Origin of the sequence: Flavobacterium sp. LM5 (assembly GCF_002017945.1) — a bacterium.
GTDB classification, from domain to species: domain Bacteria; phylum Bacteroidota; class Bacteroidia; order Flavobacteriales; family Flavobacteriaceae; genus Flavobacterium; species Flavobacterium succinicans.
Window position 1 is genome coordinate 1038086 of record NZ_MUFX01000001.1, and the last position, 57671, is coordinate 1095756.

The 57671-nt window shown below is 34.2% G+C and carries 44 protein-coding genes (2 of these 44 running past the window's edge); 33 read left to right on the forward strand and 11 right to left on the reverse strand.

What is annotated here, in order from left to right; all coding sequences use genetic code 11:
- A protein-coding gene (gcvP, locus tag BXU11_RS04370) for an aminomethyl-transferring glycine dehydrogenase (RefSeq protein WP_078211144.1) crosses the window boundary here: on the reverse strand, nt 1-1782 show its 5' portion. Its footprint begins 1068 nt before the window's first position; only the first 1782 of its 2850 coding nucleotides appear in the window; its start codon is at nt 1780-1782; the stop codon falls past the left edge of the window.
- 230 nt (nt 1783-2012) lie between these two features.
- Here gcvP and BXU11_RS04375 point away from each other — a divergent pair, with 230 nt between their 5' ends.
- The 16 genes from BXU11_RS04375 to BXU11_RS04450 all read left to right on the forward strand — a co-directional run bounded on the left by BXU11_RS04375 (nt 2013) and on the right by BXU11_RS04450 (nt 20508).
- Nucleotides 2013-2819 (forward strand): hypothetical protein, encoded by an 807-nt coding sequence (locus tag BXU11_RS04375; RefSeq protein ID WP_024981463.1) that lies wholly within the window; start codon nt 2013-2015, stop codon nt 2817-2819.
- A gap of 346 nt (nt 2820-3165) precedes the next feature.
- Nucleotides 3166-3915: a glycosyltransferase family 2 protein gene (locus BXU11_RS04380; protein ID WP_223253666.1), complete on the forward strand. Its 750-nt coding sequence runs from the start codon at nt 3166-3168 to the stop codon at nt 3913-3915.
- Between the two features lie 31 nt (nt 3916-3946).
- A complete protein-coding gene (locus BXU11_RS04385) occupies nt 3947-4930 on the forward strand; it encodes a hypothetical protein (protein ID WP_078211145.1) in 984 nt (327 codons plus the stop codon).
- 439 nt (nt 4931-5369) lie between these two features.
- A complete protein-coding gene (locus tag BXU11_RS04390) occupies nt 5370-7232 on the forward strand; it encodes a tyrosinase family protein (protein WP_078211146.1) in 1863 nt (620 codons plus the stop codon).
- A gap of 9 nt (nt 7233-7241) precedes the next feature.
- Nucleotides 7242-7994, forward strand: a complete 753-nt coding sequence (locus BXU11_RS04395) for a DUF2182 domain-containing protein (protein WP_078211147.1) — start codon at nt 7242-7244, stop codon at nt 7992-7994.
- A 711-nt stretch (nt 7995-8705) separates the two neighbouring features.
- Entirely contained in the window at nt 8706-9365 is a 660-nt protein-coding gene (locus BXU11_RS04400; RefSeq protein ID WP_024981468.1) for a hypothetical protein, read from the forward strand.
- A gap of 84 nt (nt 9366-9449) precedes the next feature.
- A complete protein-coding gene (locus tag BXU11_RS04405; RefSeq protein ID WP_024981469.1) occupies nt 9450-9629 on the forward strand; it encodes a DUF1843 domain-containing protein in 180 nt (59 codons plus the stop codon).
- Between the two features lie 76 nt (nt 9630-9705).
- A complete protein-coding gene (locus BXU11_RS04410) occupies nt 9706-9876 on the forward strand; it encodes a DUF1843 domain-containing protein (protein WP_078211148.1) in 171 nt (56 codons plus the stop codon).
- A gap of 83 nt (nt 9877-9959) precedes the next feature.
- Entirely contained in the window at nt 9960-11384 is a 1425-nt protein-coding gene (locus BXU11_RS04415; RefSeq protein WP_139363437.1) for a radical SAM protein, read from the forward strand.
- Nucleotides 11385-11975 (forward strand): methyltransferase domain-containing protein, encoded by a 591-nt coding sequence (locus BXU11_RS04420; protein WP_024981471.1) that lies wholly within the window; start codon nt 11385-11387, stop codon nt 11973-11975.
- Between the two features lie 116 nt (nt 11976-12091).
- Complete coding sequence (locus BXU11_RS04425; protein WP_078211150.1) at nt 12092-13048, forward strand: glycosyltransferase family 2 protein; 957 nt, start codon at nt 12092-12094, stop codon at nt 13046-13048.
- Between the two features lie 262 nt (nt 13049-13310).
- Entirely contained in the window at nt 13311-14123 is an 813-nt protein-coding gene (locus BXU11_RS04430; protein ID WP_139363438.1) for a hypothetical protein, read from the forward strand.
- Nucleotides 14124-14136: 13 nt separating this feature from the next.
- Nucleotides 14137-15402 (forward strand): hypothetical protein, encoded by a 1266-nt coding sequence (locus tag BXU11_RS04435; protein ID WP_078211152.1) that lies wholly within the window; start codon nt 14137-14139, stop codon nt 15400-15402.
- 10 nt (nt 15403-15412) lie between these two features.
- Nucleotides 15413-16336, forward strand: coding sequence for a glycosyltransferase family 2 protein (locus BXU11_RS04440; protein ID WP_078211153.1), 924 nt, complete (start codon nt 15413-15415; stop codon nt 16334-16336).
- Between the two features lie 3 nt (nt 16337-16339).
- On the forward strand, nt 16340-17539 hold the full coding sequence (locus BXU11_RS04445) for an AMP-binding protein (RefSeq protein WP_078211154.1): 1200 nt from the start codon (nt 16340-16342) through the stop codon (nt 17537-17539).
- 746 nt (nt 17540-18285) lie between these two features.
- Complete coding sequence (locus tag BXU11_RS04450; RefSeq protein ID WP_078211155.1) at nt 18286-20508, forward strand: amidohydrolase; 2223 nt, start codon at nt 18286-18288, stop codon at nt 20506-20508.
- A gap of 992 nt (nt 20509-21500) precedes the next feature.
- Here the strand turns inward: BXU11_RS04450 and BXU11_RS04455 are convergent.
- The gene (locus BXU11_RS04455; protein WP_078211156.1) at nt 21501-23408 is read right to left on the reverse strand and encodes an SPFH domain-containing protein; all 1908 of its coding nucleotides are present in this window, start codon (nt 23406-23408) and stop codon (nt 21501-21503) included.
- Between the two features lie 478 nt (nt 23409-23886).
- On the opposite strand from BXU11_RS04455, the gene BXU11_RS04460 reads away from it, so the two are divergent.
- On the forward strand, nt 23887-24999 hold the full coding sequence (locus BXU11_RS04460) for an ATP-binding protein (RefSeq protein ID WP_078211157.1): 1113 nt from the start codon (nt 23887-23889) through the stop codon (nt 24997-24999).
- 6 nt (nt 25000-25005) lie between these two features.
- A complete protein-coding gene (locus tag BXU11_RS04465; protein WP_024981479.1) occupies nt 25006-25881 on the forward strand; it encodes an RES domain-containing protein in 876 nt (291 codons plus the stop codon).
- A 79-nt stretch (nt 25882-25960) separates the two neighbouring features.
- Here BXU11_RS04465 and BXU11_RS04470 read toward each other — a convergent pair whose 3' ends face one another.
- The 3 genes from BXU11_RS04470 to BXU11_RS04480 all read right to left on the reverse strand — a co-directional run bounded on the left by BXU11_RS04470 (nt 25961) and on the right by BXU11_RS04480 (nt 29849).
- Entirely contained in the window at nt 25961-27988 is a 2028-nt protein-coding gene (locus tag BXU11_RS04470) for a M3 family metallopeptidase (RefSeq protein ID WP_078211158.1), read from the reverse strand.
- A 125-nt stretch (nt 27989-28113) separates the two neighbouring features.
- A complete protein-coding gene (purE, locus tag BXU11_RS04475; protein WP_078211159.1) occupies nt 28114-28599 on the reverse strand; it encodes a 5-(carboxyamino)imidazole ribonucleotide mutase in 486 nt (161 codons plus the stop codon).
- Nucleotides 28600-28694: 95 nt separating this feature from the next.
- Nucleotides 28695-29849, reverse strand: a complete 1155-nt coding sequence (locus tag BXU11_RS04480; protein WP_078211160.1) for a 5-(carboxyamino)imidazole ribonucleotide synthase — start codon at nt 29847-29849, stop codon at nt 28695-28697.
- A gap of 372 nt (nt 29850-30221) precedes the next feature.
- Here BXU11_RS04480 and BXU11_RS04485 point away from each other — a divergent pair, with 372 nt between their 5' ends.
- From BXU11_RS04485 to BXU11_RS04495, 3 genes are all read left to right on the forward strand, one after another.
- On the forward strand, nt 30222-30653 hold the full coding sequence (locus tag BXU11_RS04485; RefSeq protein ID WP_078211161.1) for a hypothetical protein: 432 nt from the start codon (nt 30222-30224) through the stop codon (nt 30651-30653).
- Between the two features lie 9 nt (nt 30654-30662).
- A complete protein-coding gene (locus BXU11_RS04490) occupies nt 30663-34187 on the forward strand; it encodes an MBG domain-containing protein (protein WP_189318501.1) in 3525 nt (1174 codons plus the stop codon).
- An 83-nt stretch (nt 34188-34270) separates the two neighbouring features.
- Nucleotides 34271-35104, forward strand: a complete 834-nt coding sequence (locus BXU11_RS04495) for a hypothetical protein (protein WP_139363439.1) — start codon at nt 34271-34273, stop codon at nt 35102-35104.
- A 354-nt stretch (nt 35105-35458) separates the two neighbouring features.
- Here the strand turns inward: BXU11_RS04495 and BXU11_RS04500 are convergent, their stop codons facing one another.
- Nucleotides 35459-36004, reverse strand: coding sequence for a hypothetical protein (locus BXU11_RS04500; protein WP_078211164.1), 546 nt, complete (start codon nt 36002-36004; stop codon nt 35459-35461).
- Between the two features lie 98 nt (nt 36005-36102).
- Between BXU11_RS04500 and hpt the strand changes: the two genes are divergently transcribed.
- From hpt to BXU11_RS04525, 5 genes are all read left to right on the forward strand, one after another.
- Nucleotides 36103-36633 carry a hypoxanthine phosphoribosyltransferase gene (gene hpt / locus BXU11_RS04505; RefSeq protein ID WP_035717575.1) on the forward strand — a complete coding sequence of 177 codons (531 nt, stop codon included), beginning with the start codon at nt 36103-36105 and terminating at the stop codon, nt 36631-36633.
- A gap of 71 nt (nt 36634-36704) precedes the next feature.
- Nucleotides 36705-37277: an adenylate kinase gene (locus BXU11_RS04510; RefSeq protein WP_024981485.1), complete on the forward strand. Its 573-nt coding sequence runs from the start codon at nt 36705-36707 to the stop codon at nt 37275-37277.
- Nucleotides 37278-37497: 220 nt separating this feature from the next.
- Complete coding sequence (locus tag BXU11_RS04515) at nt 37498-38721, forward strand: hemolysin family protein (RefSeq protein ID WP_024981486.1); 1224 nt, start codon at nt 37498-37500, stop codon at nt 38719-38721.
- A gap of 147 nt (nt 38722-38868) precedes the next feature.
- Entirely contained in the window at nt 38869-39870 is a 1002-nt protein-coding gene (gene obgE, locus BXU11_RS04520; RefSeq protein WP_078211165.1) for a GTPase ObgE, read from the forward strand.
- 174 nt (nt 39871-40044) lie between these two features.
- On the forward strand, nt 40045-42189 hold the full coding sequence (locus BXU11_RS04525; protein ID WP_024981488.1) for a S46 family peptidase: 2145 nt from the start codon (nt 40045-40047) through the stop codon (nt 42187-42189).
- A 182-nt stretch (nt 42190-42371) separates the two neighbouring features.
- On the opposite strand, the gene BXU11_RS04530 is transcribed toward BXU11_RS04525, so the two are convergent.
- The 3 genes from BXU11_RS04530 to BXU11_RS04540 all read right to left on the reverse strand — a co-directional run bounded on the left by BXU11_RS04530 (nt 42372) and on the right by BXU11_RS04540 (nt 50912).
- Entirely contained in the window at nt 42372-43403 is a 1032-nt protein-coding gene (locus BXU11_RS04530; RefSeq protein WP_078211166.1) for a glycosyltransferase family protein, read from the reverse strand.
- Nucleotides 43404-43411: 8 nt separating this feature from the next.
- The gene (locus tag BXU11_RS04535; protein ID WP_024981490.1) at nt 43412-44227 is read right to left on the reverse strand and encodes a UDP-2,3-diacylglucosamine diphosphatase; all 816 of its coding nucleotides are present in this window, start codon (nt 44225-44227) and stop codon (nt 43412-43414) included.
- A gap of 205 nt (nt 44228-44432) precedes the next feature.
- Nucleotides 44433-50912: an alpha-2-macroglobulin gene (locus tag BXU11_RS04540; RefSeq protein WP_078211167.1), complete on the reverse strand. Its 6480-nt coding sequence runs from the start codon at nt 50910-50912 to the stop codon at nt 44433-44435.
- 129 nt (nt 50913-51041) lie between these two features.
- On the opposite strand from BXU11_RS04540, the gene BXU11_RS04545 reads away from it, so the two are divergent.
- Nucleotides 51042-51731 (forward strand): lipopolysaccharide assembly protein LapB, encoded by a 690-nt coding sequence (locus BXU11_RS04545; protein ID WP_078211168.1) that lies wholly within the window; start codon nt 51042-51044, stop codon nt 51729-51731.
- A gap of 45 nt (nt 51732-51776) precedes the next feature.
- Entirely contained in the window at nt 51777-53132 is a 1356-nt protein-coding gene (murC, locus tag BXU11_RS04550) for a UDP-N-acetylmuramate--L-alanine ligase (RefSeq protein WP_078211169.1), read from the forward strand.
- Nucleotides 53133-53181: 49 nt separating this feature from the next.
- Here murC and BXU11_RS04555 read toward each other — a convergent pair whose 3' ends face one another.
- Complete coding sequence (locus tag BXU11_RS04555) at nt 53182-53787, reverse strand: DUF1287 domain-containing protein (RefSeq protein ID WP_078211170.1); 606 nt, start codon at nt 53785-53787, stop codon at nt 53182-53184.
- Nucleotides 53788-53857: 70 nt separating this feature from the next.
- Here BXU11_RS04555 and radC point away from each other — a divergent pair, with 70 nt between their 5' ends.
- The 5 genes from radC to BXU11_RS04580 are packed head-to-tail and all read left to right on the forward strand — an operon-like array spanning nt 53858 to nt 57084.
- On the forward strand, nt 53858-54550 hold the full coding sequence (gene radC / locus BXU11_RS04560; protein ID WP_078211171.1) for a DNA repair protein RadC: 693 nt from the start codon (nt 53858-53860) through the stop codon (nt 54548-54550).
- A 54-nt stretch (nt 54551-54604) separates the two neighbouring features.
- The gene (locus tag BXU11_RS04565; RefSeq protein ID WP_078211172.1) at nt 54605-55108 is read left to right on the forward strand and encodes an antitoxin Xre-like helix-turn-helix domain-containing protein; all 504 of its coding nucleotides are present in this window, start codon (nt 54605-54607) and stop codon (nt 55106-55108) included.
- Nucleotides 55108-55566, forward strand: coding sequence for an RES family NAD+ phosphorylase (locus BXU11_RS04570; protein WP_078211173.1), 459 nt, complete (start codon nt 55108-55110; stop codon nt 55564-55566). The genes BXU11_RS04565 and BXU11_RS04570 overlap by 1 nt, the downstream gene beginning before the upstream one ends.
- A gap of 4 nt (nt 55567-55570) precedes the next feature.
- The gene (locus BXU11_RS04575) at nt 55571-56260 is read left to right on the forward strand and encodes a YjjG family noncanonical pyrimidine nucleotidase (protein WP_078211174.1); all 690 of its coding nucleotides are present in this window, start codon (nt 55571-55573) and stop codon (nt 56258-56260) included.
- Between the two features lie 59 nt (nt 56261-56319).
- Nucleotides 56320-57084 (forward strand): hypothetical protein, encoded by a 765-nt coding sequence (locus BXU11_RS04580; RefSeq protein WP_078211175.1) that lies wholly within the window; start codon nt 56320-56322, stop codon nt 57082-57084.
- Nucleotides 57085-57233: 149 nt separating this feature from the next.
- Here the strand turns inward: BXU11_RS04580 and BXU11_RS04585 are convergent, their stop codons facing one another.
- On the reverse strand, nt 57234-57671 hold the 3' end of the coding sequence (locus BXU11_RS04585; protein ID WP_078211176.1) for a replication-associated recombination protein A. The gene runs 840 nt beyond the window's last position; 438 of the gene's 1278 nt are visible here — the last part of the coding sequence; its start codon lies beyond the right edge, outside the window; its stop codon occupies nt 57234-57236.

A 57671-nucleotide genomic window follows, 5' to 3' on the forward strand; every position in this document is an offset into this window, starting at 1 on the left:
AGATGGAATCAAAGCGATGTTTCTGTGGTGATCTCCACGAGATTGGTGGTAGGCGCGAATCACCATTAATCCTGCATATTCTCCTTGTGCTCCAGAGTTAGGTTGCAAAGTAGTACCAGCAAATCCAGTGATTACATTTAATTGTTGTTCTAATTTGCGCAACATTTCTTGGTATCCTTGTGCTTGATCTAGTGGAGCAAAAGGATGTATGTTGTTCCATTGTGGGTTGCTAAGTGGCAACATTTCAGAAGCTGCGTTTAATTTCATTGTACAAGAACCTAAGGAAATCATCGAATGGTTCAATGATAAATCTTTACGCTCAAGCATTTTGATGTAACGCATCATAGCTGATTCAGAATGGTATTTATTGAAAACATCGTGTTGTAAAAACGAAGACGTTCTATTTAATTCTTCTGGGAAGTGGTTGGTTATTGTTAATTCAGCAATCTCAGGAGTTTGAGTTCCTTTTGCGGCAGCGAAAATGCTAACAATTTTGGCTACGTCTTCGATGCTAGTGGTTTCGTTGAATGCAATAGAAACTGTTGCTTCGTCGATGTAGAAAAAGTTGATTTGGTTTTGCTCTGCTACTACTTTAATTTTTTGAGAATCTGCCTTCACTACAATAGTGTCGAAGAAAGCGCTATTGGTTTGCTCGTAGCCTAATTTAGTCAATTCGTTAGCAGTTGTTGCTGCAACAGCGTGTACTTTATTAGCGATATAGCGTAAGCCTTTAGGTCCGTGGTAAACGGCATACATCCCTGCCATTACAGACAATAATACTTGTGCTGTACAGATATTTGAGGTAGCTTTTTCACGTTTGATGTGTTGCTCACGAGTTCCTAAAGCCATTCTCAATGCTCTATTTCCGTTCGCATCAATAGTTACTCCGATAATACGGCCTGGCATAGAGCGTTTGTATTCGTTTTTGGTAGCAAAGTACGCAGCGTGAGGTCCACCATATCCTAATGGAATTCCGAAACGTTGTGTAGTACCAATTACTACAGCTGCTCCCATTTCACCTGGAGGGGTTAATTTTGTTAAACTCAAAATGTCTGCTGCAACGGCTACTTTGATTTCGTTTGCTGCAGCTTTTGAGATAAATTGTGAATAGTCATATACTTGACCAAATTTACCTGGATATTGCAACATCGCACCGAAGAACTCTTCTGAAAATTCAAAAGTTTCGTGGTTACCCACTACCAATTCGATTCCGATTGGTGTAGAACGTGTTTGTAAAACCGATAAAGTCTGTGGTAAAATTTCTTCAGAAACGAAGAATTTGTTGGTATTGTTCTTCTTTTGATCGCGAGTTCTTACATCAAAAAGTAAAGCCATAGCTTCAGCCGCTGCTGTACCTTCGTCAAGAAGTGAGGCATTGGCGATTTCCATTCCAGTTAATTCAATAACCATCGTTTGGAAATTCAAAATCGCTTCTAAACGCCCTTGTGCGATTTCGGCTTGGTAAGGCGTGTAGGCGGTGTACCATCCTGGGTTTTCAAAAATATTTCTTTGAATAACAGCAGGAACAATCGCTTGATGGTAGCCTAAACCAATATAAGATTGGAAAACTTTATTTTTGTTCCCTAATTCTTGAATGTGTTTTGCAAATTCATATTCTGTCATGGCAGGGTCCAATTGCAATGGTGCTTTTAGACGAATGTCATCTGGAAGGGTTTCATAAACGAGTCGTTCTATAGAATCAACTCCAATGGTTTTCAACATGTGTTGAAGGTCATTCTCTCTTGGACCAATGTGTCTTAAAGCAAAAGCATCTGTTCTCATTTGTACTAAATAGTGTTTTTATTTCTTTATCAAAAAGGGCTTATTTGTAACGTTTTGGATTACTTTTGAAAAAATCAATCCAACCCCATGGGATAAAGAACTGTAAGTGTTGTTTTTTTGATGCGCAAAAATAAGTATTATTAGTAATTTCTAACCAATTTTAACGGGTAATTTTTATAGATTTTTCAGCCAAATTCAGCATTTAATTATAATTGATTAATTTTTGTTTAATGAAGATTTTCAGACAGTTGTTTAACTTTTATATCAAAGGCAGTCTTCACGTGGGCTTATCGTGTTTGGCTTTATTTTGTATTACTCAACAACAGTTATTTTTTCCTTCTTCCTTTGCTTTGGCTTTATTTGTTTTCTTAGGGACCATTTTGGCTTACAACTTTGTGAAATACGAATTTTTAGTTCGAGTAAGAAAAACTCAGATTCGAAAGGAGTTAAAGATAATTGTTGGTTTTAGTGGTCTGATTTTTTTGGGAATGCTTTACTGCCTTTTTCAATTGCAATGGAGAACACAACTAGTAGCTTTTTTTGTTGTAATACTCACTTTTTTATATGCTTTGCCTTTTTTTCCTAATCGAAGCAATGCTAGGAATTGGAAAGGTATTAAAATTTATATCGTGTCTTTGTGTTGGACTTTGGCGACTGTTTTTTTGCCTGTTTTAGAAGGGGATTTTTCATTAGATGTTTTTGTTCTTCTGTATGGTTTGCAGCGGTTTCTTTTGGTATTTGTTCTCATCCTAATTTTTGAAATCGTCGATTTGAAAAACGATGATCCCTTATTGCAAACCGTTCCACAACACATAGGACTGGAACGAACTAAGAAGCTAGGTTTTGGTTTGTTGATTTTTTTTCTAGCGTTGGATTTTTGGACTGGGAACTTTAGTTTGCTTTCTCTATTTTTTATCCTAGTTACTGCCTTTTTTTTGGCTTTTGCCCATGAAAAACGTTCACATTATTATACTATATTTTGGGTGGAGGCTATTCCAGTTTTTTGGTGGATAACACTTCTTTTTTATCAACATTAAGTAATCTTCATTTTTGATGAGTTGATTTTCTGCAAATAGTATTTGCTTTTACTTGTCTTTTTTATTTTGTAACAAAGAATCTCTTTCTCATGTCATTTTTAGGTTTAATTCTTTAGTTCTAATATAGTTTTATAAGGTAAAGTACATCCAATTCACTATTCCAAATAAGAAAAGACATAGAAATAATCAGAGTTCTTTGTAACACAAGCATAAAAATCAACGCATATATTTTACTCTTCTTAATGGCATTATAATAATGAAACTAAAGCAGATGATTTTTGCTTAATAGTTCAACTGTTAAGATTGAACCTTAATATTTGGATAGAAAAATAAAACCTAAAAAACGATGATTACAAATAGTGCTATTGCTATTGAGCTTTATCTGCTTTGTTTTAATGAGGAGAAAATGATTTTACATACTCTAAATTATTATTCTAAAATATGTAGTAAAATAATCATTATTGATAATCAAAGTTCAGATAATTCGATTTGTTTAGCAAGTGACTATAAAAACATAGAATTCTGGTATTTAGATACTGGAAATGAGTTTGTAGAGGATAAATTGACAGAGTCAAAGAATAATTGTTGGAAATGTAGTACAGCAGATTATGTAATTGTTTGTGATATGGATGAATTTTTATACGACGAGCAATTGTTAGAAAAGTTGTTGATAGCTAAAGAACAAAAAATAATTATGCCCACTGTGATTGGTTATAATATGATGAGTGATGATTTCCCAACGAATTACGAAAGCTTGATAACGGAACAAGTTAAATACGGTGTTCGATCTGAAAGATTTGATAAACAAGTCATTTTTGATCCTAAAAAAGTAAAAGAGATAAACTATAGGCCTGGTGCGCATCTGTGTCAGCCTGTTTTCTATGGAAATAGAATTGAATCTTCAAAAATAGAATTGAAACTTTTACACTATAAATACCTTGGAAAAGATTATTTGTATAAAAAACATAAAGGATATGCAAATAGAATGAGCGAAATCAGTAAGGACAAAAAACATGGGGCTGAGTACCTTGATGGGGAGAGTTATATTGATAGTATTTTTGAATCATCAAAATTTCTCGAGAAAATTATTCCATAAGTTAAAAAAAAATAACTAAAATCAAGACAAAATGGACTTTACAATTGACTTTACCTCTGGAGGGAATCATGGTCATCAACTCAAAGACGCATTAGGAGGGCTTACTATTGGTCGTTTATTTGATTTCAATTATGTGCATACACCCTATGAATATTTGGATTATTTTGGTTTTGGATATAAATATCCTGTTGTTGAGCGAGCGGATCGTGAATTAAAATATAAAAATATAGTAAGAGTTGAAGGCCCTCTTTGGTGCGGAATTGACGACTATGAGGAGTTACTAGAACATTTCACGAAAGTGTTACCCGAAAATAGTAATGATACTTTGGTCATTTTTGAAAATGCTTTACGAATTCATCCATTTCAAACAATACCATGGTATTTAGAAGGAAGAACCCAACAGAATGTTTTTAGTGAAATTCAACATGAGTTCTCTAGTAATTTTAATGAAATACATTCATTAGAAGTAACCGAATTTAGATCGCCTATTGAAGTTGCTGTTCATATTAATAGGGGGACGGATTATGATAGAGAGAAGTTTCCACAACACTTTACAAGTCCCTATGCAGTAAGATATATGTTTGATATGGATTATTATGAGAATATCATTTTGCATATAGAAAAGGCCTGTGGTGTAGGTAAGGTTCATTTTAGTATTTATACTGAAAAACAAAATTCTGAGGATATTTTACAAAGATTTTCGAATAGAAAGCACACTAGAGTTTTACTTGGTTCTGATCGTGAGCAAAAAAACTATGATCAAATTCATGCTATTTTTAAATCCTTTGTTCAAGCTGATATTTTGGTTTGCTCCAATAGTAGTTTCTCGGTAATGTGCGCATATTTCCGTAAAGGCAGAAAAACCGTATATCATCCTCATCTTCAATTGCGCTATTTACCAGAACCCAATTACATAAAAACCGAAGATGATGGTAGTCTAGATATAGAGTTGTTACGACAAGAAATAAGTTTTGACACCTTTTCGATAAACCCCTCCTATACCACTACAGCGTAAATTGTTCTCTAGTTGATTTATACCTTTCAAAAACAATTTTTTTTTCACATCCTAACGAGTAACTATTCATTATTTTTAAAAAATAAATTATTTGTCATTGATAATGAATGATTTATGTTTTAAAAATGGGCTCATCGTGTTAATTATACCTTTCGTGCGTGAATAATACTATTTCATGTCATTTTTTTATTCTTGACTTTGCTACTCTTGTAATTTTAGTAAAGAAATTAAAGGGGGGATAATATTTATTTTGAATCTTCTTCTAATTCATTTCTCATAATAACCCACATCTGTTTTATAAGATTTATAAAATTTGGTTAGTGCGAGATAGGTAAGAATAGTAAAAATGCTGGAGCAGAAAACCACTTAAAAAAAGAACGGTTTCGTTTGGTAAATAATGACTTTAATAAATTAAGACAACCAACTAAATAACTAAAATATGAATTCATTTATTGGAAAATGGGTAGATCAACAAAATGTGTTAATCACAATTACTGGATCTAAAACGAGTATTAGTGTAAGCTACAGCAACGGGCGAGGTCCTTTTCAAGGCACTTTAAGTAGTTCTAATCCATTAGTAGTTACCGTAAATTTTACGGATGATGGAGGAAATAAAACAGGGACATTATCAAGTAATAATGATGAGATAGATTGGGATAATGGAACAACTTGGAAACAATTAGTTTATTTAAGAAGAAATGCTTGGGATGCCAATAACGGTGGGCAGTTTGTGGATCAATCGGGAAATTACACAGACCTATATTGGTATGCAAAAGCTGTACAGGTAATGCAATCTCGCCCAATAAGCGATCCTACTAGCTGGTGGTTTTACGCTGCAATTCATGGAGAATTACTACTGCCTGAATCGGTATATCCAAAGCCGTACCAATATCTAAATTGGGTAAATATTAGTTATATAGGATCTGCAGCAAATTTGAGTACACTTCCATCCAAGTCATTAACCAATCTTTTTTGGGATCAGTGTCAGCACGGAACTTGGTTTTTTCCTCCGTGGCATAGAGGGTATTTGGTAGCACTCGAAAATATTCTTCGTACAATTATTGCTGAATTAAAAGGACCTTCGGACTGGGCATTACCATATTGGAATTATTTAAGTCAAACAACGGTTTATGTTGAGTCTAATATCCCTCCAGCATTTACAGTTACTGTTTTACCTGATAACACACCAAATCCTTTGTATGTGCCTGAGCGATATGGTTCTAGTGTTCAGGTAGGTAACGACGAGAATGAAGCAAATGATGAATGCCAATGGGATACCATATACAGTGAAGAGAAAGCACCATCACAATCCGGTCCAGGAGATTTAAATGGTTATTTTTACGGAGGAGGCGAAACTGGATTTTCACATAGTGGTTCAGAGACAGGAGATCTTGAGCAGAATCCTCATAATTTCGTTCACGGTATGGTGGGTGGCCAAAATGCTGCAAAACAGATTGGTCTTATGGGCGTTCCCGCAACAGCAGGACTCGACCCTATATTTTTCTTGCATCATTCTAATATTGATCGTATGTGGGATGCTTGGAATATAACAGGAAATAATAGTAATCCATCGGATGCAGATTGGCTAGTGGGGCCTACAGCGAATGGTAATTCACAATTTGCTATGCCGTTGGATTCATCAGGAACTCCTTGGTATTACACGCCTGGAGATGTTCAATCAACCAATAATTTGAAGTATAATGGATCTTATTATTCTTATACATATAGTGATCTCTCTTTAACTTCTTATGACACTGTTAAACCGAGTTCTCAACAAGACAGTTTATCAGATAGATTAACTAAATTGGGAGCAACAAATTTAGAAACAGCAGTTAAGATGACAAATCAAACGAACAATGAATTAGTAGGTGCAAGTAATGGTTCAATTATTTTAAAAAACACAGAAGCTAAAGCTACTGTACAATTGGACAAAACAGCATGGAAATCAGTAAAGAATAGTCTTTTAAAAGCGTCTGTTTCTGCTGTTCCTGACGAGGTGTATCTCCAGTTAGAAGGTGTAAAAGGTGGCGGAGACTCTAATTTTATTTCAGTTTATGTAAATCAAACATTTGTGAAATCTGTTTCTCTTTTTGGACTCATTGGGGCATCGATGAAAAACTCGTCTCACGGAGGAGCTGGACTTACTTATAAATTCAATATCACAAGTATTATTGATCAATTACACCTTGAAAATGCAATTGATATTGATGCGATAGATATTCAAATAAAGAGTAAAGATACTCTTCTAGATGGTAATGAAATTACAGTTGAGCGAATAGGAATTTACCGTTCAGGGCAATAAGTGAATAAAATGAAGCTTTCTCAAAATAAACGAATTGCGATTAGTTTGTTGGCAATAAGTGCTTTGTTTTGGATGTTGCTTTTGGTAAACCCAGGACATATTATGGCTATGAGATACTGTCATGTTTTTGCTTCATGTCCTTCTCCTACATCATATCAGATGTTGCTTGGCATGAAGTTTTTTTCATCCCAGTTTATTGGTTGGGGACTTATGGTGGTAGCAATGATGCTTCCTAAATTAATTCTACCGATTCAGTTTATTTACCAACAAAGTTTTAAGCGCTATCGTTTTGTATGTGCTTTAGTATTCGTGTTGGGTTATATACAGATTTGGATGATTGCTGGTTTTTTTATGATAGCAGTAATAATGGGATTTAATCTTTTACTACCAATGTCTTACATTCCGGCAATGGGATTGTTTGCTATGGCTATAGTGTGGGAAATTTCACCAATGAAACAGTGGTTTTTAAACCTTGGTCATGATCATCGAATTTTATCAGCTTTTGGGTTAAAGGCTTTTAGAGACTCATTGTTTTTTGGACTTACCCACGGTGTTTGGTGTTTTGGCTCTGGATGGGCATTGATGCTATTTCCTATGCTATTACCCAAAGGGCATAATCTAGCAATGTTACTGGTGACTTTTATTATGATTAGTGAGCATCTAGAAAATCCTAGATTTCCGATGTGGTTTCTTACACCTCGATTGAAATTGTTGAAAATCATTATTGCTCAAACTAGAATTAAATTGATAACTTCTTTTTGAATTTAGTTACTAAACCGAGATTATCTATAAAATTAATATCACTTATAATTTACTTCTTAAACTGATACTCTTGTATTTTAATAAAAAAATAGGAGTATCAGTTTTTTGCGGATTATTATTTTAGCTATGTGCCTAGCTTTTATTTTAAAAAAAGAATACTATCGTAGAGCTTATCTATTGAAAAAAAACACAATGTCATAAATTTTTCCTATTAAATTAAGGTAGAGATTTAGTGTAAAAAGATGGTTACTCATAAAAAGTATACTCAAAAGGAAATCCCTATATAATAAAACATATAGTGTTTTTTAATTTTTATTAAGAAGCTACTTTCTATAGTAAATCAAAAAAATGTTAATACTTGATAATCAGTATTTTGCAAATATGGTAACTTGTTGTGCTTTTTATACCTTTCATGCTTGAATAATTCTGTTTCATGTCATTTTTTTAGTCTTGACTTTGCTTCTCTTGTAATTTTAATAATGAAATTAAAGAGGCGTACTACTTATTTTTGGACTTTTTATGATTCATTTTTTATAAAATAACGAACATGTTTTTAGTGAGTTATAAAATTTATTTAGAGAAACCTATAAAGGATAATTAATTCAAAATTGTGGAGCAGAAAACCACGTTAAATAAACGAACTGTTTCGTACAGTTATATACGAAGGCGGAATCTGAAAAGCCTTATGAGTAAGAATAAAAACTAATTGTTATGCAAGCTATACCTGTAAAAGTTAAAAACGTGAGTGTATATCCTTATGTTGATTGGAATGGTGGAGGTGTTGGGCCGGTGATTCTTCCTGTTATTGAGGGAGCAAGTGGGACTTATGCTGTTGGGACACTTATAATGTCTGCTTTTTACAATCTTGATTTAGATTCAGGAAATCAAAGCCCTCAACTTGTTATGCATCAACGCTATGTGGCAATGGGAGAGACGGAAGATGGCGCACCATTTACTACTCCGTGGATGTATTGTACTAATACTAGTAATCAGCCTCAGTTTGGTAGAACTATTAGAATGAATCAACAAGATTCTGAAACAATTAACATGGATGCTGCTATGTTACCAGCTTACATTACTTTGGGATCTCTAACTGATATTACGGTGAGTCAGTTATTTTCACCGCCAGCAATTGGAGAGTTAATGCTGATTGAAAATGGCTCAGGTAATGTAATTGCTACTAAGACAGGAACACCTCATGAAATGGGAGTAGAAGTTGTTGGAGGAAAACGTGTCGGCACATTAAGAGTAGGAATGAAAAATATTATGATTACTGGTAAGAACAAAGAAGGCAAAACCTTTACCATGGGTAATTTAACTTGTTTGAGCTCAAATGAAACAGCACTTTTTTTACAGGAATTTAAATTCTAAAGACTAGATTGTTTTTTATAAAATGTATTAGATAGGAATAAGAAAATGTGAATAAAGAATCATTAACAATTAAAAATGTAAATCATGGGAATAATGATGCCTTATGGAGCCGCAATTCGAGAAGCTATTGCTTCAAACGATTTGGAAAAAATGCAAGCCATAGCTGAACAAACAAAACAAATTGTAAAAGGACAAGGAGATATGCATGTTGCATTGTTAGAATTATTAGAAGCAATTGATTCTTTAAAAAAAAACTTTAAATAATTACTGACTTGTACAGCAAAACAAGGGTGTAGCCGAAAAACCTTAAGAGTAGGAATAACTATAAAATATACGTATCATGGGAGTAGTAATGCTTTACGCAGCAGGAATCAGAGAGGCAATAGCTTCAAATGATTTAGAAAAAATGATTGCAGTAGCCGAACAAGCTAAACAAACTGTCAGAGAACAAAAAGATTTAAGTGCAGCATTGTTAGAATTGCTTGATGCAATTGACGCACTAAAAAAGTAATCAAAATTGGAGAGCGGTTTTTTAAGTTTTACTTTTTAAACCGCTTTTTTTTAGTGATTTACGGAACTGAAATAGCAAAAAAAATGGAAAAAACTTCTACACGATACAGAGTAAGAGATGATTATAAAACAGCTACCCCCGTTCATGTAGTTTGGGAAATAACGTTAGCTTGTAATTTAAAATGCTCACATTGTGGTTCAAGAGCCGGTAAAGTTAGACCTGGTGAATTGACTACAGAACAATGTTTTGATGTTATTGATAGTCTAAAACGTCTAGGTACAAGAGAAATTACTATTATAGGTGGAGAAGCTTTTTTGAGAAAAGATTGGTTAGATATTATTCAAAGAATTCATCAAAGCGGTATGGAATGTTCTATGCAATCTGGAGCCTATAATCTTACAGAGCAACGAATTATTGATGCCAAAAAAGCAGGAATTAGAAATATAGGTGTTTCCTTAGATGGATTGCCAGCTACACATAATAAAATAAGAGGAAGAAGCGATTCTTTTGATCATGTTATCAATTGTTTGCAATTATTGAAGCAGCACAATATACCCTCTAGTGTAAATACAGTTGTTACGAAAAGCAGTAAAAATGAATTGAATGAACTTTTGGATGTATTAATCGAAAATGGGGTGAAAAATTGGCAAATACAATTGGCTGTTGCCATGGGCAATGCCGTAGATAATTCGGAAGAATTAATTGTACAGCCCTACGAGTTAATAGATTTTTATGACAAACTTATTGTAATCTACAGAAAAGCCTTAGCTAATAATGTTTTAATTCAAGCAGGAAATAATATAGGTTATTTTGGACCGTATGAACACATTTGGCGACAAGGAAATGAAAAATATTATACCGGATGTTCAGCAGGACATACCGGAATTGGAATTGAAGCAGATGGTAAGATCAAAGGTTGTCCATCACTGCCTACAACCGAATACACTGGTGGAAATGTAAAAGATATGAAGTTGGAAGATATCTGGAAATATAGTGAAGAAATGGTTTTTTCTCGATATCGAAATAAAGAAGAATTATGGGGAGGTTGCAAAGGTTGCTATTATGAATCCTCCTGTTTGGCAGGCTGTACCTGGACTAGTCACGTTTTATTTGGTAAAAGAGGTAATAATCCTTTTTGCCATTATAGAGCGTTAGAATTAAAAAAGAAGGGGCTACACGAACGTATAAGAAAAATACAAGAAGCACCTGGATTATCATTTGACATAGGCCTTTTTGAAATTGTAGTAGAAAATGAAAAAGGTGAAATAGTAGAAGTGCAATCACCTAACGATGTCGCTCCGATCTCAGTTTTGTCTAATTCTGATAGAATACCCAGAATCCCAAAGGCGCTTAAAATGTGTAATGGTTGTGATAATTATGTTTATGAAGAAGAGGTTATATGTACTTTTTGTAAATCCGATATTCAAAAGGTAAACGAAGAATATGCCCAAAAGTTACAGAGAGCAATTGTTTCGTTAGAAAAATTAGAACTTTTAATGATGAAATAAATGAGAGCTTTCAATCAACTACAAACTGAAATTGATACTTATTCTGAAAGTATTGAAAATACATTGAGCCTGTCAGCAATTACAATTCAACATGGGCTTAATTCTTTTCGATATGGATCTTCTAGCTTTTTGGATGTGATTTTTGATGCTATCCAGGTAACAAGTGAAACGGTTTTTTATGATTTGGGTTCGGGTTATGGGAATATCATTTTGTTTGGAGCTTTAAAATATCCTGAAGCACAATTTAAAGGGATTGAAATCCTACCTGAACGAAATCAAGTTTGCGCATCCATAATTCAAAAAGAGCAAATAGCAAATGCTAGTGTTATTTGTGGCGATATTTTGAAAGCCGATGTTTCTGATGGAAATATCTTCTATCTCTACAATCCTCTTTTTGATTTTCAATATGGTGAATTGTTAAACAAATTATATCAAATTTCATTGATCAAATCGATTGTGGTGATTGCAGAGTCACGTTGTGTATACTTCGATCAAACCGATTGGTTAGAAGAGTATCATGTAATAGATATTGATATTGTTCGGAAAATAAAATATTATCGTTCAAAATCGCTTAATCATAATTTACGGTAATAAAATGGATTAGAGTAAACAAGTAATTTGCTATTTCATGCAATGTTATTGTTGATTTAAAAAAGGAACCTTGTTTGAATTTATTGAGCATTTAATTATAAAAAAGGTTTAGGTTTATGTTGAGGTATACTGTGGTCATTCCTTTGTTTAATAAAGAAAAATATATTGCAAAAACAATTTCTTCTTTGGCTTTTCAAACTAAAAAGCCTCATGAAATAATTCTAGTAGATGACGCTAGTACTGACGCAAGCTTAGAGGTCGCTAAAAATAGTTTTTTAATGCATAACGAAGCTTTTTCTACTACTAAAATTGAAACTATTGCATTAACAAAAAACTCAGGGCCAGGTAATGCTAGAAATATTGGATTAGAAATAGCAACTGGAGATTTCATTAGTTTTTTGGATGGAGACGATTACTATGAAAAAGAGTTTATTGAAACGGCTGTGAAGTATATGTTCAAAGAACAAATAAACTTTTTAGTAGTCGGAATAAAATTGAATCCATCTGGTGTAGAGTATCCTGAAATAAAAAAAATAAAGCAACATCTTACTCCAATAAATAATGAGTTGTTTGGTTTACATCATCCTTTATTCGCGGTTAGCTCCCCTTATTTTTTTATGGGACGCGGGAGTAATGTTGTTGTCGCTCGTAAATGTATAGGTTCACATCGTTATGAAGTCGGGTCTTTATTGAATGAAGGTGTTGATTTTTGGTATAGAGTTTTAAAATCAGTAGTTGAAAATAAAGCGACGAGTATTGGACTATTAACTGGAAGTTATATTCGCGTAACAGAAGTACAAGGAAGTCTCTCTAGAAAGAAGTATGCCCATTGGAAAGAACTAAACATTCCGCCTACGGTAAGACGTTATGAAAGAAGTGATAATCCATTTGATTTGCAATTGGTTGGAATGTTAAGTTTACGTTGGTTTGGACATGCTATGAAAAACTTAGAGGATATAAATCATAAAATAATCTTTACCTATCACCATAAAAAAATTTGGATAAAAGCACTTGTATACAAGCTTAAAAGACGTTTTGTGAAAACAAAATTAAAAGCTCAAGTTATATTGTAAGAAAAAGAAGTTTAAATGCACACGAAAAACCGGTGTGCTTTTGTTTTTTATTAGGTATTTATCGTAGCAAAGATTTTTCGTTTTATGCCAAAAATTAATGTATTTGTGACATTTTATATTAATGAACGGTTGTTAAAAACTAGGTTTACTATAAATAAAAATGAACGCTTTTCCGACAAAGAATTATTGATTTTTTTGCTAAAGAAAGATTTACAAAAAGTACGATTAAGTTAAAAATGCTAACCATTAAACATAAATAGTTATGACAAATTTGAGTTCAATCATTCTTCCGGTTCTTCAAGGAATGGAAGCATCTTATTTAAAGGATCAATTATTAAAATTCTTGCCCAATCAACAAGAATCATTTTCAAAAATTGAAAAAAGCTTCAATCAATTGACGTCTAAAGTTCAGGATAAAGAACGATTGCAACGTTTTTTTCATAGTTGGAGTCAAACAAATAATAGTGCGATGACAGTGGCAGGGATTAGTAATCGAATGACGATGCTGGTGCATAAAAATCAACCAATTGTAGACGAAAAAGCGCTTTTACTTTCAATTACAAGCTTAAACAGAATTGTAGATGAAGATTTAGCCGTAGTAGGTCGAATTTTACATTCTCAGATGTTTTATACCATGGCCACAACTATTTGTACTGATGATGATTGGCTTTCACGCAAGTATTTAAATCAAAGTGCTTGTGATTTCAAAGCATGGAAAGATCAAAATTCCTTGCGAAATAAAGATATAATGATTGCGTTATTGACCACATTGATTCATGAGATTTATACTCATGGTGAGGTAGAGTTCATACTTCCAAAATTTAAATCATGGTTAATTAATGATTATAATTACTCAGAGGAAGCGTGCGAAAAAACATTGGCATGGATCAGTGTACATTGTGGACCAACAGAGAAAAACCATTTCTTTTTTGCAGTTAGTGCTGTTTTTTATTATGCACAAGCAATGAATATTGATGTAGAATCATATGATTTAGAGCCAATTATTAAAGACTATTTAGATAAAAAATCTGCCGTAATGGAAGATGTAATGGAGCTAAAAGAACTTAGTTATTAATTTAATAGTACTTATGGCTATTACTAAGAAAGAAACGAAATCCCAACTCATTATGCCTAAAATTCAGTTACTGCAAAATCAAGCGGATAAACAGAAAAAGTGGAACGAGTTGTTTTCTGAATATTTTCAAAATGATTCTGGACTAAATAGTCATTCTTTTGCTAATTCTTCAGTGATGCTATCTTCAGAATACTATCAAGAGATGAATCGATTGTGTGCCATTTTAAACAAAACTTGTAGAGCAATTGTTTTAAATTATTTTGAAGATAGTAGAATTCGTAAATACTATCAGCTCGATGAAGAACTTGAAAATATTTTAAGAAAAAGTAATAGCGAAATATATGATCAGGGTTTTTATCGCCCTGATTTTTTATATGATATCCACGATCAAATAAAAATTTGTGAGATTGGTGCACGATATCCCTTAAACGGCTGGATGATTAGCTATTATTTGAAATTGATAAATGATCGGCTTAATTCTAGTGGAATAGTACAAAAGGTTACCCCTAAGTGTATAAAAAACATAGTTAATGATTTACGGAATCAATTTGCTCCTAGTGGGAAGGTCGCTTTTGTTCATGATGATGAAAAAGGAACCGAAATTTTTCTTCTTCAAAAGGAATTAGCCAAGTTTCAAATTCAATTAATTTCTGTTAAACCTCAGGATTTAACTGTTCTTAATGATTTCATTTGTGTAAATGGCGAACCTATTTTGCACTTTATTTTAGAAATGGATCGCGAAGAATTAAAAAAAGTAAAGAAAGAAGTTTTGAATAAGTTGGTTCAGCAAAACTTATATTTCAACGATATCCGAACCCTGATTTTAATTCATGATAAAAGAGTATTGGCAGTAATGTATGATGCACAAATTATGAATGATTATTTGGATGAAGAAGAGTATGCTTTTTTACGAAAATATCTTATTCCGAGTTTTATTATTAGCGATGCTGCTAGTTGTGATCCTTTTATTGATTGTGAACAAAATCTAATTCTAAAATTGAATAGCGGAGGCAGAGGCATTGGTGCGTACGTTAAAAATGATTGTACTATTAAAGAATGGGAAACTATTGTAAGAGAGAATTGGAGTAATTTTTTGATTCAGCATTTTGTAGAGCAGAAAGAATTTATCGATACCGAAAACCATCGCCGAATCCATTTGGTCGGAATGTTGTTATGTAAAGACAATAAAACCTATGGAGCCGGTTTGTTTCGTGGTTCAGATGAATCGATTGTAAATGTACATCAGGGAAGAGCATTGATTTATCCATTAGTAGAGTAGTAGTATAATTATGAAACATACTGTAATTATACCTCTTTACAACAAAGAAAAGTATATCTATGATACTATTCGTTCGTTAGCTTTTCAGGAAAAAAAACCATCTCAAATTATTGTTGTAGATGATTGTAGTAATGATCTAAGTCTCATTTGCTTGAAAGAAGCGCTGTCTTTTTTTGCACCACAATTTTTGCAAACTGCAATTCAAATTGTAGAATTAGATGAAAACACGGGTCCTGGAAATGCCAGAAATATAGGAATTCAACTAGCCACTGGAGAACTTATAAGTTTTTTAGATGCTGACGATTGTTATACTCCCACTTGCATAAGGGAAGTAGGTGCTATTATGGAAGAGGGAAATTTGGATGTAGTAGTTCTAGGTATTTTATTGAATCCATCTAATTATTATTTGCCAAATATTAAATCCTTTGCAAAGGAAATGCAATTTCTTTCAAATCATTTGTATGTAATACCTAATATTTTGCATACTGTTAGTTCACCAGATTTTATTATGGGGGTTGGCAGTAACGTTGTTATACGTAGAAAATATCTACATGAACTTCGTTATGAGGCTGGAGTTTCTTTAAATGAAGGGATTGATTTTTGGTATCGCGTTTTGAAGAATATGACAGAGCCCATATATGTAGGATTACTAAATAAAGCCTGCATTGAAGTTAGAGAGGTAGAAGGAAGCTTGTCTCGAACTAGTTATATTAATTGGAGAGATTTAGAAATTCCTATTTCGATAAAACGGTATCAAAAGAGCTCCAATCGGTACGATCAACATCTTATGGGAATGTTGTCGCAGCGATGGTATGAACACGCGATGGAACGATTGCCGTCTTGGCAGCAAAAAGGGTTATTTGTATTTCATCATGCCTTGGTTTTGCTTAAAAATTATTACTATTTCAAAAGAAGAAAATTCATAAGACGATAAACTATGCATGTAGTTGATTTAGTTCCAAAAAAATACGATTCAGTGTTGCGAGATTATTTTGAAGTAGTCCGAAACAATTCTTTATATGACGAATTATATAAAGAAATTTACAATGTTGCTGATGCGCCGATGTTGAGTAAAAAAGAATTAATGTCAATTTTAAAAACAAAATTTAAACTTCACGATCAAAATACAGGAGTATATTTGGTACGATCGGGCGGAAGTACTCAGGAGCCTTTGGTTTTTCCAGTAGATATTCAAGAAAATCAAGATCAGCGAATTGCGATGGCAAAAGAGTTAGTCAAAAATAATTTTTTTACCTCTAAAACAGTTGCGCTAAATATTTTTGGTTATTCTGATATGTATCGAACAGCAGCAATTATGGATGACATTTTAGAAAAATGTAATGCAACAACATTGTCATTAAGTGCTCATGCAAGTTATGATGATATGCTACAAGCTACTAACTATTTCAATCCGAATTTTATTCTGGGAACCCCTTCTAAATTGTTGTGTTTTGCCAAGTTTTTAGAAGAAAAAAAGATACAGCTTCAAATTAAAAATTTGCTTTATGCGGGTGAATTTTTAAGACCAAGCCAGCAAAAGCTTCTAAGAAAAAAATTAGGCTACGAACAAGTTTATTCTATGTACGGTTCTGCCGAGACTGGAATTTGGGCTTGGTCGGATGTTACTAAAAGACCTTCCTTGTTCTCAGTTATCAAAGGTATTGTAGTAGAGATTATTGATCCTGATGCTAATGGATACGGGATTATCGCGGTCACCAATACTTTTCGCAAAAGGTTTCCCGTTTTTCGATATGCTATCGGAGATTTAGGTAGATGGGTTGATATAGATGGAGACTTTTTTTTAGAGTTAAAATCTAGGGAAACAAAATCATTTATTGTTGGAGAACAACATTATAATTTGGATCAAATTGCCTTTTTTACGCAACAAGCAGAAGCTTTTCAATTGCAATTGTCCTATAACAAAAAACTTCAAGAAGTAATTCGATTACTGATTGTTCAGGAAGTCGTTGATAAGCAAAACCCCGACCTTATAAAAACAATAACAGAAGGATTACAGCAATTGTTTCATTATAACGAAAAATTTATGCAAATAGAGGTGTTACTAGCTGCTATAGCTGAATTATATATTGATCCTAATACTACCAAAACACCATTGCTTGTGGATTTAAGAAATTGATCTTGTGTTTTGTAGGAGTAAATTAAGCAGTGGGTTTGGGTAGATTGTAATGATTCAATCCTAACTCGTTTTTCAGTTTAACAAATTAATGTCCCAGTACTTTTTTTTATGTATAGTTAAAATGACAAATTGTTGAGTTTATTATTGTTTTTACTTATACAAGCGAATTGAAATAGTACACTTCATAGGTGTGATAGACCATAACTTTTAGAGTCTTGTGCTAGAAAGGGGAAGCCTGCACGTGCAAGGTTTTTTTAAAATTATTGAGAAGTAAAGTTATGTACTTATTTTAATTTTTTGCGGACTAATGTGTTCCTGATTTACCATTAAAATTTTAGTCAAGCCATTTTTTTGTTATAATTATTTAGGATATACATATCTGCGAGTAATAATTTTAAGCTCACCTCGTGTATTGAAATAGCTGTTCCATGACATTTTTTTATTTTAGGCTTGACTTCTATTTTAATTTTAGTCTAGAAAATAAAATGAAAGCTAGCAAAATATATTTTCAACATTAGTTTCTAATTAATTTTCTCAATAAAATAACTTGTATGTGTTTACATGATTTATAAAACGTTATTTATTGAAGATGTATTAGACAGAAATGATAAATCTAATAGTGGAGCAGAACCCACTTAAAAAACCGACCCTTTCTGTAAAGGTTAATTGCAGGGGCGGAATTTGTTTTCGCGTTAATTTATATTAGTTACATTTTCTTGAATAATAACAAACTAAAACTATTCATTATGTCAGACACGCATAACCATAACCATGAAGATTGTATTGGCTGCGGTTGTTACAACCCAGCTTTTGATTTACTCTTAAATACTACCAATTCCAACGAAACAAAAGACGCACGCGCTGAAAGTGTTCAAGAGAATGAGGTACCAAAGTCAATGATATTTTACAACGGCATCATTTATCCTGTACAAAGGGAAGATAAGAATAAAATGATCGTTGATGTTACAGATCCAGATTTTTATTACCAGGCCATGAGAATAGATAACGGAATGATAACATGGCTTGGAACGAGTGAAAGGGCTAAGAAAGAGGCTGATGACGAAAAGATAGATCTACAGGATTTAAATGGAAAAACAATACTCCCAGGACTTATAGAGCCTCATTGTCACATTGTACCGAGTGCTGCTGGCGACTTTGGAAAATACCCGGTTCCATTGTCGGAAGAATGGGGTGACAAAATTTGGAAAAACTACTCACCTTTTGAGGGTCAATTTCTCATGCCAAATTATTCACGAGCGTATTTATTCAGCAAGGTTTTGGAAGATGTTATTGAACTTGAGAAAATAAATAATAATCCTGACGATTCTAAAAATGAAAAAGATCCGCTTTGGCTCTTAGGCCTTGGTGTCGACCCTTCACTAATGTATGAGGTTTATCCAGAGAAAGATTGGACAATTGATAGTTGCGTTAGCTCTTCTTTTTTTGAAATGATAGACCATGACTTACTAGATCCAAACCCGAATTTTGAAATGCCTCCGATATTGTTGATGAGCGCATCTGGACATACCGCTTATGTGAACAAAACTGCGCTCAAAGCTACTTGGGATTACCAGAAGAAGAAGGGTAATGAGGATTTTTTAAATAAATACCACCACGAAGAGTTTGATTATGTGAACAGTGAAAATTGTGTCCTGCAAGAAGTGGTGCAGATGTTACCTGTAATGAACGCAATTTGCGAAACTCAAGTCAAAGCTCTTATGAGAGGTTTAGATGATTCTATTGACGATTACATTCAATCTGCAAGAAAGTTGGGGGTCACCATGGTGTATGATGCTGGAATGCAACAACCATGGGCGAAAGAATATTTTTTTAAGAAAGATGTTTTTAAGAAAGATGGTACTCCGGATAATCACAAGCCAGAAAACAAAGGGATTCGCATTGGGATGTCTCTTCCGTATGGAATTGAAAATAAATTTGAAAAAGCAAATGAAGATCTAAAAAAACAATTCGAAGATTTTGATCCTTTTCAACCTCCTAAGGAGGATACAATAAACGGATATTGGGGAAGTATAAAAATCACCTCGGATGGGTCCAATCAAGGACTTACAGGGTATCAAAGTCTGAATTACGTTTGTCCTTCTCTCCCTGATCCAAATGAAAAAGGAATATATAATTTTCAAACTCAGGCTAAGCTTGACCCTCTTATTGATAATACTCTCAATGAAGGAATAAAGCATAACAATGCCATCGTCAAGGATATTGTAGAAAAAGGTTGGCCAATACTTATCCACGCCAATGGGAATCAAGCGGTAGACTACACAATCAATGCATACAAAGAATCACTTGGTACACTTCCAACAAAGGAAGAGATAGAGGAATTCCAAAAAAAGAGAAATCGTATTGAACATTGTTCATTATTGAATGAGCAGAATTTGAAGGACATGGAGGAATATGGGATTCAACCAAGTTTCTTAATTGGTCATGTGGGTTACTGGGGCTATGTATTCGATAATTACATTTTCCCAAAATCGCAATCAGTCAATTCAGCAGCTAAACATCTTGACTTGTGCAAATCGGCCTTAGATCATTCACTGCGAATTACGCTGCACAGTGACAATGCGGTAACGCCCTTGGGTCCGCTTAGATATATGGAACAGGCAATTACACGAATTATGGAAGGCTCGGAAAAGGCAAAGGATTACTATACGAACTGGAAAAAAAAGAGTGGAGACAAACCAACAAACACTGATTTTAATGATCTTCCAGTTTTGAATATATCGGAAAGAATCAGTTTAGTACAAGCTTTAAAAGCAGTAACACTTGATGCAGCATGGCAGTGCCAAGCAGACCATTTGGTAGGGTCTTTGTTGAAGGGAAAACTCGCCGATTTCATTATTTTGGAAAAAAATCCTATGCTCATGGATACGCCGGAGAAAGCATACCTGAACATGAGAAATATCAAGGTACTAGAAACGTGGGTAGGTGGAGTTCAATACAAGAACGGATAAAATTGGATTTGAGATAAATCTTGTATTTTAGATAAACACAAGAGTGGTATTTCAGAGTACCAAAAGGCCTCATTTTACGCTCAAATGTTGTCAATTACAAAAAAAATACAACCCAATAGCAAAGTTTTGTCTTCAATCTAATGGTTAGCGCTGAATTGCATTCTGTGCTCACAACAGTGAGCAGACATTTATAGTAAAAAAGTTGTAGTTGTAAAAGGCTACAACTTTTTTGTTTAATTTTAAAACAGAAACGACAACAAAGTATAGAGCAATATTTATGAAGCCTATTTTGTAGCCATAAGAACAGTAGGCTGGATGGATAATTAACGAGGTTAAATCAAAAAAATAATTTTATAAAGCATTGCAATATTGTCAAGAAAACAAAGGTTTAGAGATTTATGGGTATCATGCAGAACACATTTTTAGCAATAAAATAATAGACTTGTAAAGTTATTTACTTGTATAATTTTTCGATGTTTAGTGGGTAAATTAAAACTTATTATCAGTTCATTAACAAGTTAGGGGTATCAAAATCCATTTGACGTTATAATTTAGAATCCAAAGAAGGAGGGAATTTAAACGATAAGCAAACATCTTTACACCTCTAATCATCCTTAATAAAGATCGGAGAACCTATTATACTGGCAAAAAGAATTGTTACGTGAGTTGTTATTACCCAACGATAGTAAGTAAATAGCTTAAATTGCAAATACTCAGTTAATAATGGACACCCCTATTATTTTAACTATTGATTTTAATTTATAGGTTTGCATGTACTTAACAGCGTATAGATGTCCAAACCAAATTCGATTATAAAAAGAGGATGACCGAAAAGAACTGCCTCTGTTAAGTATTTTTATCGATTTTTTTTTTAGGGTACAATAAAGCTGCCTTATTTTTTTGGTAAATAAAAAATCCGAAGCATGGCTTCGGATTTTAAGATAGAGCTTCAAAACAATGAAGTTTTATGACTAAAATTTAGCGATTAATAATTATTTCTTAGGAGTTGGTTTGTCAGTTTTGGCATCCATCATCTCCATTAGTTTCATACCTAGTAATCCGCTGATTCCACCTTCAGAACCATTTGTTCCTGAAATTAAGACATCGGGAATTACTTTGATATTTCCTTTTCCAATTTCCTCGGTAATTTTGTATTTAGTGAAGTTATCACCGCCCATTGCTGAAACCTGTAATTGATAAGCTTCGGCTGTAGATTGACCAATAGCCTTGATTTTTTCAGCTTCAGCTAAACCAGTTTTAGAAATTTTTTCAGCTTCTGCGCTTGCATTTAATCTAGTAGCTTCAGCTTGTGCTCCAGCTCTTGCTTTAGTAGCTTCGGCTTCTGCATTGGCACGCATTTTAGTTGCCTCTGCCTCTGCATTTACGTTAAGTTTCAAACTTGTAGCATCTCCTTCTGCTTTTTTAACAGTCGCATCAGCCGTTCTTTGAGCAATTTCAACACTTTGAGAGGCTTTTACGATTTCTTTTTGCATATCTGCAATAGCAGTTTCTTTTTCTACACCTTGACGTTGTTCTTGCGCCATTCTTTGGGTTTGATAGGTTTTTTGTTCCTCTTCCGCAATTTTTCTATCAGTCAACGTTTTCATTAAAGAATCCGGAGGAACGATATCACCAATTAAAGTATCAACTGCATTTACGTTGTATTCATCCAATACTGCTTTGATATGGTTTTTAGCTGATTCTTGTCGCTCTTTACGAGTACTTAAGAATGAAATTACATCGCTATCTTGCGCTGAGTTTCTAAAATAGTTACCGATAGTTGGTTCCAAAACTTGGGATACTAAGTTGGTCATACTACCAAAACGAGCAATAACTTTTGGAGCTTCGTTCGCGGGAACGTGAATAATTTGCGCTACATCCAAATTAAAAGGGAAACCATCTTTTGAACGAACGGTGATTGTTGATAGATTCTTGTCAAGGTCGTGGGATTCACTTCTTGCATTTGCCCAGTTTAGTACTAGGTTTGTTGTTGGAACAGGTTCAAGTTTTGTAGTGTATTTATTCAATGCATATTTACCTGGGCCAAACGGTTCCATCCAAACACCACGTTGCCCTTTTGACACAATATTACCGTGCTTGAAGGTGTCTCCTGTAACATCTTTTCCGTCTTCACCGATATAGGAAATCACAACTCCTACATAACCAATTGGGACATCTGTCATTGGGTTTTGTTCTATTTGAATTGCCCAAGTATTGATATAGTAAGAACCTGCCAACATTACTTGAGGTTGCAAGCCACGATTTCCACCTTGCTCTAGGAAATAGTCAAAATCTTGAAAGTTATTGTGGCCATCTACATATTTACCTGCAATTTGTCCTTGCGGAATTGGATCACCATCTAGGGCGGTTACAATTCCAACCATATTTTCAAAAATCTTTATTTGTTCGGCAATTACAATTTCGAACAAAAAGGTATTGATACGATAAGATCCAGTGGTTATAAAAGCGGATTGCCTTCCTTTTTGTCCACCGTTAGTTAAGAAAGCAGTGGCGTCTTGATAGTTGTCGCTGTCCACTTTTCTTGCAAGGATGCGTCCCGTTGGGATTTCTTTACCATCTTTACTCAAAACCAATCCAATTTTCCCTTCAGGGATAATTGTAAATGGGGTCATATCTACTGAAAATTGCCAAATCCACATTCCCCAATACAAACCTGGAGCGAGGGTTTGGGCTTGAAACCCTGCTTCGCCTTTAGTGGCTATAATTCTTCCGTCAGGTAATGATTTGTCGGCACCAAAGAGCACGAATTTTTTGGTTACTAATCCAATTTTGTCCTCGGGAACGATAACCATTCCAAAGAAAACTCTTAAAACAAATTTGTAAAGAACGATGGATAAAACTAGTAAAAATACCCACCAAAAATCTAGAATTGCAGTCATTATGAAATATTTTTTTGATTACTACTATGTTTGAATTTTATAGATAATGACTATAGAAAAATACTGTAATTTCTTTTTTTAGTTTCTGAATTCAAATTATATAAGAAAATTGAAATCCCTTTTTGAAGTTACAACAGCTGTTTGTTATTTTAGAATATCGTTATGGTATAAAATCTCTAATTATACGGAAACACTTACTAATTGTTACAAAAAAATAAGAAATATTTTAGAAAATAATAAAACCGAAATTTCCATTGTCACTTAGTTTTGATTCTTAATTTGTGCTTTTCAATTTTTCTGGAGTTTTATTTTGTTTTGCTGATTTTTGGGTTGATGTTGCAATTATTTATTTAAATAATATAATAATTGGTGAATATATTCCCTAAATAACATAATAATTGGTGAATACAATATCTTAAAAAACATAATAATTGGTGAATATTAAATTATTTTATTACATTTGATTAAAATTAATATAATGATAACTAGGAGTTTAATAGAGAGGATAAGAAATCGTCTCAATAAAGGAAAAGCTATTGTTCTGGTTGGTCCAAGGCAAGTCGGAAAAACTACCTTAATTAATGAGTTGCTAAAAGGTGTTTCGTATTTGTTTTTGGACGGAGACGACTCGGTGATAATGGATACTTTGGCTAATGCTAATACCGAAACGCTAAAAAGTATAATTGGCGACTACAAATATGTTTTTATCGATGAAGTACAACGCATTCCGAATATTGGTTTGAAACTAAAAATCATTGTAGATCAAATCAAGGATGTCCAAGTTATAGTGAGTGGTTCTTCAGCGTTGGATATTCATAATTTGACCCAAGAACCGCTTACAGGCAGGAAATTTGAGTTTCAAATGTTTCCAGTTTCTTGGGCCGAATTTGAGAATAATGTGGGCTATATGAAAGCAAAACAACAACTCGAACTCCGATTGTTATATGGTATGTATCCAGATGTAATTAATAATTTTGGAAACGAATATGAAATTCTAAAGAACTTGGTTTCAAGTTATTTGTACAAAGATATTTTGGCTTTGACAGGCATTCGAAAATCCGAGGTATTAGAGAAGATTCTTCAAGCTTTGGCGCTTCAAATTGGGAGTGAAGTGAGTTATAATGAACTTGCCCAGTTAGTTGGTGTTGATAAAAATACGGTAAGCAGTTATATCGATTTGCTCGAAAAGAGTTTTGTGATTTTTAAATTAAATAGTTTCAGCCGTAATGTTCGAAATGAAATAAAAGCCAATCGAAAAATCTATTTCTACGACAATGGTGTTCGGAATATGCTGATAGGAAATTTTAATTTTTTAGAATTCCGACAAGATAAAGGCGCTCTTTGGGAAAATTTCCTTATTTCAGAACGTATGAAAGTATTGAGTTATCAAAACAGCATAGCAAAGCCATATTTCTGGCGAACCACACAGCAACAAGAAATCGATTATGTTGAAACGGTTGCTGATGATGTGAATGCCTATGAATTCAAATGGAAAGCCAAAAAAGTGAAATTACCCAAAACTTTTTCGGACAACTACAAAGGAAGTTTTGAGATTATTACAGCAGATAATTTTAGGGAGTTTTTGAAATAGTAGATTATGGACTTTGAAAAATTAATTATAGATAGTAAACAGAAAGATATATCAACTTTGAAAGAAGAGATTAGTCAAATAATGTTAGACAAGAGATATACGACTGATATTTTTACAACTTTTACATTCAATGGTTTTTATCGAGCAAGGAAGCATAACAATGTTAAAGGTAATTTTGTGGATGGAACTTTGTTCGAATTTATAAATGAAAAAGAATTTTGGAATCCACCGATTGAATTTGCAAAATTAGGGAGGTGTAATAATGATGGGGAGAGTATGTTTTATTGTTCAGGTGATTTTATAACTGCTGTTCTTGAAGTTAAGCCTGAAGTGGGAGATTATATTACCATTGCTAATTTTAGTAACTTTTATACTGACTCTGTTCCTCAATTTAGAATCAATCCAATAGGTAAAACTTATTTAGTTAAAATTCCTAATCTTCAAAATTTATTTGATGGCTATATTTTAGATGAAAGTCAATATGAAATTGAAAATTTTTTAGACAAATTATTTCATCAAGATGTTGATGACAATGAATTATATAAGTATAAATTGAGTGTTGCAGTATCTCAAATTTTTATGACTGATGGAACACACAGAAAAAAAAGTTTAATACAAACTGATGGTTTGTTGTATCCTAGTATTATTAGAAATCAAAAAAGTTATTGTTTTGCTTTGAAACCTTGGTGGGTACATTGTTTTTTTGAAATCACTACGATACAAACAATTCAAGTTATTGAAAAGGGTAAAGATTTTTTAAAACTTAAGTTGTTGAGAAATGGTCGAGTTAAGGGTGAGAAAATATATCCAGCAGATTTTTTTGATATTGAATGGAAAATTCCACCAGTCAAACCTGAAAATACGGAAAGAATTGAATTTTAGTTTATTTGAAATAAAAAATTCCGAAGCACTGCTACTTCGGAATTTTCTTTGAATTCTAAATTCTAATATCTGTAATCTTTTACAATAACCCCGCTCTTTTCAAAAGCGCATCCGCCTTTGGTTCTTGCCCTCTAAAGCGTTTGTAAAGTTCCATTGGTAATTCGGTACCGCCTTTTGAAAGTACGTTGTCTTTGAATTTTGTCGCCACTTCTTTATTGAAAATGCCTTTTTCTTGAAAATAAGCAAACGCATCGGCATCGAGCACTTCTGCCCATTTGTAGCTATAATATCCAGACGAATAACCGCCTGCAAAAATATGGGAGAAGGAAACCGACATACAGTTTTCGGCTACATCTGGATATAATGAAGTGCTTTCAAAAGCTGTTTTTTCAAACGCTTTAATGTCAGTAATGGCGTTTGGATTGTTACTATGAAAGGCCATATCTAAAATACCAAAACTCAATTGGCGAAGCGTGGCCATCCCTTCTTGGAAACTAGCGCTTTCTTTTATCTTGTCGACATATTCTTGTGGAATAATTTCACCCGTTTCATAATGTTTCGCAAATAATGCCAGTGCTTCAGGTTCGTAACACCAGTTTTCCATCACCTGACTTGGTAATTCCACAAAATCCCAATACACTGAGGTTCCTGACAAACTTGGATAAATAGTGTTGGCCAACATACCGTGTAAGCCGTGACCAAATTCGTGGAATAAAGTCGTTACTTCATTAAAAGTTAGTAATGAAGGTTTGGTAGCGGTTGGTTTGGTGAAATTACAAACATTAGAAATGTGTGGTCTTTCGTTGCTACCGTCTTTTATGTATTGCGATTTGAAAGAAGTCATCCAAGCACCGTTTCGTTTGCCTTTTCTTGGGAAAAAATCAGCGTAGAAAATAGCCACGAGTTCTCCAAACTCATCTTTCACTTCATAGGTGGTTACTTCTTCGTGGTATTTATCGATGTCGAAAACCTCAGTAAAAATCAATCCAAATAATTTGTTGGCTATAGTAAACGCGCCGTTCAAAACGTTTTCTAATTGAAAATAAGGTTTTAGCTTTTCGTCATCCAAATTGAATAATTTTTGCTTCAATTTTTCAGCATAGTAGGCGCCATCCCATTTTTCTAATTGTTCAATGCCGTCTAAATCTTTGGCGAAAGCCGATAATTCAGCAAACTCTTTTTCAGCGGCTGGTTTGGCTTTGGTCAACAAATCATTCAAAAACGATTTGACTTTGTCAGGATGTTGCGCCATTCTTTCTTCCAAAACAAAATGAGAATGCGTTTCATATCCCAATAAATTAGCTCTTTCGAAGCGTAACTTAGCAATTTTTAAGGCAATGGCTTGATTGTCGAATTCGTTATTTTGAAAGGCTTTTTTACCAGCAGCGATGGCGATTGCTGCACGCAATTCACGGTTGTCGGCATAGGTCACAAACGGAATGTAACTTGGGAAATCCAAAGTAAAAATCCAACCCTCCAAATCTTTGCTTTTGGCCAATGCACTAGCTGCTTCGATGGCACCTTCTGGTAAACCTTTCAAATCAGCTTCATTAGTTAAATGCAATTGGTAGTTGTTGGTTTCGGCTAAAACATTTTCACTGAAAGTCAGTTTGAGTTTAGCCAATTCCGTATCAATCTCACGTAATTTTAGTTTGTCTTCTTCCGAAAGCAAGGCACCATTTCGAGAAAAACTTTTGAATTTCTTGTCTAATAATGTTGCTTGTTCGGGCGATAAATTTAAGGTGTCTTTTTGCTCGTAAACCGATTTTATTCTTTGGAATAAGGCTTCGTTTAAGGTAATGTCATTGCTGAATTCGGTCAACAAAGGCGAAACTTCTTGGGCGATTTTTTGCATCTCATCGCAAGTTTCGGCCGAATTCAAATTAAAGAAAATAGACGATAAACGGTCCAAAGCATTTCCTGAAAAATCCAAGGCCTCGATAGTGTTTTCGAAGGTTGGAGCTGTAGGATTGTTGATGATGCCATCAATTTCCGCTTTTGCCGTAGCGATATTCTCGATAAATGCAGGTTTATAATCCTCCAATTTTATCTGAGAAAAGGGTGCGGTATTGTATTTCGTGTTAAAGGTAGAGGTTAAAATTTCCATATTTTACCGAAGGGACAGGTCGCGACCTGTCCGTACTTTTTTTATAATTAATATTTATAATTGCGGAATCTGTCCATACTTTTATTGATTAGTAATTTAAAATAGCCGATTTGTTAGTCAGTTATTTATTTTTTCAATCCTTCAGCTGCTTTGTTTACAGCGTCTTTCAATCCTTCTTTGTAAAGGATAATTTTATCTAAAACGCATTTATCAGCACTACCGATGATTTGAGCAGCCAATATTCCAGCGTTTTTTGCACCGTTTAAGGCCACAGTGGCAACAGGTACGCCACCTGGCATTTGCAAAATCGACAATACCGAATCCCAACCATCAATAGAATTGCTTGATTTTACAGGAACACCAATCACTGGAAGCGGCGACATCGAAGCCACCATTCCTGGTAAATGCGCGGCTCCACCAGCTCCTGCAATAATCACCGAAATACCACGTTTGTGAGCGTTTTGACTAAAATCAAATAATTTTTCTGGTGTTCTGTGTGCCGAAACAATATCGACTTCTACTGCTATATCAAATCCGTTTAGGATATCGATGGCGTCTTGCATAACGGGCATATCGGATATGCTACCCATAATTACGGCTACTTTGCTCATTATTTTATATTTAAAGATTTAAAAATTAAATGATTTAAAGATAGAACTTTATGGTTTTACCAATTATTTAATCTTTAAATCATTCCATCTTTTAATTATTTAGAAATCACTCTTATCGTATTCTTTACTTCCTCAGCAATTCTTCTTGCCTCAGCCATATTTTCATTCGCAATGGTCACGTGTCCCATTTTTCTAAAAGGACGGGTTTGTTTTTTACCGTATATGTGAGGCGTAACACCGTTCCAACCTAAAATCGTTTCGATGTTTTCGTAAACTACATCTCCTGAATGCCCTTCGGCACCTACTAAATTGACCATAATTCCAGCCACTTTGCTATCGGTATTGCCTAAAGGTAAATCCAAAATGGCACGCAGATGATTTTCGAATTGCGAAGTATAACTCGCCTCAATGCTGTAATGACCTGAATTGTGCGGACGAGGTGCTACTTCATTCACTAGAATGTCATCGTCTTCGGTTTGAAACATTTCAACCGCCAAAAGACCTACGTGGTTGAATTGTTGCGAAACATTTAGTGCAATCGCTCTGGCTTTTTCGGCTACTTTTTCATCGATTCTTGCAGGACAGATTACGTATTCTACCTGATTGGCTTCGGGATGAAATTCCATTTCGACCACAGGATAGGTTTTGATTTCGCCCGATGGATTTCGGCAAACGATAACGGCCAATTCGTTTTTGAATGGAATCATCGTTTCGGCAATGCATTCTACATTGGGTAACAAATCCAAATCCGAAGCTTTTCGAACCACTTTTACGCCGTTTCCGTCGTAACCAAATTCAGTACATTTCCACACAAAAGGTAACTCGACTATGCTAGAGGCAACAGCCAATTGTAATGCTTCAAGATTTTCAAATCGAGTATAGGGAGCGGTAGGGATATTATGTTGTGTGTAAAAATCTTTTTGAACGCCTTTGTTCTGAATCAAACGCAAGGTTTTTGGAGATGGATATACTTTTTTGCCTTCGTTTTCTAGTTTTTCTAAGGCTTCTAGATTTACCAATTCGATTTCGAAAGTCAGTACATCGACTTGTTTTCCAAAGTTGTATACGGTATCAAAATCCATCAAATCGCCTTTGAAGAATTGGTTACAAGCGATTTTGCAAGGGGCCTCGTCGCTAGGGTCTAGTACATAGGTTTGTATATCGAATTTTCGCGTGTCAAACAACAGCATTTTGCCTAATTGTCCGCCACCTAATATGCCTAGTTTAAAATCAGAAGAAAAATAATTCATGGTTGTGTGTTTGAAAGCGACAAAGATAATTGATAAAATACAAATGTCAATTTATTGTTTGCTGTTTTGACTTGTAGTATGTTTTTTTAGCCTTTCAAACTTCAATATTTTGGCTTGGAATGCGGATAATTTACTCGGTTCTAATTTGATTTTGTGGATTTCATACAGTTATGTTTTAATAATTCCGACTTATTGGATACTTAAAATTGAAAGGTTTATTAGAAAAATTTTGCTTTCAGAAGTCCTTTGTTTTTGATTATCAGCCAAGAGCGTTTCTTGATTTTTTTTAGCGCCAATAGCTCCTTTTTTCTTCTTCTTTTTCAATTATATTAAGATTACTTTTGCCGTCAAATTTTTACAAAATAAAAGTATATGAATTTAAAATTACTATTTATGACTGGCTTTGTTTGTGTTTTTTGGAATACAATAAATGCACAGTCAGAAGACCAAGGAGAGATCATAAAGCAATCTATTGTTTTAAAAAGTCTTCAGAAAAAACTTCCAAATGCAATTAAAGAAAACATGAAAGACAACTTGATTTTGAATCAAGGTGTGAATTTTACATTCAATCATGATTTAAGTGTTGGTGATAAGTCTATTGTACTAATTTCTGAACAGGAACTAGCAAACAAAAAAAGTAATGGCTTTTTCGTTTTTGACACTATTTCAATCAAAAACAGCAAGGCTACTGTGGTTTATAGTTTTTTTTATCAAAATGATAGTAAAAAAATAGTTGTTCCTGTTCGCTTATTGCTTGAAAAAGAAGCTGACAAATGGGTGGTTATTAATTCCATAATTAATTAAATGAAAAACATGAAAAAGTACACATTAATACAAGATTTCTTGGCCAAAACGTTTTTAGTTGTTTTTGCTTTTTTTTCAATGCAAATGGTTGCGCAAACTACAGCGGTATCTGTTTTTAATTATCCTGGGTTGAATGGTAGTGGTAGTAGTTGTGACAATGAAAATGCGAATCTAATTGGGATTATCAGCGCAATCCCTACCTATATTGTTGATGCTTCTATAAAAAGTTTCTCGGATCCTGTTACGCTAGCCACTCAGTTGAGTGCCAGTGAATTTTTCTTTATGACAGACATGGAAACCCAATCTCCATCAAGCACCACGTTCTTACCTTTGGCCTCTAGAGATGTAATTAAGAACTGGGTTAATAATGGAGGGGTTATGGTAATGACAGGTACTTTTGGAAGTCATGATACTAATTTTTTGAATTTAATTTTTTCTTGGGATTTAGGTACCGCCTCTGGAAGTTCTTGGGCCAAGAATGCCGTCAATACGCTAGGGACCCCTTTTGAAAACGGACCGTTGTCACTTCCTTATGAATCTGCTACTGATGCCATTTCTAAAGGTACTGTTCCTAATTTTAAAGCAATGTGGGGAACAGATAGCAATGCTACTGTGGCAGTTATAAAATATGGTGCAGGTTCTGTTATTTTTATGGGGTATGATTTTTTTGATGCCGGACCATCATGTGGTAATAATTCTTCTCCTTGGGTTCAGGGTGTTATTCCTTCTGCGCTTAATTATGCAGTGGAATTAGTCGGTAATTCCATAATAGATTTTAATAATATCACTACAAGTTATGGTAGTGCTAATTTTGATTTAGCAGCTAGTTCAAACTCTGGTGGGAATATAACATATAGTATTCTAGGTACTAATACAACTGGAACAACATTAAGTGGAACCAATAATAAAACAGTGACTGTTGGAAACACAGGTAGTGTAGTAATCCGTGCAACACAAGCGGCAGATGGCGCTTACACAGCAACAACAAAAGATATTACTTTAACAATTTCGCCTGTTGCAATTACCATTACGGCAGATACAAAATCTAAAGTTTATGGAGATGTTGATCCAGCATTAACGTATCAACTTACTTCTGGGGCTTTAGTAGCAGGTGATGCATTCACAGGATCATTAACTAGAAGAGTAGGAGAAGATGTAGCAAACTATGCTATTGCTGCAGGAACTGTTTCTGCTGGTTCAAATTATACAATGTCTTTTGTGTCTTCAGATTTATCCATTACTCCAAAAGCAATTGCCATTACAGCAGAAGCAAAATCTAAAGTGTATGGAGATGTTGATCCAGCATTAACTTATCAACTTACTTCTGGGGCTTTAGTACCAGGTGATGCATTCACAGGATCATTAACTAGAAGCGTAGGAGAAGATGTAGCAAACTATGCTATTGCTGCAGGAACTGTTTCTGCTGGTTCAAATTATACAATGTCTTTTGTGCCTTCAGATTTATCCATTACTCCAAAAGCAATTGCCATTACAGCAGAAGCAAAATCTAAAGTGTATGGAGATGTTGATCCAGCATTAACTTATCAAGCGACATTAGTGGGAACAGATTTTCTTACAGGAAGTTTGACTAGAGCAGCTGGAGAAAATGTAGGTAGTTATGCAATAAGTTCAACACTTGCAAACAGCAACTATGACATCACTTTTGTACCTGCTAATTTAGCAATTACCAAAAAATCAATAACGGTGACTGCGGATGTAAAAACTAAAGTGTATGGAGATGTTGATCCAGCATTAACCTATCAAGCGACATTATTGGGAACAGATGTTCTTACAGGAAGTTTGACTAGAGCAGCTGGAGAAAATGTAGGTAGTTATGCAATAAGTTCAACACTTGCAAACAGCAACTATGACATCACTTTTGTACCTGCTAATTTAGCAATTACCAAAAAATCAGTAACGGTGACTGCGGATGTAAAAACTAAAGTGTATGGAGATGTTGATCCAGCATTAACTTATCAAGCGACATTAGTGGGAACAGATTTTCTTACAGGAAGTTTGACTAGAGCAGCTGGAGAAAATGTAGGTAGTTATGCAATAAGTTCAACACTTGCAAACAGCAACTATGACATCACTTTTGTACCTGCTAATTTAGCAATTACCAAAAAATCAGTAACGGTGACTGCGGATGCAAAAACAAAAGTGTATGGAGATGTTGATCCAGCATTAACCTATCAAGCGACATTAGTGGGAACAGATGTCCTTACAGGAAGTTTGACTAGAGCAGCTGGAGAAAATGTAGGTAGTTATGTAATAAGTTCAACACTTGCAAACAGCAACTATGACATCACTTTTGTACCTGATAATTTAGTAATTACCAAAAAATCAGTAACGGTGACTGCGGATGCAAAAACAAAAGTGTATGGAGATGTTGATCCAGCATTAACCTATCAACTTACTTCTGGAGCTTTAGTAGCAGGTGATGCATTTACAGGATCATTAACTAGAAGTGTAGGTGAAAATGTAGCAAACTATGCTATTGCTGCAGGAACGGTTTCCGCTGGTTCAAATTATACAATGTCTTTTGTGTCTTCAGATTTATCCATTACTCCAAAAGCAATCACCATTACGGCAGAAGCAAAAACTAAAGTGTATGGAGATGTTGATCCAGCATTAACTTATCAACTTACTTCTGGAGCTTTAGTAGCAGGTGATGCATTCACAGGAACATTGACTAGAGTCACAGGTGAAAATACGGGGACTTATGCTATTGGACAAGGAAATTTAAATGCTGGTCCTAATTATGCTATTAAATACAATGATGCTGTTTTTGCAATTAATAAGGCAAATCAGATTATTACTTGGAATCAAATCTTAGAATCAGGATGCGATGGAGTAACTAAAATCACATTGACAGCAAGTACTTCTAGTGGTTTACCATTAAGCTTTACTCCTTCAAATGGTAACGTGGCAAGTGTTTTAAATGGTGTTTTAAACTTTAGCAATTATGGTGAGACTACAATAACTGTTTCTCAATTTGGGAATAATAATTACAATGCTGCTCAGACAATAGTCTTACCAGCTTTATATACTCAGCCTAATTTAATCAGAAAACATTTTGACGATGTGATTTTCTTTGACAATAGTTCGAAGAGTTATAAATCCTTTACCTGGTATAAAAATGGTGAAGTAGTTCCTAGTCAAACAGCTCAGTACTTTAAAGAGAATGGAGTTTTAAATGGAGTGTATTATGCAAAGGCTACAAAAACTGATGGCACAGTGGTAACTTCTTGTTCATTGACTTTTTCTCCTTCAACTGAAGTGGAATATTTGAAAATTGCCCCTAACCCAGTTAAAAGTAATTCAGAGTACCAGATCCTAACTAATATAGACTCAGTGAAATTAAAAAACGCTCGTATCACTGTGTTTAATTTGCTTGGAGTTCAAATAATAGATAAGGAAATTAGTGAAAAAACACTAGATATGATAGCGCCTACTACTGAAGGGATTTATGTTGTAAGGTTAACACTTGCAAATGGTAAGTATTTCACAAAAAACCTATTAGTTAGAAATTAAACGAAGTAAATTATGTAAGAATATGAAATCCTCATTCGATAAAAATGAGGATGGATTATTCTAATATTAAAAACAAAAAAAACATGAAATTTGATATTAAATATTTAACAGGAATTGCTGTTATTCTATTCTCTACAGGAATGAATGCGCAGTTTTATGTGGGGGTACAATCAGGAATCGCCAATATTCAAAGTGACGTAAAAGGTGTAGCTAATTCCCGTGAAATTGGAGGTGCTTTGAAAGCGGGTTATATTTATTCTTTAACAAAAAGCTTTGGAGTTGGGTCAGGAATAGAGTTTTCTCAATACAAGCATAAGGCATCTCTAAATAATCGATCAACAACACTAACTAATTTTGAAGTAGATGCTGCAGGTTCCGCATTTTCTTACAGTGTTACTACTGGAGATTATAAAGAATATCAGACCTTGAAAGCCATACAGATTCCACTTTTTTTACAGTATAAATTAATTCTTGATAAAGATATTGATTTGAATTTTAGAGCTGGGGTTAAATACTTTTTGCCTGTAAGTTATAAAATTAAAACTTCGGCAACATCTGTAAAAGGGACTGGTTACTATCCTGATGTTAATTTGTTGATAGATGATTTACCTAAATATGGATTTGGGAATCAAACAAGTTATACTGCATCTGGAGAGTACAATACAAAAGGTGTTTTAATGAGTACTTTTGAGTTAGGATTTACTTTTCAAATCATGAAAAAAAGCTCTTTGTATACTGCTATATTTCTTGATGCTGGTTATGGAACAATTCTTGATCAAGAAAAAAATCAGTCTTATGTAGGTTATAATCCCACATCAATTACTGATAGAAAAGCAAATGGACTGTATAGTATTGATAAAGACGCAACTATCAAGCCCTTTTCATTCGGCTTGACATTGGGATGGAATTTTGAATAAATTAGTGTTTTTATCTAACCAAAAGTAAAGGTCAATTTGAAAAAACTAAGCTTAATTGGTACAAAATATTTTTTGTAAATGCTGAATCTTATGTAAGTCCTGATTTTAAAAATTTGTTTGAAATCATTTAGATTTAAATGAGATTATAGGATTTAGCTGCTCTCAAAAAAGTTAGACACTTTTTGAGGGCAGCTTTTTTTTGTAGTAGCTCTTTCTTTGAATTGTTATCTACTTTTCTAAAAAACTGGGTAGGATAATTTATATCAATCTATCTTTGTTTTGCGAGGCTAACTATAGAAAAATACCCGTCAATTCTATTTTTCAAGTTGCAGGTAAATACTTTTTCAGAAAACCCTACTTTATTTTCTTTAAAATCTCCCTCGAAACGGCCTTGTAGGCTGCGGATTGAGCGGGATAGTCTTTTTCGATGATGATTTGTAATTCAGGATAAATCCAATCATTCGATTTTCCTAGGACAAATAGCGTGCGGATACAATAGCATTTGGCTGCTACTTTAGTATCGGAAATCAGCCAATCAAAGCAGCATTCCGTTATTTGCTCTATTTGATTTGGGCTTAGTTTTATTGTTTTCTTTTTAAAATGATTTTCAACCAATAACTGCAATACTTTGGCGACTGGACGAATCGCGCTTTCATTGTTGAGTTGATTTAAATGCGAACAAAAGAAATCTAAATGTGGTTGCAGCCATTCTAGTTGACTATAAGCTACTTGTTCCAAAACCCAACAGGATTTGTACGACTTTTCATCTTCAGTAGCAAAGCAAAGATGTAGTAATGCTTCAAAATGAGCGGGATAGCTCAAAACAAATTGTGCCGCCAGCACTCTTTTGTCTCGATAACCACTTACATAATCTAGATGTGACAACAGTTCAGTGCTCATTTTGGAGGGTTTTAATTTAAAAATACAAATTTAAAATCAATTGTGAATTGTCAAATCCGAATTCTGTATCTTTGTGCATTATTTTAAACCTAAAAATAATGATACAACTTCACGATAAACAATTTGTTCCGTTTATTTCGGCTAGCGAAATAGATTTTGCTATTACAAAACTAGTGAAACAAATTCAAGATGATTTTGCCGATGAAACTCCTGTTTTTGTAGGAGTATTGAACGGTTCTTTTATGGTAGTTGCTGATTTAGTTAAAAAATACACTAGTTCGTGCGAAGTAACTTTCGTAAAAATGTCTTCTTATGAAGGTGTGGCTACTACCGAAAACGTAAAGCAATTAATTGGGTTAAATCAAGATCTTACGGGACGTTCTGTGATCATTATTGAAGATATCGTTGATACCGGAAATACTTTGGTCGAGCTTAAAGAACTATTTAAAAGTCAAAATGTTAAACATCTCAAAATTGCTACTCTTTTCTTTAAGCCAGATGCTTATAAAAAAGATGTCAAAATTGATTATATTGGAATTCGTATTCCTAATAAATTCATAGTTGGCTATGGTTTAGATTATGACGGAATCGGACGTAATTTACCAGAAGTATATCAGTTAAGCGAATAAACAAAAACATAAATTCACAACCTTAGAAGTCCCTTTTTTTAAGGGTACTGTTTATAAATTTTTTTAAAAAAATGATCAACATAGTTTTATTTGGGAAACCAGGTGCAGGAAAAGGAACACAAGCAGAATTCCTTAAAGAAAAATACCAATTAGTTCATATCTCGACCGGAGATGTCTTTCGTTTTAATTTAAAAAACGATACGGAATTAGGAAAACAAGCACGCGTTTACATGGATGCGGGCGATTTGGTTCCAGATGAATTAACTACCAAAATGTTGATTGACGAAGTAAACAAGCATTTGGATGCCAAAGGAATTTTGTTCGATGGCTACCCAAGAACCATTTCTCAAGCCGAAGCATTAGATGCCTTTTTGCCAACTATCGGAAGCCAAGTTACTGCTACTGTTGCACTAGAAGCTGATGACGAAGTACTAGTGGCACGTTTGCTTGAAAGAGGAAAAACGAGCGGTAGAGTAGACGACCAAGACGAAGAAAAAATCAGAAACCGTTACCAAGAATACAATGAAAAAACTGCTCCTTTGATGGATTATTACAAGGCGCAAAACAAATTTCACGCTGTAGATGGTATAGGAAGTATTCAAGAAATTACCGAAAGACTTACACAAGTTATCGATAATTTGTAGGAGCATTTCCAGCTGTACGTTACAAGTCCTCCTCTTGTGGTTTGTTTTTGTAAAGCATCGCCCAAGCTTCTTTTAGTCGCTTAGCGCTACTTACAAAAACTAAACCACAAGAGTCCGGGCTTTTCTCTTCCATCTGGGCTAAAAAGAAGTTTAACTAACAAACATAAAATTGGAAATACTGATTATCTTTTTTCTAATACTTTTAAATGGCGTTTTCTCTATGTCAGAAATCGCATTGATTTCAGCAAGGAAAAATAGATTAGAAACAGCAGCAAAAAAAGGAAATAAAAGTGCAAAAACTGCATTAGATTTAGCCAACTCTCCTAATAAGTTTTTGTCAACCGTACAAATAGGAATCACCTTAATTGGTATTTTGACAGGTATTTATTCTGGAGATAAAATCACCAAAGATGTAGAGCTTTTTATACAAGGATTTGAAATTTTTCAACCTTATGCCCACTCCATTGCAGTAGGAATTGTGGTGGTCGTTCTTACCTTTTTCTCTTTAGTACTAGGGGAGTTGTTGCCCAAACGAATTGGTCTCAACCATCCAGAGTCTATTGCAAAGACTGTAGCGATGCCAATGAAATTTATTTCGATAATCACGGCTCCATTTATATGGTTACTTACATCTTCTACTGATGCTATTTTAGACCTTTTGCAAATCAAACCTACAGCAGATGGTAAAGTAACCGAGGAAGAAATCAAAGCCATTATTAAAGAAGGGACAGAAGGAGGCGAAGTACAAGAAATTGAACAAGATATCGTAGAGCGCGTTTTCCATATTGGTGACCGAAAAGTCAATTCTTTAATGACACACCGTAAGTCTGTGGTTTTCTTGCCATTTAATGCCAACAAAGAACAAGTAAGGCAGTTAATGTTGAAAGAATTGCATTCCATTTACCCAGTTTATGGCGAGAATTTTGACGACATAGTAGGGGTGGTTAACTTAAAAAACATATTCTCTAATTTTGAAAATGATAATTTCAATTTGGCGGATATTATGACCGAAGCGCCTTTTATTATGGAACAAACTACCGCTTACACGGCTTTAGAGAATTTCAAAAAAACAGGTATTCATTATGCTTTTGTATCCGATGAGTATGGCGATTTTCAGGGGGTAATTACGTTAAATGATATTTTAGAAGCTTTAGTAGGTGATGCTGCCGAGTTTTATAAAGATGATTTTCAACTAATAGAAAGAGAAGATGGCTCTTGGTTGGTCGATGGACATTATTCATTACACGATTTCTTGACCTTTTTTGAGTTAGATGAACTAATTAATGATTATGAAGTGACCACAGTGAGTGGTTTGATAATGACTGAATTGTCTCGTATTCCAAAACAAGGAGAAAAATTGATTTGGCAAAAGTTTGAGCTAGAAGTCATTGATATGGATGGGGTTAAGATAGATAAAGTAATGGTGAAAGCCTTAAATGTTTAATATTGTTGGTTCTCAGAACAAATTTAAACTTTTAAGCTTTTAAACATTTAAACAAGAAAAAATTACAGAAGATTTGAAATTAAAAGGAGGACAGCCAGTGGCTGTCAGGTATTTTTTTTTTAGATTTTTTGAAAAGTAAAAGAAATTATGACAGAAGGTAACTTTGTAGATTATGTAAAAATATTTGTTTCTTCCGGTAAGGGAGGAAAAGGATCTACGCACTTGCATAGAGAAAAATTCATCCAATATGGTGGCCCAGATGGTGGTGATGGAGGTCGAGGAGGACACGTTTATTTAGTTGGTAATAAGGCACTTTGGACATTGTTTCATTTGAAGTTTGCTCGACACATCAAAGCAGGTCACGGAGGTGATGGAGGAGGAGATAGAAGTACGGGGGCAGATGGTGAAGATAAATTTATCGAGGTGCCATTAGGAACTGTTGTAAAAGACAAAGAAACGGGTGAAACACTATTTGAAATTACTGAAGATGGTGAGAAACAAGTTCTTTCTCGAGGTGGTAAAGGTGGTTTAGGTAACTGGCATTTTAGAAGTTCAACCAATCAAACGCCAAGGTATGCACAACCTGGTTTGCCTGGCGTTGAAATGGATGTGATTCTAGAGCTGAAAGTTTTGGCTGATGTTGGTTTAGTAGGTTTCCCAAATGCTGGAAAATCGACTTTGCTATCGGTATTGACTTCTGCAAAACCAAAAATTGCCGATTATCCGTTTACGACTTTAAAACCTAATTTGGGAATTGTAGCGTATCGTGATTATCAGTCGTTTGTAATTGCTGATATTCCTGGAATTATTGAAGGTGCTGCTGAAGGAAAAGGGTTAGGACATTATTTCTTACGTCATATTGAAAGAAATTCTACGCTGTTGTTCTTGGTTCCAGTAGATACGCCAGATATCAAAGCGGAATATGATATTTTGGTTAATGAATTGACCAAATACAATCCAGAAATGTTAGATAAAGAACGTTTATTAGTCATTTCAAAAATTGATATGCTCGATGACGAATTAAAAGCAGAATTAAAAGCAGAATTAGACGTAGCTTTCAAAGATGTTCCTTATATGTTTATTTCATCGGTTGCCCAACAAGGTTTGACCGAATTGAAAGACAAGTTATGGAAAATGTTGAACGAATAATTCGTTTTAAAATCTAAAAAATAGGTGTTCTTGTAAAAGGATACCTTTTTTTGTTTTATATAATTCATAAAAGGAAGTTAATATCTTTGAGTTAAAATAGGATTTTAAGAGCATTTATTAAAATAAAATGCTAAAATGATTTATATTCGCAGCACTAAAATAACACTTACATCTATGAAAAAAATTGTATTATTCTTGACTATGTGCCTGATGGCTTTTCCTGTAAAAGCAGATGAGGGAATGTGGTTTTTGATGTTTATCGAAAGATTGAACCATAGAGATATGGAAAAAATGGGCTTACAACTAACTGCCGAAGAAATTTACAGCATCAATAACCATAGTTTGAAAGATGCTATTGTACAATTCAACGGAGGATGTACTGCCGAAATCGTTTCTAAACAAGGTTTGGTTCTAACGAATCATCACTGTGGATACGACGCTATTGCAGAACTTTCTTCAGAACAAAATAACTATTTGAAAAATGGTTTTTGGGCAAAAGACAAAAGTCAAGAGCTAAAACCAAAGTCGTTGTTCGTTCGTTTCTTTGTACGTATGGATGATGTTTCTAAACGTATTTTATCAAAAGTAAATGATAAAATGACCGAAACTGAGCGCAACAAAGCCATTCAACAAGAAATTGCTTTGATCGAGAAAGAAAACAATGAAGGAGGGAAATACACTGTTTCTGTTCGTCCTTTTTTTCAAGGAAATGAGTACTACTATTTTGTGTACCAAGATTATAAAGATGTTCGTTTGGTAGGAACTCCTACAGAGAGTTTAGGTAAATTTGGAGGAGACACAGACAACTGGGAATGGCCACGTCACACGGCCGATTTTTCTATGTTTAGAGTGTATGCTGACAAAGATGGAAATCCAGCAGAATATTCTCCTGAGAATGTGCCATTACAACCAAAACATTACTTGCCGATAAGCTTAAAAGGTGTGCAAGAGAACGATTATGCTATGATTTTAGGGTATCCTGGTCGTACCAACAGATGGATGCCAGCTAATGGAATCGAGCAAAACGTAAAATTTGCTTATCCTGCATGGGTAGAAGGTGCCAAAACAGGAATGGACAACATGAAGAAATACATGACTCAAAACGAGACTGTAAACTTACAATATGCTTCTAAATATGCTTCTACAGCTAACTATTGGAAAAACCGTCAAGGAATGATTGATGCTTTGACCAAAGCTAAAACAGCTCAAACTAAAACTAAAGAAGAAGCTAAATTTAATGCTTGGGCTAACAAAGCAGAGAATAAATCAAAATACGGTAATGTAATTAGTACTATCAATAACTATTACGCTCAAACTAACTTAAAAGCACGACACGATAATTACTTGACACAATTGTTACGTACTGCTGCCTACGGTGCTTTGCCTGCTAGTTTAGGAAATGGTTTAATCGCTTATGCTAAAGAAAATGAAGCTAAAAGAGCTGAAATATTGCCAAGATTAACCGCAGCTATTGATGGCGCTTACGAAAGTTTATACGCTCCTTTAGAAAAAGAAGTGTTAACTGCACAATTGAATTTATATGCTGCTAAAGCGGCTGAATATGGATTAGCTCCAAAAGTGGCTGAAATGAAAGCTACTAACAATGGTGATTTCACAAATGACGTAAATAAAGCAGTGACTTCTAGTATTTTTAGTTCAAAAGAAGCTGTAGTGGCATTCTTGAAAGATCCTAAAGCCGAAACGATTACAAACGATCCTTTGTATGTTATTTCTAGCGATTTGGTGACCAAAATCAGAGCAAAATCTCCGGAACAAGCCAAAGCTGATGATGATTTTGCTATTGCTTTCCGCAAATTGGTTGAAGGTTTGAGAGAATCAAAATTGAATACGATTCAGTATCCAGATGCGAATTCTACTTTGCGTTTGACTTACGGAAAAGTTAAGGCGTTGCCTGCTGATAAACGTAATGATGCGAAAGTAAACAATTATACTACCATGGCTGGAATGGTAAACAAATACAAAGCAGGTGATGCAGAATTTGATTTGCCTTCACGTTTGTTAGAGTTGAACAAAGCCAATGATTTTGGTCAGTATGCTGACAAAGCAGGATACATGCCAGTAAATTTCTTGACAGATAATGATATTACAGGTGGAAACTCAGGTTCACCAGTATTGAACGGAAAAGGAGAATTGATTGGTGTTGCTTTTGATGGTAACATTGAAGCTATGGCTGGTGATGTTATTTTTGATAAAAAATTACAAAGAACCATCAATTTAGATATTCGTTTTGTGCTTTGGATTATTGATAAATATGCTGGAGCTCAAAATATTATTGATGAAATGACTATCGTAAAATAGTTCAAAATAAAATTGAAGGCAAGAAAGAATGTTGTGGCTCTTTAGCCCCGATAGCAGTGAAAATCCTCTAGACTCGTGACCAAACGAGGCTAGAGATTACTTCGTCAGTTCGCTTCGCTCGGGTGTAGCGGATAGCGGGACGATGACAACCAGAACGCCCATTTTTTCTGCTCCTAAAAACTTTAATAGATAAGACCGTCTTGATTAATTTCGAGGCGGTTTTGTTTTTGGGTATAGGTGTCAAACAAGAAGTCTAATGTGTGTGGAATGACATTGGCTTCGATTTTGGGGTAATTCATAGGCAAGGTGAGCCAATTTTCTATAATCAAATCGAAATCTTGATCGACTTCGTAAATAACGGGAATGCCCATTTTTTTCAAGGCGACGGCGTTGCATTCTTGCTCGTAATGTTTCCGAATGGGGATGGAAAGGATTTTTTTGCGTAGGTACAACGCCTCCGAAGGCGTTTCAAATCCGCCACCAGTGATGATACCTTGGCATTTGATTACACTTTTGTTGAACAGCGCTTGGTCTACAGGATAATAAGTTATGTTTTTGACTCTATGCTTTGTTTTGACATCGCTCAAAAACCAGTGAAAGTGCTCGTTGGGTAATTTATGGAAGGCTTTTTCTAAACACTCTTTTTGAAAAGACGGTAGATAAACGGTGATATGTCCGCCATTTTTTGGGTCGGCGTGTAAGATTTCGTCTTTGATGATGGGAGGTAAAATGAAATCATCGTAGCGTTCAAAATGCAATCCAATATTTTGAGGAGCGGGCGCATAATGTCTGAAAATTAATTCACCGATTACATCTTTTCTTTCGGGTCGAGGAGTTAGTTTTGAGGTGAAACTGGCTTGATGACCAAAAGATACCGAGTGTTTTTTTTGTAATTTACAAGCCAATGAAGTGATAGAATCAAAATCATTGATGATGACATCGTATTGGTCTAGTGGTAGGGAGCGAGCGTCTTTATAGATTTGGTTAGGTTTTACTTTTTTGGCAATATTCCAATAATCTAGTCCACCGCATTGACTGTAATGAAGACTCAAACCGTTGCTTCTGTATTTAATCGGAATGCTTGGATTTAAGGAAGCATAAGTGCCGCTTAAGAGAAAGTCAACTTCGCCATATTTTTGCAGATAAGGGTAGAGTTGAATGGCTCTGCTAATGTGTCCGTTTCCTGTGGCTTGAATGGCGTAGAATATTTTCATTTTACGGATTAGGATAAGATTTTGACCACGATGTCGTTCTTTGTTTTTTCTTCGGAAGTGTCGGCATCTTTGTAATGTTCTTTAAGGTATTGGTAGATGCTCCATTTTCCTTTTTTGTATTCCAAAGCGGTTAGATTTTCGACCCAATCACCACTATTGAGGTAAGTAACTTGTCCGTGTTCGTTTTCGATGGTCTTCATTTGAGGTTTATGGATATGGCCACAGACCACGAAGCTGTAGCCTTTTTCTATGGCGATTTCGGCAGCAGTGGTTTCGAAATTACTGATAAATGCGACCGCTTTTTTTACACTGTCTTTGATGGTTTTGGAGTAGCTTCTTTTTTCTTTACCCAACAATTCTCGGAACCAATTGATACAACTGTTGATTAGAATCAACAAATCATAACCTTTGCCACCCAATTTAGCAAGGATTTTGGCATAGCCTCTGGTGGAAGAATCGAACACATCCCCGTGAAAGAACCACGTTTTTTTACCATCGATTTCTAAAATCAATTTGTCGACCAACTCAAAATTTCCTAAAACAAAATCTGAATATTTACGAAGGGCTTCATCGTGATTTCCGGTGATGTAGATGACTCTTGTGCCTAAGTTGGAGAGTTTTATGATTTGTCTCAAAACATTCATATGCGCCACAGGAAAGTAACTTTTGCTGAAATTCCACATATCGATAATGTCGCCATTGAGAATTAAGATTTGCGGTTGAATGGATTTGAGGTATTGTAGTAATTCTTTGGCTTGGCAACCATACGTGCCCAAATGCACATCACTAATTACGACTAGAGGAATTTTTCGTTTACTTTTCATATGTGTGAATTATATTTTTAGTGGACACATATGGTATCGATTTGTTTCTCTTTGGTGTTTGCTTAGGCAAACTTTTGGTTATTATCGATTTCATATAAAGTTTTTACGAAAATAAGGTAGTTGTGTTAGGGGAATGTGATTTTAGTATTATTTGTGTATAAAAAAAGGTCTCATTTTGAGACCTTTCTGTTATGAAGTAGTTTAGTTATTCTTTAGTGTTTATTCGAATCCCTTTCGTGTGATTGTTGAATTCAGGTGCATACATACTTTCAATAGTGCTTATTCCGTTAGAGAAGTCACCTTGATTGTTTACTCGAATATCGTATTCTAGTACATAAGTTCCTTTGTTAATACGGTCAAAAAAGAAGTGGGTAGCAGCGTCTTTTGTACTCATATAATAACCTAGTCCGCCTTTGTATTGGTATTCCGAAAGTACATTTACAGGTTCAAAACAAGCAGCGCGCATATCCTTTAAATGAACAAATTCCATATCTTCTTTTGAAGAAATGATTAATCTGATGGTTACTAAATCGCCGATTTTCAAACTATTTTTAGTCGTAACTTTTTGTAATTCATCTCCTGAAAGCGTATTTTTCTTCAGATATAATTCTTTAGCTATAGATAAAACAGTTCCTGAATTGGTTTTAATTTTGTCTAAGTTCTCAAAGTACTGCCAATACATGCCTCCAAATCCAGGAACTTTTGATTTGTTTTGTATAGTAATGTTGGCCATTTCTTTCTTGATTTCATCGGCTTTCCAATTGAGTTTGATATATCCAGTTTCGGCTTCTTTTTTGTTTTCGGATAATTTTTTGGTAAGGATTTTTTCCTCTCCAATTTTTAGGATGGTATTGTCTTTAACACTTAACCAATCATTTCCTTGTAGTAATAAGGCGTAAATGGCTTCGGTTGTGGATTTTGTTGTGGGCCAGTTTTTGGTTTGTTTATTTTTCAGTAACCAAACTTTCATAGCATCCACCGATTTTGTATCGTCTAAAACTTCTGAGAAGGCTTCAATCAATAAAGCCTGAGTTTCTATAGGAGCTTGGTACCAATGCCAGCCTACTTTGTTAGCAATCCAATACATTCCCCAATCTTCATTATTGGAAGCGGTTTCTTTTAGACTTTCTAGAATTTTTTTAGCGGATTCTTTTTCTCCAAATCGGTGTAAAACCAAAGCGGCTACTCCTTTTTCGTATAATGAGTAACCCAACCAATCTGTTTTGGCGGTTTCAAGATACCTTTTTGTGGTTTTTGTTAAAGTATCTGAAAGGGGATAATCTTTTAAATAAAAACTGCGGGTATAGAGATAATGCAAATCAGAATACGGATTAAGCCATATCAATTTATCGGTTGTTTTTAAATCTTGAGTTCTAATTTTGTGTTGTTCTAAAAATTTTCTATCCAAGAAAGGAATAGCAGTTGAAGCAATTTGATTTATTTTATTTGGGTCACTTTTTTCTTTAGTCAATTTTGCCAAATGTCCTAATCCAGCCAAAATATGTCGGGTAATGTATTCGCTTTCATTGCCACCGTCAAACCAAGCAAATCCTCCTGAAGAGGTCTGTTTTTGCTTTAGTTTATTGAATGTCGTTTCTTGCGAGGTCTTCATTTTTTCTAAATCGAAAAGCAAGGCGAGATGCTTCTTTTTTTCTTCTTCGTTTTGAGCATCATTCAACCAAGGTGTTTCGGCCAAAATCATCGATTTGAGTTCTTCGTTTTCTTCAAGTTTTGAATTTAACTTTCCGTTTTTTCTCCAAGTTTCAAAAAGAGTAGCAATTTTGGGATTACTAGAAATGATTGCTGAAGCCAAGACATTAGAATAAAAACGTGCAAAAGTTTGTTCGGCACATTCGTGTTCATATTCCATCAAATACGGTAAGGATTGAATGGCTAGCCAAGTAGGGTTTGAGGTATATTCTAAAACAAATTGATGGTTTCGTAAAGTAGTCGAAGTATTGTTTTTTAGGTTTTCAAAACTGTATTCTTTTTTTGAATTTTCTCGTACCCAAATAGGGATGCTTTCGGTTACAAGCATTGAATTACTCAAAACAGGCAGGATATTTTCTTCTCCATCAGAGAAATTACCTGCTTTGGCCAAGATTTTGTATTGAATACCTTGTATCCCTTCAGGAATATAGATTTTCCAACTCACAAGGCTGTTGCCAAAAGCAGCAATCTTGAAACTTTTAACCGTTTTTGTGTTTGCTGTTTTCGCATCAATAGGTTGCATCGTAGTGGCATCAAAAAGCTGTAAAAGAGCCATGCCATTTTTGGTTTCATTAGTCATATTACTCACTTTCGCAGTAATTACAATCGAATCTTTTTCTCTAAAGAAGCGAGGAAAATTAGGTATAACCATCAGTTCTTTTTGGGTAATTATACTTTTTTCTAAATAACCCGAAACGGCCTCTTTGTTGTGCGCCAATAAACGAAGTTTCCAAGCGGTCAAAGCTTCTGGTGAAGTAAAATTGACACTCACTTTGCCTTTGTCGTCTGTTCTTAGATTGGGGAAAAAGAATGCGGTCTCTGATAGATTTTTTCTAGCTTTTACTTGTGTTAAGGCTTCAAGAGATTTTTTTGTTATTACGACGATAACTCCATTTTTACCCTTGCTTCCGTATAGTGCCGTAGCTTTTTCATTTTTTAAAACATCTATGGAAATAATGTCTGATGGATTTAAATTTTTTAGCGTTTCTTCAGAAGTATTTTCTCCATCGATGATAATTAGTGGAGTACTTTGATTGCCTGTTAAAGAAGCAGCTCCTCTAATTTGAATTCCTGATACTTTTCCCTGTAATCTTTCTTCTATTCCAGCAGTATTGTAAACTGTGTTGTCCTCTTCAACAACTATTGCTACTGCACCTGTAGCCGCTTTGCTTTTTTGTACTCCATAGCCGGTGACTATAACTTCTTTTAGATTTTCGTTAGCGAAATCTAATTTTACATTGACAACTTTGCTGTTGATTTTTATTTTTTTGGTCTCAAATCCCAAATAAGAGAAAGTAAGTTCTTCTCCAATGCTTGCTTCAATTTGGTAATACCCATCAAAATCCGTTTGTGTACCTCTTTCTATGCCTTTTACAAAGATGTTTACTCCTGGTAAAGGAAATTGACCATCTGCTACAATTCCTGAAATCATTACAGCATTCAGTGGTTTTTTGCTTTTTTTGTTTAGCTGTTTTCGATATAGATCTATTTGTTGTGGGGTATAAGAATCATTGAAGTCAAACCCAAACCACATTAAATGTGTAAATTCATCATCTAGTTGGATACGATTGAAAAATGGATTTAGATTTTGAAGGCTACTGTAGGTATTTTCAAATCCTAAAAATGTTTTACGATTTACAACATTATAGTAGTAATCGTTGAAAGCTAAACCTGACCAATCTTTTTTAGTGAATTGATCTAATGAACTATCATACATAGCCGCTAAAATTTCGGATTCTTTGCTGGTATTAGTAGGTTTTAATTGAAAAGACCAATTTTCGTTACTTCCAGGTTGGATTTTGTTTCTAAAGCTTTCTACAGAAAAATCTAATGTTGGTTTTATTTCTGCTAACTTAATTTCTAATTGTTCGCTAAAAGCTTGGTTTTCGAAGATACTTTCAAAGCCTAAAGTGACTCCTTTTTCAAATTCCTTTTTTAGCGGAATCTTTATTATAGTTTCATTATTTTCTAAATGAAAAGTGTCTTCAAAATAAAGATAGCTTTGATAATTCCCTGTGGTGTTAATGAAAAGTTCTGGAATAATCGAAGATAGTTTTACTTCAACAAAGCCATCTCTTTTCGGGTCAGCATTGATTTGCTTTGCAGTGAATAATTTGCTAGGATCAAATTTGTCTTTACTTTGAACGATTTGAAAAGTTGCACTCGTTTCTATTGGATTATTAAAGTTGTCTATGGCTGAAAATACTACTTTGTAATTTCCAGATTTATAATTTGAAATGAAATCTAAAACCAAATTTTTGTCTTTTTCAGTGTCAATTTTTTTGGAGAAGACTACTATTTCTGTAGGTTTTGATATAAGTTTTTCATTTGCTTCATAAGGAAATAGTTTTTCAAAATCAGCATCTGAAATAGTAGTGATTTCAGGTTGTTGGAAAACTCTAGATTTGAATTTATTTTGAAAAGGACTTACAAAATACAATTTAACTTCTCCTTTTGTAGCTTGAAATTCCAAGTTAAGATTGGTGCTGTTTAACTTTATTTCGTTCTTGTCTTTGGTTTCAATGCGATGAGGGACAGTAGCTGAAAGCATTAGTGAGTGATAACCAACCCTAACGGTTGTATTGCTCTTATGTGTTTCGCCATTAATGTCAGTCACAATAGCTGAAATATGATACTCATTTATATCTAACCTTTTTTTTGCAAAATCCCCATAAGGTTTCGCAATAAAATTAATTTTGAAATTTCCCGAAGCATCAGTTTTTGTCTCGCCCACTATAACTTTTTCGGATTTACCATTTGGATTGTAATAGTAATCATTTCCTGTAATGTAGAGTTTATTTGTAACTTCGTATTGCACTTTTGCGTCTGAAATGGCGCTTCCAGCAAAAGCTTTTGCTTTTCCTGTAACAGTTATATTTTGATTAACTTGGTATACTTGCTTTAAAGGTTCAAAAGTGACTTCGAATTTTGGACGTTTATATTCTTCTACTGAAAACGAAAGAGTTGAATTTATAAAATCAACCTTTTCCCAAAACGCATGTTCTTCTGTTGTTTTGATATAAAGTAGATCTTTTTCGTTAGTAGTTGGTTTATTAGCAACAATGCTAAAACTTCCTGTTAGTCCTGTTTTTGGTAGTTCAAATTCTCCAAAAAAAGAACCAAATTCATTAGTAGTAGCATCAAACTCTTTGAAAGTGTTGTAATTAGCATCTTTTAGAAGTATATGAAATGTCGTGTTGGGTACAACTTGGGATTCATTTTTGCTTTTTTGGAATGCTATCCCTTTATAATATACCGTTTGACCAGGACGATAAATAGCTCTGTCTAAGTAAAATTCAACTTTTCCGATAGGTTTTTTATCTTCTATTTGTTTATAATCATAATTGTTATATAAATAACTTTTTTGAATGAAAAGCGTGTCATTTTTGGTTGAGAATTCTATCGACTCATAATCATAATTGTTTTTTTCTTTGGTGTAAAAAGCTATTCCTTTTTTATCTGTTTTTAGAGTTTGATTTAGCAATTTTATAGTAACCTCTTCCAATGGCATTCCCGTTTTTCTATCTAAAACTTGATAGTATTCTATGTTGTTTTTTTGAGAAGCTAAAACAGCAATATTTGAAATAGTAATTGTTTCATAAGCGCTGGCCTTACGATTTTCGTTATATCCATCGCTTTCGAAGCAAACCAAATATTGTCCAGCTTTTAATTGAGGTAAAAGAATTTCTGTTGTGTATTCAAAGTAATTATTCTTATTTACTAATTCATAGTTTTGATTTATAATCGGCTTCTTTTCTTTTATCTCAGCGATTATACTGTCTTTGCTGTATGGTGGATTTTGAAATTCTAGTAATGTTTTTTGATCAATTTTATAAAAAGAAACTGAAAGGCGATTTAGATTTTTGTAATTAATATAGGCTCTCCTGTGTTCGTCATTGTAACTATACTTTTGGAGTTGAATCGTTAGTGATTTTGCGCTAATTTCTTGTTTTTTTTGTATCGCTAATTTATTAGCGTTAAAACGGTTGTTGACTTTTATAATGCTATCAAGTACTGAAATGGCTTGTATCTTATAATTTGAATGGTTTTCTTTAGATGCTTGTTTGTTAAGTTCAATAGCTTTTTCTAGTTGAATTTTTTGAATCAAAATAATATCCTTGGTTTCCTTTTGTAACTCATTCAATGATTTCAAATAGAGCTCATTTGAATCTAATAAAGTAGTATTGCAAAATTGCAACCTATCCAATTGGTTTTTGATGTTTGGGTTGTTAAGTTCTTGTTTTTGAAATAAATGCAATAATTTTTTTAACTTTTCATCTTTTAGAGTTTCAAAATTCAGTAGAACAAAATCAGCTGATTTTCCCAGTAGTTGTTTTTCAAACTGAGTAAGTTTATTATCTGGATTTACCCAATTGCCAATTTCATTTTTGTAAAATTCAATGTTCTCATTTAGTAGGTATTCAAAGAGAGTTTCATTATTGAGTTCTTTTGATGTCCCAAAATCAAATAGTTCTTCATACTTTTTTAAAGTTATTTTTTTTAAAATAGTTTCGTCTGCTAAAGTTTTTGTTATTGAAGAAGCAATTTCTTTTTCGAAGTCTTTACTGGTCCAAGTAAGAAAATCATCATCTAGACTAACCGTATTAGTTCTATTGTAAATCAAATAACCATTTTGATTTTTGTATGTGTTTAAGCATTTAGCATAAATCAAATTCAAAATAGCTTTTGATGGTATAGAAGCCTGATTGATTTCTTTTTTTAAATTGAGAATAATTTTTGTTTGAGCATTTTCGTCAACTACTTGTAAATATTTGGATTCGTAAAAAAAGCACTTGATGATTTGTACTTCGTTTTTCTCAGAAATTGCTTTTTTATGTATTTTGTTGACAATAGCATTTGCGGATTTCAATTTTCCTTGATTCTCAAGTTGAATTACTTTTTGCCAGTTTTTGTCATAATCTTGAGCAAATAGTGCACTTGAGAGCAATAAAAGTAGATAGCATATATTTTTCATAAACTTGTTTTTATATCTAGAGTGTTTTTTGATCGTAAAGGTTGGGAGCTTACTAAAAGTATTTCGTACAAATTACTATTTTTTATTTAAAGTGAAACGAAACTTACTGCATTTTCTTATTTTTGAAGAATGAAAAAATCAGTACTTTTTTTTATTCTATTTCCTCTTTTTATGGTTTCACAATCTAATTTCGAAACAGGCGAAAAGTTATTTGAAGCCGGAAAGTATGTACAAGCAGCATCTTTGTTTGAATCAGCTTTGAAAACAAATCCAAATGATTTGAAAGCGATAGAATATCTTGGCGATATCGCAGGAAAACAAAAACAATGGGATAAAGCGCTAGGTTACTACAATAAGTTGAAAAAAGTAAAACCCAACGAAGCCGATTATCATTACAAATGTGGTGGAGTAATGGGTATGAAAGCCAAAGAGGTGAATAAATTCAAGGCTTTGGGGATGATTGGTGATATTCGTTCCTCTTTTGAAAAAGCCATTGCTCTCGACCCTAAACACATTGAGGCGAGATGGGCACTCATTGAACTCAATTTGCAATTGCCTGGAATTGTAGGGGGGAGTCAATCCAAAGCGATGCAGTATTCTAATGAGTTATTGAAAATTTCTCCTGTGGATGGTTATTTGTCACGTGGGCATATTGAGGAGTATTTTGACCGCTACTCGGCTGCTGAAATTCAATACAAAAAAGCGCACGAAATTGGCAATTCAAAAGTTACTTTTCAAAAATTATATCAATTATATTTGAAAAAATTAAACAACCCCAAGAAAGCACAAGAACTGAAAGTGCAATTTGAAAAAAATTAATCAAATTTCATTTGGAATTTGGAACCTATAAATCTAGAATTTACTATGAAAACTCATTTTATAGCTATTGGCGGAAGTGCAATGCACAATTTGGCCTTGGCTCTTCACAACAAAGGATACCAAGTAACAGGTAGCGACGATGCTATTTTCGAACCTTCAAAATCTCGCTTGGAGAAAAAGGGAATTTTGCCTGCTGAGTTGGGTTGGTTTCCCGAAAAAATCACTGCTGATATTGAAGCAGTAATTCTAGGAATGCACGCAAAAGCCGATAATCCAGAATTATTAAAAGCTCAAGAATTAGGATTAAAAATTTATTCTTATCCTGAGTTTTTATACGAACAATCCAAAAATAAAACACGTGTTGTAATAGGAGGTTCACACGGAAAAACTACGATTACCTCAATGATTTTGCACGTGATGCACTATCATAACATTGAAGTTGATTATATGGTAGGCGCCCAATTGGAAGGCTTTGATACTATGGTGCATCTTACAGAAGAAAATGATTTTATGGTTTTGGAAGGGGATGAGTATTTGTCTTCACCAATTGACAGAAGACCAAAATTTCATTTGTACCAACCGAATATTGCTTTGATTTCAGGAATTGCTTGGGACCATATCAATGTTTTTCCGACCTATGAAAATTATGTAAATCAATTCGAGATTTTTATTGACAAAATCACCAATGGCGGGATTTTAGTGTATAATGCAGAAGATTCAGAAGTGAAAAGAGTGGCCGAAGCAGCTACGAATCCGATTCGAAAAATGGCGTATACCACTCCAAACTACGAAGTAAAAGATGGTGTAACACTTTTAGAAACGCCAGAAGGCCCAATGCCAATTGAAGTTTTTGGAGCACATAATTTGAACAATCTCGCTGGAGCCAAATGGATTTGTCAAAATATGGGTGTTGATGAAGCGGATTTTTATGAAGCGATTGCCAGCTTTAAAGGAGCTTCAAAACGATTGGAAAAAATTGCCGAAGGTAAAGGGAAAGTGGCTTACAAAGATTTTGCGCATTCGCCAAGTAAAGTGGCTGCCACTACAAAAGCCGTAAAAGAACAATATCCTGAACGTACTTTGGTAGCTTGTTTGGAATTACACACTTACAGTAGTTTGAATGCCGAATTCTTAAAAGAATATGAAGGAGCACTAGAATATGCGGATGTTGCCGTGGTATTCTATTCTCCTGATGCCGTAAAAATTAAACAACTCGAAGAAGTGACGTATGAACAAATAGCTAAAGCTTTCAATAGAGAAGACTTAATCATTTATACTAATCCAGTCGAATTCAAGACTTTTTTGTTTAATCAAAATTTAGAGAATTCCGCACTATTGCTAATGAGTTCAGGAAATTATGGCGGGTTGAATTTTGATGAAGTTAAAAATTTGATGTTGTAGTATCGAGTACATAAAATAATGATAAGGTGTCAGTTTTTGGCACCTTTTTTTATTTCTCGTATTGAAAGTGTCCCACTATCTTGTATTTGAATAAGCAATCTTCTAGGACTTGTCCGTATCCTACATTATGAACAATCAAGGGGCGTAAACCATCACTTGTTTTCTTATGAGTTACAATTCCTATGTGAGGAAGTTTTCCGTTAATCATCCAAGTGACAATATCTCCAGTTTTGTAATCCTGAGCGTTATCGGTTACCAATAGTTTTTTGCCTTTTCTTTCAAAGAAAACTTCCAAATTTGGAACTCTTCTGTGGTCAATGTTGGTGTCGGTTTTCTTCATTCCCCATTTTTTTAGATTGGGATATTTTGAAAAATTTGCCTTCATATCCTCGTGTACTTCTTTTTGTAAATCAATATTGAGTTTTCTATAGGCTCTTATTACTACATCGGTACAAACGCCTTTGTTTTTGGGAACATCCCCATTTGGATATTTTATAGAGCAATAAGTGGGGTCATATTTCACATTAGGATTTATAATTGCTAGCGCAGCTTCCGAAAGTTGTATGGAAAAGGGTTTTGTATTTGATGTAAAAGCTGGATTTGTAGTAGTAGCGAAAAAATAATTTAGTAGGAAAATTAAATAAATTGCTTTCATTTTTTTACTTTTATTATAAAACGATGTTTTTTCAAAACTAGTATAGTGTTCAATTTTAATTATTTACCATTTGGAAGCAACTAATTTTCCTATTACGCATTGGTCTGAAGATGACAAGCCTCGAGAAAAAATGATGCTCAAAGGCAAAAGCGCTTTAAGCGATGCCGAATTGGTAGCTATTTTGATAGGTTCAGGAAGTAGAAATGAATCGGCCGTGGCGCTGAGCAAACGCATTTTAGCTAGTGTCAGTAATAATTTATCTTCTTTAGGCAAACAATCTTTGGCTCAGTTGATGGAATTTAAAGGGATAGGCGAAGCCAAAGCCATTACGATCGCAGCCGCATTAGAATTAGGAAGACGAAGAAAAGAAGAAAATCCTCTAGAATTGGTAAAAGTGACTTCGAGTAAGGTGATGTATCAAGAAATGTATCCAATAATAGGAGAGTTAGCTCACGAAGAATTTTGGGTCGTTTATCTCAATAATGCGAATAAGATTATTTTTAAAGCACAACTTAGCAAAGGCGGAATTACAGGGACGATTGTTGATGTGCGATTAGTATTTAAAATAGCATTAGAGCAAAATGCGGTTGCAATTGTTTTGGCGCATAATCACCCGTCAGGAAAACTCCAAGCCAGTGAAGCCGATATTCAGGTAACTAAAAGAATTAAAAATGCTGGACAACAGTTGGATATTCCTGTTTTAGATCATGTTATTGTTACTGAGCATGGTTATTTTAGCTTTGCTGATGAAGGAATTTTATAATTATTATTTTTGTTACGGACATTTGTCTTATATTTGCAGACAAATGTCTTTTTTATGGAAGCGATTAAATTAAATTCACAAACAGCTATTAATGCCATGGTTCGTTCGTTTGTTTCAAAATTAGAGCAAACTAGCGGCTATAAAGTCCTGAACAAAAAACTAACGTATGCTGATTTCCTAAAAAACAAAATGCTAATTGTTCACGCCATTCGCGAAGGGATTCCCTATGATTTTTTCAAATTGATTCAAGAGCAAACACCTTTTAATGAAGAAGACTGGGCTCTTTTCTTAGGAATATCTACAAAATCTTTGCAGCGTAGTCGTGCTAAGGATAGTTTTGTTTTTAAACCCTTACAATCCGAAAAAATATTAGAATTGGCAGAAGTTACTACTGTTGGAAGGACCATTTTTGATTCAGAAGAACAATTTTACAGTTGGTTAACGCTTCCTTCATATGCTTTAGGTAATCTAAAACCAATTGAGTTATTGCGAGATTCTTACGGCAAAGAAATGGTCTTGCAAGAGATGGTAAAAATCGACCAAGCTATTTTTGTGTAATGGAAGTTTTTCGACTAGCCCGAAAGAAGTATCCCATAGAGTTGTCAGGTAAAGGCGCTTCAATTTGTGGTGCCAGGTGGAATTCTAAAGGCACAGAAATCATTTACACAGCAGAAAGTAGGGCACTTGCTATGGCGGAAGTTGTTGTACATTTGTCATTAGCTACTTTGCCAAACGATTTTGTAATGCTAACCATTGCTATTCCTGACACTATCGAAATTAGCGAAGTCAAAATGACTGATTTACAATCGGATTGGAATGTGTTTCCTTCCTCTTTTCATACGGCTGTAATTGGAGACCGTTTTATTCAACAAAATGATTTTGCGATACACAAAGTACCTTCAGCAGTGGTCAAAGGAGATTTTAATTTCTTAATTAATCCGTTTCATCAGGATTTTAAACAAATTCAAATTACCGATCAGATTGATTTTCCTTTTGATAAACGAATATTCAAATAATAGTATGCTTTTAAAAAATATAACCGATGTCTTTTTTGATTTAGATCATACCCTTTGGGATTTTGATAAAAATTCTGAAATGGCTTTTGATGCCATTTTCAAAAAAAATCACCCTGATGTGGATACTATCTCTTTTATAGAAAAGTATATTCCGATTAATCAAGCGTGTTGGAAATTATATCAAAATGACCAAATTTCGCATAATCAATTGCGTTATGACCGTTTGAAATTGTCATTTGATGCCTTAGGATATGCCATTTCTGACGCAGCAATTCATCAAATGGCAATTGACTATATTGATTTGTTGCCTGAAAATAACTTTCTATTCGAAGGGACAATTGCTATTTTAGAATACTTGCATAAGAAATACACTTTGCATATCATTACAAACGGTTTTGCTGCTGTTCAAGATAAAAAAGTTAGAAATTCTAATTTAGAAATTTATTTTAAAACCATCACCAATTCAGAAATGGCAGGGGTTAAGAAGCCGAATCCCATTATTTTTGAGCACGCACTCGAAATGGCCAATACCAAAAAGGAGCAGAGTGTAATGATTGGCGATTGTCTCGATGCAGATGTAAAAGGGGCCATAAATGCGGGTTTAACAGCTATATTTTTCAATCCAAATCAGGTTCCCGTAGACCCCGAAATCAAACAAGTGAAACATTTACTAGAGTTACAAAATTTCTTGTAACTTTAAACCAATTGGAAAGAGGTTTTTTCCTCTGTTTTTTTACTTTAAAAATAATGATAATGAAAGTACGTTTTTTATTCTTTTTCGCCCTTTTGACCAGTTTTTCATTCGCTCAATCGATTAATGATTTTAGAGCGGTTATTGTTCCTTTGAAATTTGATTTTCAAAAAAAAACAAATGAATACCGTGTCTCTACACTAACGAAGTATAATTTGACGAAAGCTGGTTTTGAAGCGTTTTACGCCGAGGAGCCTAATCCCTACGACAAATGTAATTTGTTGTATGTAGATGTTATTAATCTAAAAGCTTTTTTGGCTACCAAGATGTATTTTGTGTTGAAAGACTGTAATGGAAAAGAAATATTTAAATCAACTACAGGCTATACCAAAGAAAAAGACTATCAATTAGCCTACACAGAGGTGCTAAATGAAGCTTTTAATTCGTTGTATGCAATGAATTATAAGTATACTCCAGGAGAAACACCTGTAGTTTCAACAAGTGCAAATGCAGTTCCAACACCAAAGCCTGTTGCTGTACCAGTCCCAGTTGTATCCAATGCTAGTGCGCCTATTAGCACTGTAGTAGCGACTAATGTAGCAGCCAATACTACAGTTTATTACGCACAACCTACAGCCAATGGCTATCAATTAGTAGATACGACTCCAAAAGTTGTTATGAAATTATACAAAACCTCAAAAAGCGATTACTTCACGGCTGTTAGAGACGGCGTTCAAGGTGCTTTACTTTTAAAAGACAACGAGTGGTATTTTGAGTATTATCAAAATGAACAATTACTATCTGAAAAAATTGCGATTAAGTTTTAGTTGTTTAAAATACCAACCGAATAAATAACAAAAACGAGAATGATTTGATTTATCAAAGCATTCTCGTTTTTGTTTTATTTACTTCTAATTTCTAACCTCTAACCTCTAACCTCTAACCTCTAACCTCTAACTTCTAACTTCTCACCTCATTAGTATCCATACTTCTCCTTCCATCTATTTTTCAAAAATTCTCGAATACTATTTTCTCTCGAGTTATTACCAGGAACATAAATAGGGGTGTTGCTCAGTGCGTCAGGAAGGAATTCTTGTTCGGCAAAATTGTTCGCGTAATCGTGTGAATATTTGTATTCTTCACCATAGCCCAACTCCTTCATTAATTTCGTTGGAGCGTTTCTTAAGTGTAACGGGACAGGCAAATCTCCCGTTTGTTTTACGATTTGTTGAGCGGTGCCAATGGCCATATACGAAGCATTACTTTTTGGGGAAGTTGCCAAATATACCGCACACTGACTCAAAATAATGCGACTCTCAGGATAGCCAATCGTAGCCACCGCCTGAAACGTATTATTAGCCATAATAAATGCCGTCGGATTAGCATTGCCGATGTCTTCACTAGCCAAAATCAA

Excerpts from the sequence above, each read along its gene's own strand:
- purE (WP_078211159.1), bottom strand. The coding sequence starts at position 28,599 with ATGAGCAAAGTAGCCGTAATTATGGGTAGCATATCCGATATGCCCGTT.
- BXU11_RS04545 (WP_078211168.1), top strand. The coding sequence starts at position 51,042 with ATGAAAAAATCAGTACTTTTTTTTATTCTATTTCCTCTTTTTATGGTT.
- BXU11_RS04565 (WP_078211172.1), top strand. The coding sequence starts at position 54,605 with ATGGAAGCGATTAAATTAAATTCACAAACAGCTATTAATGCCATGGTT.
- BXU11_RS04490 (WP_189318501.1), top strand. The coding sequence starts at position 30,663 with ATGAAAAAGTACACATTAATACAAGATTTCTTGGCCAAAACGTTTTTA.
- BXU11_RS04485 (WP_078211161.1), top strand. The coding sequence starts at position 30,222 with ATGAATTTAAAATTACTATTTATGACTGGCTTTGTTTGTGTTTTTTGG.
- obgE (WP_078211165.1), top strand. The coding sequence starts at position 38,869 with ATGACAGAAGGTAACTTTGTAGATTATGTAAAAATATTTGTTTCTTCC.
- BXU11_RS04400 (WP_024981468.1), top strand. The coding sequence starts at position 8,706 with ATGCAAGCTATACCTGTAAAAGTTAAAAACGTGAGTGTATATCCTTAT.
- BXU11_RS04415 (WP_139363437.1), top strand. The coding sequence starts at position 9,960 with ATGGAAAAAACTTCTACACGATACAGAGTAAGAGATGATTATAAAACA.
- BXU11_RS04470 (WP_078211158.1), bottom strand. The coding sequence starts at position 27,988 with ATGGAAATTTTAACCTCTACCTTTAACACGAAATACAATACCGCACCC.
- BXU11_RS04405 (WP_024981469.1), top strand. The coding sequence starts at position 9,450 with ATGGGAATAATGATGCCTTATGGAGCCGCAATTCGAGAAGCTATTGCT.
- BXU11_RS04420 (WP_024981471.1), top strand. The coding sequence starts at position 11,385 with ATGAGAGCTTTCAATCAACTACAAACTGAAATTGATACTTATTCTGAA.
- BXU11_RS04465 (WP_024981479.1), top strand. The coding sequence starts at position 25,006 with ATGGACTTTGAAAAATTAATTATAGATAGTAAACAGAAAGATATATCA.
- BXU11_RS04380 (WP_223253666.1), top strand. The coding sequence starts at position 3,166 with ATGATTACAAATAGTGCTATTGCTATTGAGCTTTATCTGCTTTGTTTT.
- BXU11_RS04425 (WP_078211150.1), top strand. The coding sequence starts at position 12,092 with ATGTTGAGGTATACTGTGGTCATTCCTTTGTTTAATAAAGAAAAATAT.
- BXU11_RS04440 (WP_078211153.1), top strand. The coding sequence starts at position 15,413 with ATGAAACATACTGTAATTATACCTCTTTACAACAAAGAAAAGTATATC.
- BXU11_RS04540 (WP_078211167.1), bottom strand. The coding sequence starts at position 50,912 with ATGAAAAATATATGCTATCTACTTTTATTGCTCTCAAGTGCACTATTT.
- BXU11_RS04525 (WP_024981488.1), top strand. The coding sequence starts at position 40,045 with ATGAAAAAAATTGTATTATTCTTGACTATGTGCCTGATGGCTTTTCCT.
- murC (WP_078211169.1), top strand. The coding sequence starts at position 51,777 with ATGAAAACTCATTTTATAGCTATTGGCGGAAGTGCAATGCACAATTTG.
- BXU11_RS04375 (WP_024981463.1), top strand. The coding sequence starts at position 2,013 with ATGAAGATTTTCAGACAGTTGTTTAACTTTTATATCAAAGGCAGTCTT.
- BXU11_RS04455 (WP_078211156.1), bottom strand. The coding sequence starts at position 23,408 with ATGACTGCAATTCTAGATTTTTGGTGGGTATTTTTACTAGTTTTATCC.
- BXU11_RS04510 (WP_024981485.1), top strand. The coding sequence starts at position 36,705 with ATGATCAACATAGTTTTATTTGGGAAACCAGGTGCAGGAAAAGGAACA.
- BXU11_RS04530 (WP_078211166.1), bottom strand. The coding sequence starts at position 43,403 with ATGAAAATATTCTACGCCATTCAAGCCACAGGAAACGGACACATTAGC.
- BXU11_RS04555 (WP_078211170.1), bottom strand. The coding sequence starts at position 53,787 with ATGAAAGCAATTTATTTAATTTTCCTACTAAATTATTTTTTCGCTACT.
- BXU11_RS04495 (WP_139363439.1), top strand. The coding sequence starts at position 34,271 with ATGAAATTTGATATTAAATATTTAACAGGAATTGCTGTTATTCTATTC.
- BXU11_RS04575 (WP_078211174.1), top strand. The coding sequence starts at position 55,571 with ATGCTTTTAAAAAATATAACCGATGTCTTTTTTGATTTAGATCATACC.
- BXU11_RS04480 (WP_078211160.1), bottom strand. The coding sequence starts at position 29,849 with ATGAATTATTTTTCTTCTGATTTTAAACTAGGCATATTAGGTGGCGGA.
- BXU11_RS04410 (WP_078211148.1), top strand. The coding sequence starts at position 9,706 with ATGGGAGTAGTAATGCTTTACGCAGCAGGAATCAGAGAGGCAATAGCT.
- BXU11_RS04390 (WP_078211146.1), top strand. The coding sequence starts at position 5,370 with ATGAATTCATTTATTGGAAAATGGGTAGATCAACAAAATGTGTTAATC.
- BXU11_RS04460 (WP_078211157.1), top strand. The coding sequence starts at position 23,887 with ATGATAACTAGGAGTTTAATAGAGAGGATAAGAAATCGTCTCAATAAA.
- BXU11_RS04500 (WP_078211164.1), bottom strand. The coding sequence starts at position 36,004 with ATGAGCACTGAACTGTTGTCACATCTAGATTATGTAAGTGGTTATCGA.
- BXU11_RS04445 (WP_078211154.1), top strand. The coding sequence starts at position 16,340 with ATGCATGTAGTTGATTTAGTTCCAAAAAAATACGATTCAGTGTTGCGA.
- BXU11_RS04435 (WP_078211152.1), top strand. The coding sequence starts at position 14,137 with ATGGCTATTACTAAGAAAGAAACGAAATCCCAACTCATTATGCCTAAA.
- BXU11_RS04515 (WP_024981486.1), top strand. The coding sequence starts at position 37,498 with ATGTCAGAAATCGCATTGATTTCAGCAAGGAAAAATAGATTAGAAACA.
- BXU11_RS04430 (WP_139363438.1), top strand. The coding sequence starts at position 13,311 with ATGACAAATTTGAGTTCAATCATTCTTCCGGTTCTTCAAGGAATGGAA.
- BXU11_RS04535 (WP_024981490.1), bottom strand. The coding sequence starts at position 44,227 with ATGAAAAGTAAACGAAAAATTCCTCTAGTCGTAATTAGTGATGTGCAT.
- BXU11_RS04385 (WP_078211145.1), top strand. The coding sequence starts at position 3,947 with ATGGACTTTACAATTGACTTTACCTCTGGAGGGAATCATGGTCATCAA.
- BXU11_RS04450 (WP_078211155.1), top strand. The coding sequence starts at position 18,286 with ATGTCAGACACGCATAACCATAACCATGAAGATTGTATTGGCTGCGGT.
- BXU11_RS04395 (WP_078211147.1), top strand. The coding sequence starts at position 7,242 with ATGAAGCTTTCTCAAAATAAACGAATTGCGATTAGTTTGTTGGCAATA.
- BXU11_RS04580 (WP_078211175.1), top strand. The coding sequence starts at position 56,320 with ATGAAAGTACGTTTTTTATTCTTTTTCGCCCTTTTGACCAGTTTTTCA.
- BXU11_RS04570 (WP_078211173.1), top strand. The coding sequence starts at position 55,108 with ATGGAAGTTTTTCGACTAGCCCGAAAGAAGTATCCCATAGAGTTGTCA.
- hpt (WP_035717575.1), top strand. The coding sequence starts at position 36,103 with ATGATACAACTTCACGATAAACAATTTGTTCCGTTTATTTCGGCTAGC.